Genomic DNA, 55,466 nt, shown 5'->3' on the forward strand with positions numbered 1-55,466 from the left:
CCGCCGGCGACACCAGGGCCGATCTTGGCCATCTCCATAAGTGAATCCCACAGGCGGTCTGAATTGACGCGCATGTTCTCGCCAGGTGCTGCCACGGCGGTCTCCTCATCTTTTCAGGGCTTTACCGGTTGCGGCGAGCCCCTATGTTCCCGTGGTCAAATCCAGGCTTGGTTTTTTCTGGTGCCCTTCGATCAGCCGTTGCCTTTGCTGGCGAACTGACTGATAATTTGACCGGTTGGTAAACATTACAACTTCCGTTGCGGCACTCAAGCCGGAAAAACAAAAAAACGAAGTTGTTGTCCAAATAGATGGCGGGGCCAGAATTTGGGCAAACCGGGGTGCTGTGCGAGGCGTCGGGGCACCGGCAGGGGGACAGATGGTACTACCGAGAGCGGCCAGGACCCAGAGGCGGACACGCATCCAGGAGGAGAAGGAGGAGCGCATTCTCGAAGCGGCGCTCGAAGTCTTCTCGGCCAACGGTTTTCGCGGTGCGACGGTCGACCAGATCGCCGATGTGGCGGGCATGTCGAAGCCGAACCTGCTCTATTATTTCCGCACCAAGGAAGCGATGCACCGGGCGCTGATCGACCGGGTGCTCGATACCTGGCTCGACCCCTTGCGCGAATTCAACGCCGAGGGCAATCCGGTTAGCGAGATCCGCAGTTACATCCGCCGCAAGCTCGAGATGGCCCGCGACTATCCGCGCGAAAGCCGGCTCTTCGCCAACGAGGTGCTGCAAGGCGCGCCGCATATCGAAGACGAGCTCAAAGGACCGCTGAAGTCGCTGGTCGACGAGAAGGCCGAGGTGATCCGGGCCTGGGCCAAGGCGGGCAAGATCGCCAAATGCGATCCCTATCATTTGATCTTCGCTATCTGGTCCACGACCCAGCACTATGCCGACTTCGACGTGCAGGTGCGCGCCGTGCTCGGGCAGGGCAACTCTGGCGATGGACGCTTCGAGGACGCGGCGCGATTCCTCGAAAGGCTGTTCGTCGACGGATTGCAGGTCAGCGAGCAGCCGGCCGTCTAGACTTTTCTGGTCGTCAATCCGGCAACAACGCCATCAGGAGCAGCCCACAGGCGGTCGTCAAAGCACCCGCGAGGACCGGCAGGCTGGTCCAGCCATGGCCGAGCAGACCTTCGAGCAGGATGATAAAGCTCGGCGTCAGATAGCCGTAGCCAAGCACTTTCGAGGCGGGCAGCCGCATCGAGGCGTATTGCAGCAGCAGGAAGGTGATCGCCGTGGTGACCACCGCCAGATAGAGGACGGCGAGCCAGACGACGAGCGGAAGGCTCGCGAAGTCGGCGGTGACGAGGCCGACGGCTCCCGGGACCAGCAGCCACGGCACGGTGAAGACGGCGACCCAGAAACCGAAGGCGAAGGGGCTCTCGTGGCGGCCGAACTTGCGGATCAGCGGCACATAGATCGCGTGGCAGATGACGCCGACGAAGAAGATCAGCTCGCCCTGGCCGACGTCGAAGGCAAGGATTGCGCCGACATCGGCGCGAAAGATCACCCAGACCGCGCCGAGCGCTGCGATGATCAGGCCGGCGAGCACGCCCGGCCGCGTATGCTGGCCCAGCAGCAAAAAGGCAAAGCCGGCGCTCAAGAGCGGCATCAGGGTGAAGACGGCGCCCGTCGAAACAGGGCTGGTGAATTCCAGCGCCTTGAACATCGTCAGCATGTAGACGGCGATCAGGCCACCGAGGATGACGAACCGCCACGATTGCTTCGGGAAATGAAAGGGGACGCGCGCATAGCCGAAGGTGAGTACCCCGAGGACCACCACGGTCAGAAGATAGCGCCAGAGCGTCAGCGGTCCGGCGCCCATATGCTGGGTGGCAAGGCCGCCGAAGGAAAAGGACCCGGCGATCAGAACGGCGAAGGTCATCATCGCCAGATGCGCCTTCAGTTTCTCAAGACCCTTCGCGTGAACCTGATGCGCGGTTTTCGGGGATACGTCCTGTTTCATGCGGGCTTCCGGATTGGGTCGGCGGCGAGTGCGGGAAGGATCCCTACTACTAGATCATTTCAACGCGTCATTGAAACCATGAAAAGATCCAATGGCTTGAAGCTATGCACCTTCGGACGCGAAAACTGTTTCACGCTTTGAAGGGGTTGCACTACGCATCCGACGGTGCTGGCTGCAAGGCCGCGGAGATGTGGGCGGCATCCGCGACGATCCAGGTCTCAAGCGTTGCCTGCCGACCTCTAAGGCTGATGTCCAGCTGCTCGTGTCCGTCCATTGCCAGGCCCGCCCGATTGACGAGCTCGGCCGAGACGGCGAGCTGCACATCGTGTTCCTTGGCGAGGCCTTCCAGCCGACTTGCGGTGTTGATCGTATCGCCGACGGCCGTCAGCGACGTTGCCTGGCCGTAGCCGATTTCGCCGATGATCGCCGGGCCGGCATGCAGCCCCATGGCGATGCGGAGCGGCTCGTCGAGTTCGCCGCGGAACGTCTGGTTGAGGGCCTCGATGCCGGTGGATATTCGGGCGGCGGCGGCCAGCGACTGCCGGCACGCCTCGGCATAGGTGCTCTTGAGGCCGAAGATCGCCAGCGCCCCGTCACCGATGAACTTGTCGATGACGCCACCGGAATCCTCGACAGCTTCGCCGACCATCTCGAAATAGCGATTGAGCAGGAAGACGGTGTCGAACGGCAGCTTGTGCTCGGCGATGCTGGTAAAGCCGCGCAGATCGCAGAACAGCACGGCGATCCGCCGCTCTCTGCCTTCGCCGCCTTCGCGCCCGATCTGCTTCTTGATGCCGAGACTGTCGCTGTCGAGGATCGGCACGACCGTGACATTGTGCACCGGGCGGAACTGGCAGGCGAGGCGGACATTGTCGGGCGCACCGATACGCGTGAGTGTCGCAAGCTCCGCATCCTCCGGGGCGGGCTGGTCTTCCAGGCCCTGGATGACGCGCACGCGGCAGGTCGAGCAGCGTCCGCGGCCGCCGCAGACCGAGACATGGGCGATGCCGGCGGCGCGGCTCGCTTCAAGCACGCTGAAGCCGAGATTGACGGTTGCGACCTTGCCGTCGGGATAGCGCACACGGATCCGGCCGCCGCGCGGCAGCGCCCGCAGCACCAGGGTGCCGGCGATCAGACCGGCGAAACCGAGGTAGAGGCCGAGACGGATATCCTCCAGCAAGGTCGGATCGAAGGAGGGCTTCACATAGGCCCGGTCGCCATAGCCGCCATGCTCCTCATAGGCGGTTTCGAGCGAGCGGGCGCCGCTGACGAAACCGAGCAGCGCGAAGATCGGCACGAGGATCGCGACCGTGTAAAGCAGGATTTCGTAGCGCGGAAACCAGGTGCGCCCGCGCATCCAGAACCAGGCGCCGAGGCAGCCGTGACCCCAGGCGAGCAACAGCGCTGCCGACTGCCTGATTGCATTGGTCGAGCTCGACCAGAGCGCTCTCAGCATCGTCGGATAGTCGGTGTCGATGCCGGTAAACAGCGGCTCGATCCGGGCCGCGGTGACATGGCCGATCAAAAGGAAGGGCAGGCTGAGCCCGAAGACGATCTTCAACGCCTCGCGGGCGGGCATGCGCAGCGTCTGTCGGCGGTAGATGCTGTCGAGCGCCATGGCGAAATGCAGGAGCAGGGCCCCGTAAAGCATGACGGTGCCGGGGACGCTATGCCAGATGAGGTTGAAGGCCTTGCGGGCCGCTTCCATCGCCTCGATCGAAATCAGGCCGAGCGCATGGTTGAAGAAATGCGCGAGGATGAACGAACCGAGGATCGCCCCGGAAACGAGGTGAATTCGCTTGCGTCGGTTGGCCGAGATGATCGTCAAGCAACAAGTCCGGCTCTGCCGGCGCATCGTCCGGCTGCAATGTCAGAACGTCGGAAATGCGCCGCAGTCCTTGGTCGAACGCGCTTTGCACCCCGTATGAGTTCTCCCTTATTATCCAGATCGTGCGGGCCGACAACTTACCATTTTTACACAATCTGTTTCGATTTCGTGTCCTGTTCGTTATCGAGCGGCAGCGCTATTCACCGGGGTTGGGTTGCCAGAGTTCGATTGGGTTGCCTTCCGGATCATGGAGGCGGGCGAAACGGCCGTTGGGATAGGCTTCGGGGTTGAGCGTCACCTCGATGCCAGCATTTCGAAGCTGTTCCACCATCGCATCGAGGTCATCGACGCGGAAATTGATCATCCACATCTGCTCCCTTCGACCGAAATAGCCAGTATCGCGCTTGAACGGGGCAAAGACGGTGCTGCCGCCGCGCTGCTGCCAGCACGGATCATCGTAGCTCGACGGCACGCGTTTGACGCCGAGATGCGCCTCATACCAGGCGGCGAGCCCCTCAGGATCGCTGCTGCGGAAAAAGATCCCGCCGATGCCGGTCACTTTCTGCATGTCGAAAATCCCTGCGAAAACCAGTCCCGCTTGTCGCTCATTCCATCATGGGAGCCAGACGCTCGGCAAGCGTATCGATCATCAGGCGCAGTTTCGGCGGCATGTACTGCGTGCGCGGCCAGACGACGTGGGCACCGAAGGAAAGGGCGGGGACATCGGTCAGGATCCTGACAAGGCGGCCGGAGGCGACGTGGCCGCGCACCAGCCAGCAGGGCAGCCAGGCAAGACCGAAGCCGTCTGCCGCCGCATCGGCGATCGATGTGAGATCGTCGAGTTTCAGCCGCGCCGGTGGCGTCACTTGCCGAGGGGCAGCTCCCTTGATCGGAAAGGACCAGGACAGTGCATCGCTGCTGCGCCGGTAGAGGATCGCCTGATGGCCGAGCAGGTCGTCGGGTGTGCGTGGTGTGCCGTACGCTGCAAGATAGGCGGGGGAGGCGCAGACCGTCATTGCCTGGTTGGCAACCTTGCGTGCCATCAGGCCGGGATCATCCGGCAATGGACCCGTGCGGATGGCGAGATCGAAACCATCCTCGACGAGATCGACCCTGCGGTCGCTGAAATTGATATCAAGCTCGAGCTGCGGGTGTTGACGCATGAGTTCCGACAGCAGCGGCATGACGCATTGCCGTCCGAAAACCACGGGCATCGAAAGCCGCAGCCGGCCGCGAATTTCCTGCTTTCCCGATTCAAGCAATGCTTCGCCGGTCCGGATTTCATCAAGGGCTCTGAGGCAACTCTCGTAATAGAGCTGGCCTTCCGCAGTCAGGCTCTGGGTGCGGGTCGTGCGATGAAAGAGGCGGACGCCCAGTCTTTGCTCCAGCTTGGCAATCGCCTTGCCGACTGCGGAGCGCGAAAGGTGCAGCCTCTCTGCCGCTGCCGAAAATCCGCCGGCTTCCGCCGCCTCGACGAAGGCGGAAATGCCTCCCAATCGCTCCATGATTGTATCTCCATGAGAACCAATATGAGGAATTCTTATCGCAACTGGAGAGATTAATTCAACGCTATGGTTTCTCCATCAGATCACTCCAGTGAAAGGAAGAAGCCATGGCGAGACTGATGAAGGAATGGACGGTCGATGCGCTTGGGGCGCAGAACCTCAAAATCACGGAACGTGCCGTGCCTGAGCCGGGGCCGGGTGAGGTGCTCGTTCGCACGACCGCGGTGTCGCTCAATTTCCGCGACAAGCTGGTGCTGGAAAACGGCATGGGCATGCCGCTTTCCTTCCCCTTCGTGCCGGGCTCCGACATGGCCGGCGTCGTCGAAGCGGTCGGCCGCGACGTGACGCGGTTCAAGGCCGGCGATCGCGTGATCTCCGTTTTCGACCCCACCTGGATCGACGGTCAAAAGCCCGGCACCGCCCGCCACCCGACGTCATATGCCCTCGGCGGCCTCAACCCGGGCGTCGCCTCGCAATATGTCGCCTTCCCCGAGGACTGGTTTGTCGCGGCACCCGAAAGTCTCGACGACGGCGAGGCGAGCACCTTGCCCTGTGCCGGAGTGACGGCCTGGTTCGCGCTGGTTGAAAAGGGGCATCCGAAGGCAGGTGACCGCGTTGTCGTTCAGGGCACCGGCGGCGTATCGCTGTTCGGGCTGCAGATCGCCAAGGCGCACGGCGCCGAGGTTATCGTCACGTCGGCAAGCCCAGACAAGCTTGCGCGTGCGCGTGCGCTTGGCGCAGACCACGGGATCAACCGTGCATCTGAGGACTGGGCGGAGCGCGTTCTTGAAATTACCGGCGATCAGGGCGCCGATCATATCCTGGAGATGGCCGGCGGTGCCAATCTTGGCAAGTCGCTGCAGGCCGTCGCGGTGCAGGGGCGGATATCGGTGATCGGGGTGTTCGAAGGTGCCGAGATCTCGGCGCCGGTGACGCCGGTTCTTTTAAAATCGCCCGTCATCCAGGGAATCGGCGTTGCCCATCGCCGGGCGCTGGAGGACCTCACCGCCGCCGTTGACCGGACAGGGATCAAGCCGGTGATCGATGCCCGCTACCCATTCGAACAGTTCCCGGCAGCGCTGGCGCATCTCGATCGCGGCCCATTCGGCAAGGTCGTCGTCGAGTTCTAAGGCGAAATGGAAACGCCGCCGGATTGTGTCCGGCGGCGTTTCCATGAAGTGACGCGATCCGTTACTCGGCGGCCTGGCGGGCCATCGGATTGTTCGGATGGGTCGTCCAGTTGGCGTAGTTCGGATCAACCGGCTTGCCGGTGCGCTGGTCGAGCGTGCCGGCCGGCAGCTCTTCCATGGTGATGCAGTTTTCGACGGGACAGACGTTGACGCAAAGATTGCAGCCGACGCACTCGTCTTCCATCACCTCGAAGTGGCGCACACCGTTGACGAACTGGGTGATCGCCTGGTGCGAGGTGTCCTCGCAGGCGATGTGGCAGCGACCGCACTTGATGCAGGCATCCTGGTCGATCTTCGCCTTGGCGATGTAGTTGAGGTTCAGATACTGCCAGTCGGTGACGTTTGGCACGGCGCGTCCGGTGATGTCGTCGAGGTCGCGGTGGCCCTTGGCATCCATCCAGTCGGACAGGCCCGAGATCATTTCCTGGACGATCTTGAAGCCGTAGGTCATCGCCGCGGTGCAGACCTGGACGTTGCCGGCGCCAAGCGCCAGGAATTCGGCCGCGTCGCGCCAGGTGGTGATGCCGCCGATGCCGGAGATCGGCAGGCCGTAGGTTTCCGGATCGCGGGCGATCTCGGCGACCATGTTCAGCGCAATCGGCTTGACCGCCGGGCCGCAATAGCCGCCATGGGTGCCCTTGCCGCCGACCGTCGGGTTGGGGGCGAAGTTGTCGAGATCGACGGACACGATCGAGTTGATCGTGTTGATCAGCGACACGGCGTCGGTGCCGCCGGCCTTGGCGGCGCGGGCCGGCTTGCGGATATCGGTGATATTAGGCGTCAGCTTGGTGATAACAGGCATGCGGGTGTACTGCTTGCACCAGCGCACGACCATTTCGATATATTCCGGCACCTGGCCGACGGCGGCACCCATGCCGCGCTCGGACATGCCGTGCGGACAGCCGAAGTTGAGCTCGATGCCATCAGCACCGGTCTCTTCGACCAAAGGCAGGATCGCCTTCCACGCCTCCTCCTCGCAGGGCACCATGATCGAGGCGATCAGCGCCCGGTCCGGCCAGTTCATCTTCACCTGCTTCATTTCGCGCAGGTTCACATAGAGGTCGCGGTCGGTGATGAGCTCGATGTTGTTCAAGCCCAGAAGCCGGCGGTCGGCGCCCCAGATTGCGCCGTAGCGCGGGCCGTTGACGTTGACGACTGGCGGTCCTTCCTCGCCGAGCGTTTTCCAGACCACACCGCCCCAGCCGGCCTTGAAGGCGCGCTCGACGTTGTAGGCCTTGTCGGTCGGCGGCGCGGATGCCAGCCAGAACGGGTTCGGAGACTTGATGCCGACGAAATTGTTGCGAAGATCAGCCATTGGTTCCTCCTCCCGATCTTTAGGCGACGGCACTCGCGCGCGGTGCGGCCGCGGCGAAAGCCCGGTTGATCGATTCAGCCGCGTCGCGGCCCATGGCGACGGCCGAAACCGTCAGGTCCTCGCCGCCAAGCACGCAGTCGCCGCCGGCCCAGACGTTGTCGATCGAGGTTCGTCCTTCGGCATCCGCGACGATACGACCGCCTTCGAGCTGCAGCGCACCGAGGCCGGCGCCGAGGAAGCTCTGGCCGATCGCCTTGAAAATCTGGTCGGCCGCTATGATACCGGTTTCGCCGGTTGCCGTCAGCTTTCCATCCTCGAGCGTCGTGTATTCCAGCTCGATGCCGGCGACCTTGCCGTCCTTTTCGGCGATGCGCTTCGGCTGCAGCCAGTGGCGGATGGTGACGCCCTTGGAAGCCGCCAGATCCTGCTCGAACTCGGAGGCGTTCATGTGCTCCTTGCCCCGGCGGTAGCAGATCGTCACCTCTTCGGCGCCGAGCAGTTTTGCCTGGACGGCCGCGTCGACTGCGGTCATGCCGCCGCCAAGGACGACGACGCGGCGGCCGACGGGAATGTCTGCCTTGGTCTTCGACTGGCGGAGGGCCGCAATGAAATCGACGGCGTCGTCGACGCCTTCCGCGTTTTCTCCTTCAAGCCGCAGCGCATTGACGCCGGCAAGGCCGAGGCCGAGGAAGACGGCGTCGTACTGTTCCGAGAGATCGGCGAGGGTGAAGTCGCGGCCGAGAGCCTGGCCGTTCCTGACCTCGATGCCGCCGATCGACAGCACGTAGTCGACTTCCTTCTGGGCAAAGTCGTCGACCGACTTATAGGCGGCGATGCCATATTCGTTGAGGCCACCCGACTTCGGCCGGGCATCGTAGATCACGACGTCATGGCCCTTGACTGCCAGACGATGGGCGGCGGCGAGGCCGGCAGGACCGGCGCCGACGACCGCAACCTTGCGGCCGGAGGTTTCCGCGCGGGTGTAGAACTGCTTGTTCTCGCGCATCGCCACATCGGTCGCGTAGCGCTGCAGGCGGCCGATCTCGACCGGGCGCTCCTCGGCGGTGTTGCGAACGCAGGCCTGTTCGCAGAGCGTTTCGGTGGGACAGACGCGGGCGCACATGCCGCCCAGGATGTTCTGATCGAAGATCGTCTTGGCCGATCCGATCGGGTTGCCCGTCGATATCTGCCGAATGAACAGCGGGATATCGATGGAGGTGGGACAGGCCGTCATGCACGGCGCGTCATGACAGAAATAACAGCGGTCGGAAGCAACAAGGGCTTCGTGCTTGTCGAGCGCCGGATGCAGGTCGGAGAAATTGCTCTCGTACTCCCCGAGCGGCAGACGGCCGCCGAGGATCCCAGATTGTGTCGTTCCCATTTTTGGCTCCCAATGTTTTCTCAGGATGATGGAACGGTAACACGCTTTATTTTTTTATCAAACGGTAAAAGTTTGAAGCCGAATTGACGTGAAAGCCTTGTGATCCGGGACTTTGCAACAAACGCGTCGGGTCTTGTTCTTGGCCGCTGTTTGACATGCACGGGCAAATAGTGGCAGCAAATCAAGGGGGAATGGAGAACGGACATGGCGCGCAGGGGCGAGGCGAACAACAGGCTTGACGATGCTGCCCGGGCGGGCTGGTTATACTATGTCGCCGGCCGCACCCAGGACGAGATTGCGACGGTCATGGGAATATCGCGCCAGTCGGCGCAACGGCTGGTGTCGCTTGCCATGTCCGAGCGGCTGATCAAGGTCCGGCTCGATCATCCGATCGCCGCGTGCCTTGAAGCTGCCGCGGGACTTCGCGACCGGTACGGGCTGAAATATGTGGAAGTGGTGCCGAGCGATCCGGGCTCGACCTCGACAACCGTCGGCATCGCCGAGGCAGGGGCTGCCGAAATCGAGCGCTGGCTGAAGTCGCCGGAACCGCAGGTACTGGCGATCGGCACCGGACGTACTCTGAAAGCGGCGGTCGATCAGTTGCCACCGATGGAATGTCCGCAGCACCGCATCGTTTCCTTGACCGGCAATATCGGCCTCGACGGTTCGGCCGCCTATTACAACGTCATCTTCAGCATGGCCGATGCGGTGAAGGCCCGGCATTTTCCGATGCCGCTGCCGGTGCTTGCGGCGTCTGCCGAAGAGCGCGAAGTGCTGCACAGCCAGAGCCTGGTGCAGGTGGCGCTGAAGCTTGGCGCGGAGGCCAATGTCGCCTTCGTCGGCGTCGGCGAGCTCGGCCCCGACGCGCCACTCTGTCAGGACGGCTTTCTGGCGCAGGACGAAATGGCCGGCCTCACGAAAGCCGGGGCCGCCGGCGAGATCTGCGGCTGGATGTTCGATCATGATGGTGCGCTGCTGTCGGGCAGCTTCAACGAGCGCGTTGCCTCCGTTCCCTTGCCGCCGCGCGACAAGGCCTCGGTCATCGGCCTTGCCAAGGGCCGGCGCAAATATGATGCGCTAAGGGCGGCCGTGAAGGGTGGAATCATCAACGGCCTCATCACCGATGAGGCGACGGCGAGCTACCTGCTCAACGCCTGATCGCAATACGAAACGTTTGAAAAGGCCGGCCGACGCGCCGGCCTTTCGCATTTGCGTAAAGAAAAAATCGGCAATCAAAACAACCTTCTAATGTTTCTGTGTGCGGCGCAGCAACGATTGCGCATTGACAATTTGTCATGAGAAGTGAGTAATTGCCCATGAGCAAGGCAAATGCTCATTTTCTTCTGGGAGGAAGTCGATGAATTTGAGAACTTTCCTGCTGGGCACGTGCTCGGCAGTCGCTCTGTCGGGTCTGGCCCAAGCAGAAACCCTGACGATTGCGACCGTGAACAATGGCGACATGATCCGGATGCAGAAGCTGACGGAGGATTTCACGGCCAAGAATCCGGACATTCAGCTCGAATGGGTCACGCTTGAGGAAAACGTCCTGCGTCAGCGCGTGACGACCGACATCGCCACCAAGGGCGGGCAGTACGACATCATGACGATCGGCACCTATGAAGTGCCGATCTGGGCCAAGCAGGGTTGGTTGCTGCCGCTCGACAACCTCGGCGCCGACTATGACGTCGACGATCTGCTGCCGGCGATCCGCTCGGGCCTCACCATCGACGGCAAGCTCTATGCGGCACCGTTCTACGGCGAAAGCTCGATGGTGATGTACCGCAAGGACCTGTTCGAAAAGGCCGGGCTCAGCATGCCCGACGCACCGACCTGGGACTTCATCGCCGACGCGGCACGCAAGATCACCGACAAGAACGCCGAGGTCTACGGCATCTGCCTGCGCGGCAAGGCCGGCTGGGGCGAAAACATGGCCTTCCTGACGGCGACCGCAAACGCCTTTGGCGCCCGCTGGTTTGACGAGAACTGGAAGCCGCAGTTCGATCAGCCGGAATGGAAGAACGCACTCGACTTCTACGTCAAGCTGATGAACGACGCCGGACCGCCCGGTGCATCCTCGAACGGCTTCAACGAAAACCTGTCGCTGTTCCAGACCGGCAAGTGCGGCATGTGGATCGACGCGACGGTGGCAGCGTCCTTCGTGACCAATCCGAAGGAATCGACGGTTGCCGACAAGGTGGGCTTCGCGCTTGCTCCGGATACCGGTCTTGGCAAGCGTGGCAACTGGCTCTGGGCCTGGAACCTCGCCATCCCCGCAGGCTCGCAGAAGGTCGCTTCGGCCGAGAAGTTCATTTCCTGGGCAACCGGCAAGGGCTACCTGAATCTGGTGGCGGAGAAGGAAGGCTGGGCCAACGTTCCTCCGGGCACGCGCACCTCGCTCTACGCCAACGCCGAATACCAGAAGGCGGCGCCGTTCGCGAAGATGACGCTCGACTCGATCAACGCGGCCGACCCGAAGAACCCGGCGGTGAAGCCCGTTCCCTATGTCGGCGTGCAGTTCGTGGCGATCCCGGAATTCCAGGGTCTCGGCACGGCGGTCGGCCAACAGTTCTCCGCAGCGCTTGCCGGACAGATGAGCGTCGACGATGCGCTGGCCAGCGCGCAGAAGCTCACCGAACGTGAGATGACCAAGGCCGGCTACATCAAGTAGGGCTCCCAAGGGCCCGGGGTGCCGGCCGCGAATGGCCGGTGCCCCGGTAATTCTCCTCCGGGTCGCTCTCCCGAAGGATATCCCGCGGCGCGCGCGGTGACCCGTGCGCGCCCGGTCCGAGCAATCAATACAGCGTTGAATTCCGTCATTTGGGGGGACGCCATGGCGACCTTGCACACCCGCTCCGCCGCGCGGCTGATGATCGCGCCCTCGGTGCTTCTGCTTCTGGCCTGGATGATCGTTCCCCTGGCCATGACGATCTACTTCTCATTCCTGCGCTACAATCTCCTGATGCCGGGCATGGAGGAGTTCGCGGGGTTTTCGAACTACAGCTACTTCCTCACTGATCCCGCTTTTTTCCAGGCGCTGTTCAACACGCTGGCGATCGTGCTCGGGGTGTTGTTCATCACCGTCGTCGGTGGCATTGCGCTGGCGCTTCTGCTCGACCAGCCGATGTTCGGGCAGGGGATCGTGCGCATCCTCGTCATCGCGCCCTTCCTGATCATGCCGACGGTGGCAGCACTCGTCTGGAAGAACATGTTCATGAACCCGGTCAACGGGCTCTTCGCTTGGATCGCCAAGCTCTTCGGGCTGCAGCCCTTCGACTTCCTCGCCAATGCGCCGTTGATGTCGGTGATCCTGATCGTCGCCTGGCAATGGCTGCCCTTTGCGACGCTGATCCTCCTGACTGCGCTGCAGTCGCTTGACGAGGAGCAGAAGGAAGCCGCCCAGATGGACGGCGCCGGCGCCTTTAGCCGCTTCATCTACCTGGTGCTGCCGCATCTGTCCCGCGCGATCACCGTCGTCATCCTGATCCAGACGATCTTCCTGCTCTCGGTCTTTGCCGAGATCCTGGTGACGACCAATGGCGGCCCGGGCACGCAGAGCACCAACCTGACCTTCCTCGTCTATGCGCAGGCTCTCTTGCAATTCGACGTGGGCGGCGCGTCCGCCGGCGGCATCATCGCCGTCATCCTCGCCAACATCGTCGCATTCTTCCTGATGCGCATGATCGGCAAGACGCTGGAGGCTTGAGAACCATGGCACGCAACGTCTCCACCCAAAGAAAGATCGTCGTCACCGTCGTCGCCTGGACGATCGGCATCCTGATCTTCTTCCCAATCCTCTGGACGTTCCTGACGAGCTTCAAGACCGAGGCGGAAGCGATCGCCTCGCCGCCGTCCCTGTTCTTCTTCGACTGGACGACCGAGAACTATCACGAGGTTCAAAGCCGCTCGAACTACTTCCTGCACTTCATGAACTCGGTCGTCGTCTCCTTCGGCTCCACGCTGATCGGGCTCATCATCGCCATTCCGTCCGCCTGGGCGATGGCGTTCTCGCCGACCAAGCGGACCAAGGACGTGCTGATGTGGATGCTCTCCACCAAGATGATGCCGTCGGTCGGCGTGCTGGTGCCGATGTACCTGATGTTCCGCAACACCGGTCTGCTCGATACACGCACCGGGCTCGTCATCGTGCTGACGCTGATCAACCTGCCGATCATCATCTGGATGCTCTACACCTACTTCAAGGAGATCCCCGGCGAAATCCTGGAAGCGGCCCGCATGGATGGCGCTTCGCTCTCCAAGGAGATCATCTACGTGTTGACGCCGATGGCGATCCCAGGCATCGCCTCGACGCTGCTCTTGAACATCATCCTCGCCTGGAACGAAGCGTTCTGGACGCTGAACCTCAGCGCCGCCAAGGCAGCACCGCTGACCGCCTTCATCGCCTCCTATTCGAGCCCGGAGGGCCTCTTCTACGCCAAGCTCTCGGCCGCCTCGACCATGGCGATCGCCCCCATCCTCATACTCGGCTGGTTCTCGCAGAAGCAGCTCGTACGCGGCCTTACCTTCGGCGCGGTCAAATAAGGGATACGACAATGGGAAGCATTACACTCAGCAAGGTATCGAAGGTCTTTGGCGCCCATGCCGTCATCCCGTCGATCGATCTCGACATCAACAACGGCGAGTTCGTCGTCTTCGTCGGACCGTCCGGTTGCGGGAAGTCGACGCTGCTCCGGCTGATCGCCGGTCTTGAGGACGTCAGCGACGGCGACATCGTCATCGACGGCAAGAACGCCACCGAACTGCCGCCGGCGCAGCGCGGTCTCTCGATGGTGTTCCAGTCCTATGCGCTCTATCCGCATATGAGCGTACGCTCGAACATCGCCTTCCCGCTGAAGATGGCGGGCGAGGACAAGGCCGTCATCGACAAGAAGGTCACGGATGCGGCGCGGGTGCTGAACCTCACCGACTATCTCGACCGCAAGCCCCGCCAGCTCTCGGGCGGCCAGCGCCAGCGTGTGGCCATCGGCCGGGCGATCGTGCGGCAGCCGAAGGCATTCCTGTTCGACGAGCCGCTCTCGAACCTCGACGCGGCGCTTCGCGTCAACATGCGGCTGGAGATCAGCCAGCTGCACCAGGACTTGAAGACGACAATGATCTACGTCACCCACGACCAGGTGGAAGCCATGACCATGGCCGACAAGATCGTGGTGCTCAATCGTGGCCGTATCGAGCAGGTGGGCTCACCGCTCGACCTCTACCACAAGCCGGACAACCTGTTCGTCGCCGGCTTCATCGGCTCGCCGCGCATGAACATCGTCTCCGGTCCCGCGGCTGCCGCCTATCAGGCGCACACCATGGGCATTCGACCTGAACATCTGGCGCTGTCGAAGGAAAGCGGCACCTGGCAGGGCACCGTCGGCGTTGCCGAACATCTCGGCTCCGACACCTTCCTGCACGTCAATGTCGACGGCGGCGTCGGCACGGTGACGGCGCGGGTCAGCGGCGACTTTGCCGTCACCCACGGCGACCGCGTGTTCCTGACGCCAGATCCGCAGCGCGTGCATCGTTTCGACGAGAAGGGGCTCGCAGTTCGATGAAACGGCTTGACGGAAAGAGCGCGCTGATCACCGGGTCGGCGCGGGGGATCGGTCGTGCCTTTGCGGAGGCCTATATCCGTGAAGGCGCCACGGTCGCGATCGCCGACATCAATATCGAACGGGCGCGCGAGACGGCGGCCGAGATCGGTGCCGGCGCCTATGCGGTCGAGATGGACGTGACGAGCCAGGCCTCGATCGACGAGGCGATTGCCGCCGTCGTCCGGCAAGCGGGTGGGCTCGATATCCTCGTCAACAATGCAGCGCTCTTCGATCTTGCACCGATCGTCGAAATCAGTCGCGCAAGCTATGACCGGCTGTTTGCGATCAATGTTTCCGGCACGCTGTTCACGATGCAGGCCGCAGCCAGGCAGATGATCGATCAGGGCAGGGGCGGCAAGATAATCAATATGGCAAGCCAGGCGGGCAGGCGCGGCGAGGCGCTGGTCGCCGTCTACTGCGCTACCAAGGCGGCGGTCATCAGCCTGACCCAGTCGGCCGGCCTCGGCCTCATCAAGCACGGCATCAATGTCAACGCGATTGCGCCCGGCGTGGTCGATGGCGAGCACTGGGACGGTGTCGATGCGCTGTTTGCGAAATACGAGAACCGGCCGCTCGGCGAAAAGAAGCGACTTGTCGGCGCGGAAGTGCCGTTTGGCCGCATGGGAACGGCAGAGGACCTGACGGGCATGGCGATTTTTCTTGCGTCCTCTGAGAGCGACTACGTCGTCTCGCAGACCTACAACGTCGACGGCGGCAACTGGATGAGCTGAGCGCGCGCAAGCGAGCAAGGGCATCGAAAAGGAAATGGGATCATGACGACCAAACTCTCACTTGCCACCCTCGACCAGATCAGGGCCAAGGCCGGCGTGCCGCGCTACGACCGGTCGCATCTGACGGCTGGCATCGTGCATTTCGGCGTCGGCAATTTCCATCGGGCGCATCAGGCGGTCTACCTCGACGATCTCTTCAACGCCGGCCACGACCGGGACTGGGCGATCGTCGGCGCCGGGGTTCTGCCCTCGGATGCGACCATGCGCGCCAAACTCGCCGCGCAGGACTTCCTGACGACGGTCGTCGAGCAGGATAACAACCGCACCGGCGCCCATATCACCGGCGCGATGATCGACTATCTCGAGCCCGGCGACGTTGCTGCGATCGTCGGCCGGCTCGCCGATCCCGCGATCCGCATCGTATCGCTGACGATCACCGAAGGCGGCTACTTCATCGACCCGGCCTCGGGCGTGTTCAACCCGACGCATCCGGCCATCGTTGCGGACGCCGCAAATCCGGGCGCGCCGAAGACGGTGTTCGGGCTGATTGTCGCCGGCCTGAAAGCCCGCCGCGACAAGAACATCCCGCCCTTCACCGTGATGTCCTGCGACAACATACCCGGCAATGGCGAGGTCACCCATGCGGCGGTTTCCGGCCTTGCACGTCTTTCTGATCCTGCCTTTGCCGACTGGATCGACGCCAATGTCGCCTTTCCAAACGGCATGGTCGACCGGATCACGCCGGCGACCGGCGCGCGCGAGATCGGCATTGTTGCCGACGATTACGGCATCGACGACGCCTGGCCGGTGTTCTGCGAGGAATTCAAGCAATGGGTGCTCGAAGACCATTTCCCGCTCGGCCGGCCGGCGCTGGAGAAGGTCGGCGTCCAGTTCGTACCCGACGTCGCGCCCTACGAGCACATGAAGATCCGCATCCTCAACGGCGGCCATGCGGCAATCGCTTACCCTGCCGCCTTGCTCGACATCCATTTCGTTCACGAGGCGATGGAGGAGCCGCTGATCCGAGCCTTCCTCGCCAAGCTCGAGCATGAAGAAATCATCCCCGTCATCCCGCCGGTGCCGAACACCAATCTCGGCGACTACTACAAGCTGATCGAGACGCGCTTCTCCAATCCGAAGATCGGCGACACCATTCCGCGGCTGGCGCAGGACGGCTCCAACCGCCAGCCGAAGTTCATCCTGCCGTCGACCGCGGATCGCCTCCAGCGCGGCGAAGATGTCGTCGGGCTTTCGCTGGTGTCGGCGCTCTGGTGCCGCTACTCTGCGGGCATCTCCGACAGTGGCAGGCCGATCGACTTCAACGACCAGAACGCCGACCGGCTGAACAAGGCAGCGCTTGCTGCCAAGGACGATCCCATGGCTTTCCTGGCGCTTGGCGACATCTTCGGCGATGTCGCGCGCTCCGATCTCTTCTGCAGCCGTTTCGGGCACGCATTGAAAACCCTCTGGGAAAAGGGTACGCGGGCTACGCTCCAGCTCTATCTGGACGCGAAGCTTTAGGGTGGGGTGCGATGGCCGACGCGGCGTCCAGGCTGGTGATCTTCGACTGCGACGGGGTGCTCGTCGATAGCGAACCGATTTCGCTGGAGGTGCTGGTGGACGTGCTTTCGGCCGCCGGCGTCTCCATGACGACGGAGGAGGCGACAGAACGCTTTCTCGGACGCAGCCTGAAAAGTATGTCGGCGATCCTGCACGACGAGTATGGGCTTGCCACCGACGACGCCTTTCTCGAAGGCATGCGCCTTCGCCTTTATGACCGCTTTCGCACCGAGCTGCAGCCGATCGCCGGTATCCGGCGGGCGGTCGAGGGGCTCAAGGGTGCCTGTTGCGTCGCCTCATCCAGCCAGCCTGAGCGCATTCGTCTGTCGCTGACGGTGACCGGTCTTATCGACCTCTTCGAGCCCAATATTTTTTCGGCCACCATGGTCAAATACGGCAAGCCGGCGCCGGATCTGTTCCTGCATGCAAGCCGCGAAATGGGGTATCTGCCTGGGGATTGCGTCGTCGTGGAGGACAGCCCGGCGGGCATCGAAGCCGCCAAGGCGGCCGGTATGCGAGTTTTCGGCTTTGCCGGGGGCAGCCACGCGCGCACGGACAAGCACTGGCAAAGTCTTGCCGCTCTCGAGCCTGACGTGCTGTTTGACGACATGGGCGAATTGTTACAGTTTGTCGGCCAATAGCAGGGACGGAACGGGAGCGGAACGAGGAAATGTGTGCGCGGTCTTCCGCCCGCATGCCGCTCTCACGGATGACAATCGATCACGCCTGTGATTCTGGGTAGAGCAGACCCAAATCATCGTGATTTTGGGGGCGGGGACTTTCTTTGATGCGTGAATTCGTCGTTGCGGTCGATGTTGGTACCGGCAGTGCGCGCGCCGGCATCTTTGACCGGAAAGGCCTGCTGCTGGCGCGTGCCGACCTGCCGATCGCCATGAACCGGCCGGAAGAAAACCACGCCGAACATGATTCCGAAGATATCTGGCGGGCCGTGTGCGGTGCGGTCAAGGCGGCGCTGAACAAGGCCGGCATTGCGGCCGAAAAAGTCGCGGCCATCGGTTTCGATGCGACGTGCTCGCTGGTGGTACGCGATCGGGAGGGAAAACCGCTTTCGGTCAACCGCAAGGGTGAGGCGCGTTGGGATACGATCGTCTGGCTCGACCATCGGGCACTTGCCGAGGCTGATTTCGTCACGTCGACTGGCCACCCGGTGCTCGATTTCTCCGGCCGGGTGATGTCGCCGGAAATGGAAATGCCGAAGCTGATGTGGCTGAAGCGCAATCTGCCGGGGCAATGGCAGAAGGCCGGGTTCTTCTTCGATCTTGCCGACTACCTCTCCTGGCGGGCGACCGGCAGCGCCGCCCGCTCACGCTGCACGCTGACGGCGAAATGGAACTATCTGGCGCATGAGAAGCGCGGCTGGCAGTCGGACTATCTCGAAAAGATAGGGCTTGAAGATCTTGTCGAACGCGGCGGGCTGCCCGAAGAGACGCTACCGATTGGAGCCTCGGTCGGTCACCTCAGCGCTACGGCCGCTGCCGAGCTCGGGCTGGATGAGGGCTGCCAGGTGGCGCCGGGCCTGATCGACGCCTATGCCGGGGCGCTTGGCGTCGTCGGCGGCTTCATCGGCAAGCCGGAAAAGCTTGAAAAGCAGTTGGCCCTGATCGCCGGCACCTCGAGCTGCATCGTCGCTTTTTCCAAGGACATGAAGCCGGGCTTTGGCATGTGGGGCCCCTATTACGAAGCCGTTCTTCCCGGCGCCTGGCTGATCGAGGGCGGGCAATCGGCAACGGGTGCGCTGCTTGACCATATCGTGCGCCTTCATGCCGGCGGCTTGGAGCCGACGGCGGACACCCATGGCCGGATCATCGCCCGCGTCCAGGAACTGCGCGCGGAGCAGGGAGTAGCCTTTGCCGATCGCCTGCATGTGCTGCCCGATTTCCACGGCAACCGATCTCCGCTCGCCGACCCGCACGGGCTCGGCGTCATCAGCGGGCTGCCGCTTGATTCCTCCTTCGACGCGCTCTGCCGGCTCTATTGGCGGACCTGCGTTGCGATCGCGCTCGGCATTCGCCACATCCTGGAGATGATGCGGGAAGTCGGTTATCAGCTCGATACGTTGCACGTCACCGGCGGCCATGTGCGCAACGCGCTGCTGATGGAGCTCTACTGTGACGTGACCGGGTGCCGCGTTGTGGCGCCCGAGGCGCCGGACGCGGTGCTGCTCGGGACAGCGATGGCGGCGGCCGTTGCCGGCGGCATGCACGAAGACCTTGCGGCAGCGGGTGCGGCCATGGCGTCGGGCGGCCACGAGCGCTTGCCGAACTCGGCGGTCCGCGACGCCTATGATCGCGACTACCGCCGCTTCCTGGCGCTTTACCGCCACCGCGACGAACTCGACAACATCGAGTGACGACGACTGGCGAAAGGTTGGCGGGGCGGATGGAACCTTTTTCTGCGCCGCGCATTCTCCTAGCGACCGGACGGTGGCGCGCATCGCCCCCAATGCGGCGCCGGAGGCAGACCGCCGGCCTACAACTCACACTCCCCGAGTGAGTTGCACATACCAGCCAGTGCCTTCCCTCGGCACTGGCTGTTGTGTTTCTGGAGTTCAAATGGGGAAACCAAAGCACCTGTCGCCTGGGGCATAACTGGAGAATAGTGCCGTGATGCACACAAAAATGCGCCGACGGACAGGCCATCGGCGCATGGAGAAGGATGCTTCGTTTCAGCGGCGACAGGCCATTTCGCCGTCCTCGTGGAACGACGAAATGACCTGTCTGCTCAGGCCGCCGCCTTGGTTGATTCGTTGAAGAACAGCGCCTGGCTGATCAGCGCCTTGACCATGTCGGGGTTGAACGGCTTGGTGACAAGGAACGTCGGCTCCGGTCGCTCGCCGGTCAAAAGCCGTTCCGGAAACGCGGTGATGAAGATTACCGGAATGGCGCTCGTTTTCAGGATGTCGTTGACCGCGTCTATGCCCGAGCTGCCATCGGCAAGCTGGATGTCGGCGAGCACCATGCTCGGGCGGGTTTTCTTGTAGAGCGCAATCGCTTCGTCGCGTGTGCGGGCGATGCCGGTAACGCGATGGCCAAGGCTTTCAACCATCTGCTCGATGTCGATGGCGATCAGCGGCTCGTCCTCGATGATCATGATGTCGGTTGCCACCTGCCTGGAGATCTCCTGCGAGGCGCGGTCGAGCAGGCCGCCGACCTTGTCGGTAGCAACATCGAGAACCTCGGCCGCTTCCTCGGGCCGGAAACCCTCGACGGAGACCAGCAGAAAGGCCTGACGGGCAAGCGGAGAGACCGTCGCAAGGTTGATCGATGCCCGCTGCTCCCAGGCAAAAGGCGAGATCGGTTCCGGTACCAGGACGGACGAAGAGCCGAAGAGCGACGTGAACAGCCGGAACAGGCCAACGCGATCGTTGCTTGCCTCGGGGAAAATCGACACATCGGCGATCAGCGCTTCAAGAACGGCGGCCACATAGGCGTCGCCTGACGTCTGCGAGCCCGTCAGGGCGCGTGCGTAGCGTCGCAGGTACGGCAGGAGCGGTGCGATCCGCGTGGACAATGTCATAGGGTGAACTCCCTCGAAATTCATTTTACGGTGACGTTCCGAGAACGCTGGCCGGAAAAAAAGGTTCCGCGAGGGAACATTTCAATTTTCAAAGGCGTTATGGCGGCTATGGACACTCGAAGGCGACATTTTGAAAATGAAGTATAAATCAGGTGCAGGGCGGGCGACCGGCACGACCTTATGGACAGAAGACCCAAATGCGCAGATCGCAGCAAAGCTGAAGGCGCTTTATCAGTCCGTACAGGAAGAGGCGATTCCCTCGCGTTTTCTCGATCTTCTGGAAAAACTCGACGCGGCCGAGCAGCAATCGGCGCTGCAGGGCAGGGAGTGAGTACCGGAATGACATCCGAAAAGAATGATTTCAAGCGAGAGATGCTGTCGGCTCTGCCGAGCCTGCGTGCCTTCGCCATGTCTTTGATCGGTCGCCACGACCGCGCCGACGATCTGGTGCAGGACACGATCATGAAGGCCTGGGCAAAGCAGGATCATTTCGAGATGGGCACAAACATGAAAGCCTGGCTCTTCACGATCCTGCGCAACGAGCTTTACAGCCAGATGCGCAAGCGCGGGCGCGAGGTTCAAGACAGCGACGGACATTTCACCGAGTCGCTCGCGCACCATCCGGAACAATACGGTTCGCTCGACCTGCAGGATTTTCGCAAGGCGCTCGAGACGTTGCCGCCCGATCAGCGCGAAGCGATCATTCTCGTCGGCGCCTCGGGCTTTTCCTATGAGGAAGCGGCAACGATCTGCGGCTGTGCTCTCGGCACGATCAAGAGCCGCGTCAATCGTGCGCGCCAGCGCTTGCAGGATATTCTCCAGGTGAAGGGCGAAAACGACTACGGACCGGATGAGACCTCCGCTCCAATTACCTCGCGCGCCTTCGTTTCCTGAAGACAAGAATCCAGGCCGGACACCGTTGCAAAAGCGCCGGTGTCCTGCTTTCACTGGCGGCGCGATCCCGAAGGGATGGCCGTGGTGAAGGGTTTGGCTGACGTATGCGCGGCCTAACGATTTCGGGTCGATACGGTCCGAAATCGGGCGGGGTGCCGGCAGATGCCCGCGTGGGGATGCCGTTCACGCTCAGAGTGGGAATTGAGACCGGATGCGCGTGACGAAAGACAGGACCGATCCACCTGTAGCAAGGCTGCTCGACGCACCTGAGCGCCTGGGCGTGTTGCATGCCGTCGTGCCCGACATGTCGGTGCCCGATCCGGATTTTGATGGAATCGTTGAAATCGCTGCCGGTCTCTTCAATACGCCGATCGCCTTGGTGACGTTGATCGACCGCGAATGGCAATGGTTCAAGGCAGCGGTCGGTACGACCGAGACCCGTGCCCCTTCGGAGGAGTCGTTCTGCGTCTACGTGGCGGCGGAGGCGGACGCCAGCCTGGTCGTCCTCGACGCTGCCGCTGATCCGCGGTTCACACACCGCCCGAGGGTCGCAGGTCCGCCGTTCCTGCGCTTTTATGCCGGGGCGTCGATCCTGCTCGACGGACAGGCCGTAGGCACGGTCTGCGTTCTCGATGACAAGCCACGTGCCGATGTCCCTCAGTTGCTCGTCGACCAGCTGAACCGGCTCGCCGGGCTCGCTGCTTCCCTTTTCAAACTCAAGGACGAGGCACGAAGGCGCGCCCTGAAAGAGGCGGCGTTGTCGCGCGAAGAGCAGCGCCACGCCATGGCGCTCGAGGCGGCCAATATCGGCAGTTGGTTGTGGGATATTCGCTCCGGCGCAATCGCCGGCAACAGCGCCATGAAACGCATGTTCGGTCTGCCAGCCGAAAGCGCGGTCGGGGCCAAGGAGATCTTCGGTGCGATCAGCACGGAGGATCGCGGCGCGACATTTGCCAAGCTGCGCCAGGCGATGAAGGCCGACGAGGAATATGATGGTATGTTCCGCATCGGCGACAGCGGCCGTTGGTTGCTGGGTCGCGGTCGCGTGCACGAGCGCGACGCCAAGGGCAATCCACTCACCTTCATTGGCGTGACGATCGACGTCACCGACCAGCAGGCCTCCGTGCAGCGCACGCGGCTCCTGCTCAAGGAACTCAACCATCGGGTCAAGAACACGCTGGCGATGCTGCAATCGCTCGCCCGGCAGACGCTTCGCCAGACAAGCGACCCCGCCGAATTCATGACCGCCTTTGCCGGCCGGCTGCAGGCGATTTCTGAAGCGCATGGACTGCTTTCCGACCATGAGTGGGGCACCATCCGGCTTGCCGACCTGATCGCCAAGCAATTGTTGCCGCATGTCAGCTGCTATGCCGAGCAGATCGAGATCCACAAGGACGAGATATCGCTTGGACCCGACCAGGCGGTTGGCCTCGGATTGGTGCTGCACGAGCTTGCGACCAATGCAGTCAAGTATGGCTCCTTGTCCGTGCCGAAGGGAAAGGTTGTTCTGACGGCCCGCAACATGCTGGAAGACGGCGACCATGTTCTTCACCTGACATGGACGGAAGTCGGCGGGCCGCCCGTGCGCGAGCCGAAACGACGCGGCTTCGGCTCGATCCTCATCGAGCGCAGCCTCGACAAGGTCTTGGGTAGCTCAGTCAAGGTGGAATATCTCGCAGCCGGCGTCACCGCACTCATTCGCCTGCCGCTATAGGTATTTGATTTTCTGCCTTCTGGTTGGCAACAGCCGGGGGCCGATATGCGTTGCCGCAGGCTGCGACGCGCAGGAAGGCGGCGCGGAATTCCAGAAACAGGGAGTGGCTTAGTCGTCGCTTCGGCGCTCGCGCCGCTTGCCGGTGCCGACGAGTGCACCGATCGCAAGGGCCGTTGCCACCGCAAGCAGCGGCTGCTTGCGCAGGATGCCGGCAGCGGCCAGCAATGTCAGATTGGTTTGCACCTGCCTGCGGCGCCGGCGTTCTTCGGCCAGGCGTCGGTCGCGCTCTTGCAGCATCACCGAGATACCGAACAGGACCAGCGCTGTGACCGCCAAGGCGATCGCGATCGCGGCTGCGGCGGCAATCGGGGAATACCGATCGCTGAGGAACAGGAACGTGGCTGCCAGCCCGAAGACATAGGCCGTGGCAAGCAGCACGCCCATGATGCCCCATAAGATTGCATTGCGCTTTACCCGCGCCGCCGTCGCGCCGATATCGGCTGCCATCAGAGCGGAAAGGGCTGCCGTCAACGGTCCCATGCATTGCCCCCGATCGTGTGCCCGGACAGGCAGGAGAACCGCTCGTCCGTTTCAATGGCCCACATCATTTTCAGCGACGGAGAAGTGCTGCGACGGCAAGGCCGATCAGTGCGGCGGCTCCAAGCGTCGCAATCGGGTGCTCGCGCACTGCCTGACGGACCTGCTTTTCGGTCCCGGAATACCGTCCGCGAAGTTCGGCGAGCAGCTCTTCACCGCTGGCCAAGAGTTCGCTCACACTTGCTTCTGCCTGCTCGCGGGCGTCCTGTGCCTTGCTGCGCGCCTGCTTGGATGCCGCCGACCCACGATCGGCCAACAGGGCAACCAGCGTTGCAACGTCATCGCGCAGTTCGCTCAGCTGTTCCTCGACGGAGATGTCGGCGAGCTTGCCGTTCTTGTTAGATCGCGCGCTCGAACCGGAGAAGAGACCTGGTGCCATGTTAGATACTCCCTTTCACACATGCGCCGGCCGCGAACGGTCGGCGCTGTCTCATGGAACCGGCGGGCGCAACCATAGGGCTCGTGCCGGCGTTTCAGGAGCACAACGCGCGAATGCGGAAATTGTTTCGTTAAATCTTGGTGTTGAGAGCCTGCGGATATCCGCAGAGGCTTTGCGGGGCCTCTGCGCCTCATGGCATAGGGTTCAGAGCGAGGCCGTCTGCGGCAGGACGAAGGGCACGGGTGGTGCTGGTGCGACACCCACCTGCATGCGGCAGCCGAAGACGGCTTCCATCGTCTCGTCTGTCAAAACCTCGCGAGGCGCACCGCTGGCGAGAACCTTGCCGGCCTTCATCATCACCATATGGTCGGCGAACATGGCCGTCAGGTTGAGGTCGTGCATGACAGCAACGACGCCGCCGCCGCGTTCGCAGAACTTGCGCGCAAGCTGCATGATCCCAAGCTGGTGGCGGATGTCGAGGCTGGACACGGGCTCGTCGAGCAGAAGATAGCGCGGCTCCCCGTCGATGACCGGCTCGGCAATCTGGCAAAGGACACGGGCAAGCTGGACGCGCTGCTGTTCTCCGCCCGAAAGCTCCTGGTAGAAGCGGCCGGAAAAACCTGCGAGATCGACGGCGTCCAGTGCGTCGGTCGCGATCCGGTCATGAACGCCCGGATCGGCGTTCGCGCCGGCGGCAAGGCCCAAACGGACCACTTCGCGCACGGTAAAGGGGAACGAGATGACGGTCGATTGCGGCAGCACGCCGCGCATCGACGCGAGCTCCCATGGCTTCAGACCGCGCAGGTCGCGGCCGTTGATCCGGATGGTTCCGCCGGCAGGCGCAAGCTCACCCGAAATTGCCTTCAGGGTCGTCGTCTTGCCGCAGCCGTTCGGGCCGACGATCGCCGTCAGGGCGCCAGGCAGGGCCTCAAGCGAAACCCCGTTGATGACTGGTCGTCCACCGAGCCGCACGGAGAGATTGGCAACGTTGATCATGGTTTCGTTCACAGTCCCAAGTTCGAGCGGCCGCGCAGCAGAATCCAGAGAAAGAACGGCGCGCCGATAAAGGCGGTGACGATGCCGATCGGCAGTTCCGCCGGGGAAACAATGGTGCGGGCGATCATGTCGGCTAGGATCAACAGCGTCCCGCCGAGCAGCGCCGAAGCCGGCAGAAGATAGCGGTGATCGGGGCCGATGACGAGGCGCAGGAGATGCGGAACCACGATGCCGACAAAGCCGATGCCGCCGCTGACGGCAACGGAGGCTCCGGTGGCGGCCGCGACGCTGACGATTGCGACGTTCTTCAGCCGCTGGACCGGGATACCCATGTGGAAGGCGGCAGCTTCGCCAAGCGTGATCGCATTCAAGCCGCGCGCCAGAAACGGCGTGACGGCGAGCGAAAGCAGGATGATCGGCGCCGACGCCAGGATCTTCGTCCAGTTGGCGCCCGCAAGCGAGCCGAGACCCCAGAAGGTCAGGTCGCGCAATTGTTTGTCGTCGGCCATGAAGACCAGCACGCCGGTGACCGCGCCCGTCAGCGCCCCGAGGGCGATGCCGGCAAGCAGCAGCGTGGCGATGGACGTCTGTCCACCGCGCGTGGCGATGCGATAGAGCAGCAGCGTGGTGACAAGACCACCGGCGAAGGCGGCAATCGGCAGGGCATAAAAGCCGAAGAGCGCAAACAGCGGCCCGAAGGTCGCCGTTCCAAGCACGATCAGCAAGACGGCGCCAAGGCTCGCGCCCGAGGAGACGCCGACGAGGCCGGGGTCTGCCAGGGGGTTGCGGAAGAGGCCCTGCATGACGACACCGGAAACGGCGAGGGAGGCGCCGACGAGCATGCCGAGCACTGCGCGCGGTAGGCGAATGTCAAGAATGATGATGCGGTCGCGCACGCTGAGCGCCTGATCGGCTTCACCGATCAGCCAGTACCAGACGTTCGACAGCGACGCGTCGGCCGCGCCGGTCATGATCGAGCCGACGAACGTCGCGATGGCTGCGGCCACAAGGGCGACGATGACGAGACGCGCCAGCCGCGAGCGGTTGCCGGAGCGCCACTCGCTGCGGATTTCTGTTGCGAACGTCGTCAGGCGCATGCCGTGGCCCAATGCCTCACTGCGAGGCATTGGCCTTCTTTCCGTAGATGGCGGCATTCAGTTCGCGAACGGCACTCGCCGTGCGCGGGCCGAAGCCGAGCAGGTGCAGGCCGTCCATGCGGATGAGTACCTTTTCCTTGGCGGCGGGCGTCAGGCTGAGCGCCGGCAGGGCGAAGATTTCGTCGGCCTTGGCGGAATGTTCGCCGCCGCGATCCATCATCAGCACCACGTCGGGCTTGGCCTCGATGATCGCCTCGTCCGTCAGCGCCTTGTAGCCGGGGAACGTGCCGACGGCGTTGACGGCACCAGAAAGCTCGATGATGCCGTTTGCAGCCGTGCCCGTTCCCGATGCCATGATCTTTCCGCCCTGGGTGCTCAGGACGAAGAGCACGCGCTTGCGCTCGGCTTGCGGACGTGCGGCGCTTTCGGCAACCGCCGCATCAAGATCGGCTTCAACCGTTTTTGCCAGGGCTTCAGCCTTGTCCTCGACGCCCAGGAAGGCGCCGATCGTGCGGATCTTGGCGGGGATGCCCGCCTTGTCGAAGGTCTCGGGCACGCTGGTGAAGGCGATGTTCGCGTCCTTCAGCACGGCCAGCGCCTCCGGCGGACCGCTGCCGTCGACGGCGACGATCGCGCTCGGGTTGACGGCGATGATGCCTTCCGGCGCGAGCTGGCGCATGTAGCCGACATCCGGAAGCGTTTTCGCCGCTTCCGGATAGGTGCTGGTGGAATCGCGGCCAACCAGGCGCGCTTCCTCGCCAAGTGCGTAGATGATCTCGGTGACGGCTCCGCCGACGGAAACGACGCGCGACACGTCGGTCTTCCCAGCGCTCTCAGCCATTGCGGGCTGGACGAAGGAGCCGGCGCCGGGTGCGACCGTCGGCAGGAGGAAAGGGGCCGACAGGGCAAAAGCTGCGAGCGCCAGTTTCCGGCGGCGAAGGCGACGGAAGTCGAGACCGTTGATCATCTTCGCTATCCTTAAGCGGCAACCGTGGTGTCGAGGCGTGACATGCCTTCGGCAATTGAACGCCATTCCGGACGTTCCGCAAGACCCTCTTTCCGCTTGCCGAAGAACTGGATGATCATCTCGCCCCTGGCATCCAGCGCTTCGATCGAGGTGACGTGACCGTCTGCCGTCGGCTTGCGCACGGCCCAGAGCTCGGCGATGTGGTCGGTGCGAAGATGCAGGTGGAACGTCGGGTCCATGACGTTCAGCCACGGTCCCATCATCGCGATCTTTGCGACCGGGCCGGAATGAATCTGAATCATACCGCGGTTGCCGACGAAGCACATGATCGGAAGCTCGACTTCGGCGCTCGACGTCAGCATCGCCTCGATGCTGGACGGGTCGAGCTGCCAGGCGAAGTCTTCACCGATGTTGTGCAGCGCCTGGCGACGGCCGATCTTCAGCTTGCGCAGCATGCCGTGGAACTGATGCGTGTCGGTCAGCTTCGCCCAGCGGTCGCGCAGTTCGGCGATGTCGACGACCGTTTCCGGCTTGTCATCGCTCGAGGGAACGCTCGTGTCCGCGACAAACTCTTGCGTCTGGTCCTCGAGGCGGAAATCCGCGACGATCTTGTCGTAGGCCTCGACATTCGATGCAGCGCGCAGGTGCACCTTGTGGACGGCGTTGCCCCACTTGTCGAAGAACTGCAGGCTCTTGCGGGCTTCGCCCTTCTCGTCGGTCTTCGTGACCGCAAAGGCATGGGCCCAGGCGCTCGGGAACACGCGAAGGTCGATCTGTTCGCCAAGCACGATGCTTGCCATCTCGCCGGTGGTGATCTTCTCGTAGACGCCGATCTTTTCGTGGACGGCGCTTTCGTTGCGGGTCAGCGCCATCACTTCGCCGAGCTCTTCGACACGCGACAGGAACCGGTTGGCATCGGCATCGATGCGCACGGCGGTCAGCCCACATTCCGCAGCAACGAGCGCGGCCTCGGAAACGCCGAGCTGGGCTGCGATATCACGCTCGCGCATCTTCGGGTTCTCGGCGCGGTAAGCGCGGATTTCGGAAGGAGTGGGGCGGAGGCTCTCGGTCATTTTCATCTGCCTATTTGTTCAGGATCAGTTTGCCTTGCCGGGTGATCTTCATGCGGTAGATCGCGCCGTCGTGGGAAATGAGGATCTCGTTCTCGCTGCCGAAGAGTTCGCGACTTTCAATAATCCTCGGCGCGCGCCCTGCCGGCGCCGGCAGGTCGGATGGACGTGCGAAATTATTGTCGTTGCTCACTGCAGTTCGGCCGCTTCGAGAGGGCAGGCCGCGTTGATTTCCCCGCATTTCCTGCCACGCAATTCGTTTACTATCTTGACTTCATTACTCATATTTATCTATGGACGCAATACCGGACTGGCATACTCAAGTTAGTTAGTGCCGGCTTGTGGACAAGCGAGGCGCGGGCCTCGTTTTGATCGTCCGCCGCAATGTTTGGAGTGGTGCCGATATGACGTTTTCCAGCCTCCCGATTGTTTCCGTTGCCCTTGTGGCTGTCCTTGCCGCCGGCGCCGTGCGCGCCCAGGAGGCGGCGCCGGCCGGTGCCTTGTCGATCGAACTCAATGAGGTCGCGCCGTCACAGAAGGGCTGCAAGCTCACCTTCGTTGCCGGCAACGAATTTGCGCAGTCGCTGAGCAAGGTCTCCTTCGAATTCGTGATCTTCGACCAGAAGGGCCTGGTCGAACGCATGGCGGTTCTGGATTTCCGTGATCTGCCCGCCGGCAAGACCAAGGTCCGGCAATTCGATCTTCCCGGCACCAACTGCGATGCGGTCAAGAGCTTGCTGATCAACGATGCGCCGGCCTGTGTCGGTGACGGCGTCCAGCCGAACGCTTGCATGAGCGGCATCAAGACCGGCTCGAAGTCGGCGGTCGAACTCAAGGGCTGAGGCAGAACAGCCCGTTCCGGGCAAGAATTTGCGTCGCCTTGTGCGGCGAAGGTAAGGCTGTAATGAAGCGTATCGTCATCTGGGCTGGGGCCGCCGTCTTCTCGCTTGCAACGCATGGCGTCGTCCTTGCGACGCTGTTCGGCGGCAATCCGCCGGAGACGCAACTCGACTTGATCGAGGGCGGGGAGAGTGTCGAAGTGGCCCTTCTCGGCGATGCCTTTGACGAGACACTTCAGGCGGGCGCCGTGTCCGACGTTGTCGAGCCCACGGAAGATGTTCCCGAAGAGGTCCAGCCGGCGGAGATACAGCCTGTCGAGGACGTGGCTCCGACGCAGGAGATCGCGGCCGAGGAACCCCATGACCTGACCGCCACGGAGGCGGACGTCATTCTGCCGGCTGAGGAGATGCCGACCTTGCAGGTCGCCGAGGCCATCGTAACGGCGAGCGTCGCGCCAGTTGAAACGGTGGTGCCGGAAGAAAAGCCCGAGGAGCCGAAGAAGGAAAAGGTCGAGAAGCCGGAGCCGAAGAAGGAGCCGGTGAAGAAGAAAAAGGTGACCCGCAAGAAGGCCGGCGACCAGGGCGAGCAGGCGCAGAACCAGATCAAGGGCAAGCTCGACGGCGACATCAAGGGGAACTCTGCCTCTGCGACCGGCAAGAGCGGCGCCTCCCAGGTGGGCAACGCCAACATGTCCAACTACGACGGCAAGGTGCGGGCCAAGATCAATCGCCGCTACAAGATTCCGTCCGAGGCACGGCGCCAGGGTATTTCGGGAACGACGACGGTCAGCTTCACCGTCACCGCAGACGGAGCCGTATCGCGGGTAAGGGTTGCCGGCAGTTCCGGTCACCCCGTGCTCGACAGTGCCGCAGTTGACGCGGTTCAAAGAGCAGCGCCGTTTCCGCCGTTTCCGGATGGCTCCGGCATGAACTCCAAGTCCTACGCGCTTCCGGTCGTCGCCAGCGTTCGCTGACGCCGCGGTGCGTTTTGTCCCGGCGGGTTCGGGCGCTCAAAAAATATGATGAAAAAACTCAAGTTTATACTTTACTCTGTTTATCAAGTTTAATAGGTTGCCCTTGTCACGCAGCCGATGGGCGTGTGTCGAGAGGATATCCCGATGTGACCGGCTGCCTGTGATGGCCCTTGTCGCACGATCAGGCGGAGAGGATTGCATGCGCGGCAAGCGTCATCAGAATGCGGCAAAGAACGGCAAGGGTCGCTCGGGCTCGGAACCGGCCGAAGCTCGCCCGGAGGCCGGCAAGGCGACGCTCGAAGGGCGCAGTTTCCTTTATGTCGGCGGCCGCGATTGCCAGGTGGCGCACTTGCGCGAAATCGCCAGCTCCTTTGGTGCCGAGCTGCTTCATCATGACGGCGGCCTGCGCGAGGCGGTCTCACGCATCGACCGGGTGCTGCCGTCCGTCGACTGCGTCTTCTGCCCGATCGACTGCATCAGCCACGACGCATGTCTTCGCGTGAAGACCGGTTGCAAGAAGTGGGGCAAGGCCTTCGTGCCGCTGCGCAACGGCTCGAAATCGAGCCTGGAGCGGGCACTGCAGGACCTGACCACCAGCCGCGACCAGCGATAATCCTCCGATCTGTTCCAAGACAAATGAGTTTGACGATGAACGAAGAACGTCCTGACCTGTGCATGATGATCGGTCTGCACAAGCTGGCGGCGCAGAATGGCGATGGCCTGGTGCCCGAGCTCTATGAAATCCTGACGCGTCGCGCGCGCATGCTCGATGAGAACGACAACGTCGCCGAGTTCCCGGCCTGGCAGACCCGCCCGCCGGTGCGCGATCCGCTTGGACTTGCGGAGCCGAAGGAAGCAACTATTCTCGCCTTTCCGCGCGCGGCCAACGATGCCGCCCGTAAAAAAGAAAGTGCCTAGATCATTTCGCTGTTTCGTTGAAACAATGAGATCTAGAGTCTTGAAACCACGCAACTCCGGACGGAAAACCGTTTCACACTTTTCCTGGAATTGCTTTGAGAGGTCCCGATGTTTGTTGCCATGAACCGTTTCCGTATCGCCATCGGCCACGAAGAGGCTTTCGAAGCCGTGTGGAAAGGGCGCGACTCCAGTCTCTCGGAGATGCCGGGCTTCGTTTCCTTCCATCTGCTGCGCGGCGATAGCGTGCCGGAGGAAGGCTATACGCTCTTCGTCTCGAACTCGGTCTGGAAGGACAAGGACGCGTTTTCGGCCTGGACGAAGTCGGAGAACTTCCGGGCGGCCCACAGGAGCGCGGGCGACAACAGGGCGATGTATCTCGGCCCGCCGAAGTTCGAGGGATTTTCCGCCGTCGAGGGTGCCTGACCCGGCGGGGCAGCCCGCTTTGATTTCAATCCTGTTCGCCTCCCGGATGGCCCATTCGGGAGGCGAATGCGTTTCAGGCTAGGCGGTCTTTTTCGGCAGGAAGGCGCCGAGCGAGATGGCGATCCAGCCGACCATGATCGTCGTGCCGCCAAGCGGCGCCGACATCGGAAAGAGGCCGTGGCCGGCGACATGGCGCATGGCGAGATCGGCCGAAAACAACGCCGTTCCGAGCGCGATCAACAGAGCTGCTACAGGCGCTGTGCGAAAGTTCGGCCAGGCGGCATAAAGTGCAACGAGTGTCGGCGCATGCGCCAGACACATCGCGGAAATGCCGGCGAGCAGCCGCGGGTCGGCCCCATGGGAGGCGCCGGCGGCGCTGACGACGCCGGTCAATCCCATCAGGCCGGCAACAAAAAGCGTTGTCGCGCGAAAGCCGCTGTTCGGCATGTCAGGTTATTCCTTGTTCTGCATGTGGAAGGCGAGCCGGGTGATCGGCTCGAGGATGATTTCGCGCAGCTTCGGATGGGCGACGGTTTCTTCCAGCGCGCGGGTAAAACAAAGGAGCCATTCGTCCCGCTCCTGCGGGCCAATCTCGGCGACGAAATGGCGGCGGCGCAGCATCGGATGGCCGCGCTTCTCGACATAGATGGGCGGGCCGCCGAGCCAGCCGGTGAGATACTCGTAGAACTTTTCTTCACTGCCCGAGAGGTCGGGCGGATGCACGGCGCGACAGCGCGCCGCTTCAGGCAATGTATCCATCAGCTCATAGAAACGGCGCGTGAGCCCTTGCACAGTCGGGTCGCCGCCGATTGCGTCGTAGAGGGTGGTGGTTTCCGTTTCGGCCATGCGCATGTCCTTCGTTCCATCGGTCCTAACCTGCAGTGCCCGTCCGAACAATGGGTTTTGGGGGCGGCGCTTTGCGGCGTTTCACCGCGGCGCATATCGGAAGTCTTGACAAACCGTCCAGACGGTATCTTTATGCGTTTATGACCGAAGCTCATCGACGCAAGAAACAGCCGGAACAGGTGCGCCAGCAATTGCTGGATGTCGCAGCACGCCTGTCGCATCAGCAGGGGATATCCGGCGTCACGCTCGATGCCGTCTCGCAGGCGGCGGGCGTCAGCAAGGGCGGGCTCCTGCACCACTTTCCGAACAAGCTCGCTCTGCTCGACGGGCTGTTCGACGATCTCGTGACGCGGTTCGACCGGGAGATCGAGGCGGCGATGGCGCGTGACCCGGTGGAGATGGGGCGATTTACCCGCGCCTATATCGACGTCTGCTTTGCGCTGGATCCTGCGACCGATGTACCGGGCTGGCGCATGCTGACGATCGCGCTCATCGCCGAGCCGCACCTGAAGGGCCGCTGGCGCGATTGGGTCAGCCAGCGGTCGGCGGAATTTGCCGAGACGGATGGCGCGCCTGGCTGTGTGCTCGCGCGCTTTGCCTGCGACGGCGTGTGGCTGGCCGATCTGATGCAAAGCCACGATCTCGACGCTGCGGCGCGAGCCGGTCTTGTTGAAAATCTCAAGGCGCTGTCAGCGCAATAGTCCGGAATGGAGACCACCATGAACCCCGCCATGCTCTACAGCGTTCTGGTCGCGGCGATCGTTTTCGAAGTGCTCGGCACCTCGGCGATGCAGGCGGCGCAGCATTTTTCGCGGCTGGGGCCGACAGTCCTGATGATGGTCTGCTACGCGATCGCCTTCTTCTTCCTGTCCTACACGCTGCGCTTCATCCCGGTCGGGATTGCCTATGCGGTGTGGAGCGGCCTCGGCATCGTGCTGATTTCGCTCGTCGGCTATTTTGCCTTCGGCCAAAAACTCGATCTGGCGGCGATCCTGGGGCTGGGCCTGATCATCGCCGGCGTGGTTGTGCTTAACCTTTTTTCAAAATCGACGTTCCACTGACGCGATCGCCTGGCGGTTTCAAGCGTTTTTCGCCGCCGCCGGCGCTGCTGTCGATTCACGCAGGATCAGCTCCACAGGCCACAGTTCCTGAACCTCGGCGACCGGTCGTCCCGCCAGCAGCTGCAGCACGAGATCGGCCGAGCGTACGCCGGCGGCGCGCATCGAGGAGCGTGTCGCCGAGAGCGACGGCACCATGTTTCCCGCCGTCAGGTAAGGGAACACGTCGTCATGGGCGATCACCGAGACTTCGCGGCCGATCTCAAGCCCCATCGACCGCGCCGCCCTGTAGATGCCCAGCGCCGTCATCATCGAGCCGGCGACAAAGGCGGTCGGGCGCGGCGTCTGTTCGAGGAAGGAGCGGGAGAAGCGAAAGCCAAGCTCGTCGGTGAAATTACCGTGGGCGACGAGACGCGGATCGAAGGGGATGCCGCGGGCTTCGAGGGCATCGCGATACCCCTTGTCACGATGGAGCGAGAAGGTGCGCCCCTGGCGCCCGTTGATCATGGCGATCCGGCGATGGCCGAGGTCGATGAGATGCGAGGTCGCCCGGCGAATCGCGCCTTCGTTGTCGATGTCTAGCCAGGCATGCGGAACATCGACGTCGGATCGCCCGTGCACGAGAAAGGGCATGCCGAGCCTATGAAGTAGGGCAATGCGTTCGTCGTTCGGTTCCGGCGAATGCACGATAACCGCATCGACGCGGCCGCTGACGGCGAGCCGGCTGTAGAGCTGGAGTTCGCTCGTCGGGTTCTTGTCATCCATGGGGCTGACGAGAATGTCGATGTCCTCGGCGCCGAGCCGTTCGGCAAGGCCCCCCATGAATTCGGAGAAGTGAAACTCGCCTGATCGGCCCATCACGACGCCAATGGCGCCGGCGCGTCCGGTGACGAGGCGGACGGCATTGATGTTCGGGCGATAGCCGAGGCGTGCTGCCTCCTCTGTCACGCGTTGACGGGTCTTTTCGCTGACCTCGGGATAGCCGCTCAGCGCGCGGCTGACGGTTGTCGGCGAAAGGCCCAGTTGTTGTGCGAACTCCCTCAGCTTCATTCGGTCTGTGTATCCTCACCCTGGCCCGTCTCAGAAATATACAGCTTCCATCCCGGTAACAATCGGTTTGTCGCCGCGACCTGCCGCCTCACATCTCGGCGTAAAAGAGCCAAACCGTTTTAAAATAACACATGGCCCCTTGGATTTTATGGGTCTATGATCCCGTGGCGCCACCCCTCGGTCTTCTCTGCAGTTAGTTGAAAAATTTACATTATTTTCAGTTTCACACACCCGTCGCACTTTTGAGGACGTGTGGATTGACAGTTTTTCCGTCTTCTGCCAACTTTTCTCCAGCCAAACCGTTTTCGATTTTGCGGAGGAGCAATCGGGCGGTCGAGGGGAGCAGGAGGAGTCAAACCATGAAAATCACGCTGAATGTCCTGAGCTTTTGCGCGGCAGTCGTCGCCGCCGATGCTGCCGCCGCCGCCGAGCTTTCGCTCGCTGCCAACACGACCGGCAAGAACGTCAATTTCATTCGCGAGCAGCTCGACATCTTCGAGAAAGAGACCGGCCACAAGGTGAGCCTGGTCACCATGCCGCCGTCGAGCAGCGAACAGTTCAGCCAGTACCGGCTGTGGCTTGCTGCCGGAAACAAGGATGTCGACGTCTACCAGACCGACGTTGTCTGGGCGCCGCAGCTGGCCGACCAGTTCGTCGACCTGACCGAGGCGGCGAAAGACGTCGTCGGGCAGCATTTCCCGTCGATCATCGCCTCGCAGACAGTCAACGGGCGTCTCGTGGCGCTGCCGGCCTTCACCGACGCGCCGGCGCTCTACTACCGCAAGGACTTGCTTGAAAAGTACGGCAAGGCACCGCCGAAGACCTGGGACGAACTGGCTGTGATCGCCAAGGAAATCCAGGAGAAGGAGCGCGCGGCCGGAAAGCCCGATCTCTGGGGCTACGTCTTCCAGGGCAACGCTTACGAAGGGCTGACCTGCAACGCGCTCGAGTGGATCAAGTCGTCAGGCGGCGGCCAGATCGTCGAGCCTGATGGCACCGTCTCGGTCAACAACGAGAAGGCAGCCGCCGCGATTGACCGGATCAAGGGCTGGATCGGCACGATCTCGCCGCAGGGTGTGCTTGCCTACCAGGAAGAAGAGTCGCGCGGCGTCTGGCAGACCGGCAATTCCGTCTTCATGCGCAACTGGCCCTATGCCTATGCGCTCGGCAATGGCGACGACAGCGCGGTCAAGGGCAAGTTCGCCGTCGCACCGCTGCCGACCGCGACCGATGGCGACCAGCCGTCCTCGACGCTCGGCGGCTGGAATGTCGCCGTCTCCAAGTACTCCGAAGACCAGGAAGCGGCGATCGCGCTCGTCAAGTTCCTGTCCTCGGCCGAGGTCCAGAAACGCCGGGCGATCGAACTCTCCAACCTGCCGACGGTAGCCGCTCTTTACGACGATCCGGAGGTGGCGAAGGCCCAGCCGTTCATGCCGGCCTGGAAGCCGATTTTCGAGAGCGCCGTGCCGCGCCCGTCGGCCGTCACCAAGGTCAAGTACAACGAGGTTTCGGCCAAGTTCTGGGGTGCCGTTCACAATTCGCTCTCCGGCAACGGCACGGCTGCGGAAAACCTCGAACTGCTCGAAATCGAACTCACCGAGATGAAGGGCGATAGCTGGTGATCCTCCCGGGGGCGAGGGGAGTGCTTCTCAAGCCTCCCTTCGCTCCACCCGATCACCCCGCATTCCTCTCCGATCAACCGCTCGGCCGCGTGCCGACTGGCAAAGGGTGAGTAAAGAGATGACCGACCTTTCCCTCACGGATCCGCCTTCCGCGCTCGGGCAGCAGACCCGGATCCGCTCCGACCTCAACGCCGAGCGCATCCGCTCCGCCTGGATCTTTCTCGCGCCGACGCTGCTGGTGCTGGCACTTGTCGCCGGCTGGCCGCTTGTGCGCACCGTCTATTTCAGCTTCACCAATGCGTCGCTGACCAATCTTGAAGGCGCCGAGTTCGTCGGCTTGAAGAACTACTTTACCTGGATCACGCTGAAGAGCGGGCGCACGGTCTACAACGGCCTTCTCGCCGATCCCGCCTGGTGGAACGCCGTCTGGAACACGCTGAAGTTTTCCGCCCTTTCCGTCACCATCGAGACGGTGCTCGGCCTGATCGTCGCCCTGGTGCTGAACGCCCATTTTCCGGGGCGCGGGCTGGTGCGCGCGGCAATCCTCATCCCCTGGGCGATCCCGACCATCGTTTCGGCGAAGATGTGGGCCTGGATGCTCAACGACCAGTTCGGCATCTTGAACGACCTCCTGCTGGGCCTCGGGCTCATCAGTCAAAAGATCGCCTGGACCGCCAATCCGGAGACGGCGATGGTCGCGGTCCTGATCGTCGACGTCTGGAAGACGACGCCGTTCATGGCGCTCCTGATCCTTGCCGGACTGCAAATGGTGCCTTCGGATATTTACGAGGCGGCCAAGATCGACGGCGTGCATCCGATCAGGGTCTTCTGGCGGCTGACGCTGCCTCTGATCCGGCCGGCGCTGATGGTCGCGGTGATCTTCCGCATGCTCGATGCACTGCGCATTTTCGATCTGATCTACGTGCTGACGCCCAACAACGCCCAGACCAAGACCATGTCGGTGCTGGCGCGCGAGAACCTCTTTGACTTCGACAAGTTCGCCTATGGCGCTGCCGCCTCGACGATGCTGTTCCTGATCATCGCCGCGATCACCGTTGCCTATATGTGGTTCGGCCGGGTCAATCTTGAGGGAGAGCGCTGATGGTTGCCACCTTCGCCAGGCGCACGGCGTTCTACGCCCTTGTCGTCGCTATCGTCATCATGGCCGTGTTCCCGTTCTACTATGCGGTGCTGACGAGCTTCAAATCCGGAACGGCGCTGTTCCGGGTCGACTACTGGCCAACCGAAATCTCCTTCGACAACTACGCCGGCATCGTCACGAGCAGCGGTTTCCTGCGCAACCTTGCCAACTCGCTGATGGTTGCGACCATTGTCGTCGGCATCTCGCTGCTGCTTGCGGTCACCGCGGCTTACGCGCTGGCGCGGGTGCGCTTTCGTGGCCGCGCGCTGCTGCTTCTGACGATCCTGTCGGTGTCGATGTTCCCGCAGATCGCGGTGCTTGCGGGCCTGTTCGAACTGATCCGCGCGGTCGGCATCTTCAACACGCCGCTCGCACTGATCTTTTCCTACATGATCTTCACGCTGCCGTTCACGGTCTGGGTGCTCACCACCTTCATGCGCGACCTGCCGGTTGAAATCGAGGAAGCGGCGATCGTCGATGGGGCGACGCCCTGGGTGATCATCACGCGGGTATTCATGCCCTTGATGTGGCCGGCATTGGTGACGACGGGGCTGCTTGCCTTCATCGCCGCCTGGAACGAGTTCCTGTTCGCGCTGACCTTCACGTCGTCCGACAGCCAGCGCACGGTGCCTGTCGCGATCGCGCTTCTCTCGGGCAACAGCGAATACGAAATCCCGTGGGGCAACATCATGGCCGCATCGATCATCGTCACGGTGCCGCTGGTGATCCTTGTGCTGATCTTTCAGCGGCGGATCATCTCCGGGCTCACCGCCGGCGGCGTCAAAGGATAGAGCGGGATGAGGAAAAGCGTTCGCGGTTTTCCGCCCGCATCCCGCTCCAATCTCGTGGAATCGAGGAGAAAAACATGACTGAGCTTCAATTGCGCAACGTCCGCAAGTCCTTCGGCGCCTTCGAGGTGATCAAGGGCGTGAGCATGGACATCCGGGCCGGCGAGTTCATGGTCTTTGTCGGGCCGTCCGGCTGCGGCAAGTCCACGCTTCTGCGTTTGATTGCCGGGCTTGAGGACATCTCCTCCGGCACGCTCTCCTTCGACGGACAGGTGGTCAACCAGTTGACGCCATCCAAGCGCGGCATAGCCATGGTGTTCCAGTCCTACGCGCTCTACCCGCACATGACGGTGTTTGAGAACATGTCTTTCGGCATGCAGCTGGCAGGCAAGGACAAGGAGCAATGCAGGAAGAGGGTCGAAGCGGCGGCCGAGATGCTGCAGTTGACACCCTATCTCCAGCGTCTGCCGCGCCAGCTCTCGGGCGGCCAGCGCCAGCGCGTGGCGATCGGCCGGGCAATCGTGCGCGACCCGAAGGTCTTTCTCTTCGACGAGCCGCTTTCCAATCTCGACGCGGCACTGCGCGTTGCCACCCGCATCGAGATCGCCAAGCTGCATCGCAGGATGCACAAGACGACGATGATCTATGTCACCCACGACCAGGTCGAGGCGATGACACTGGCTGATCGCATTTGCGTGCTACGGGATGGGCTGGTCGAACAGATCGGCACGCCGCTCGAACTCTACGAGAGCCCGAACTCGGTGTTCGTCGCCGGCTTCATCGGTTCGCCGAAGATGAACTTTCTGACCGGCGCACTGGCCGCGCCCTACGATGCCCACACGATCGGCATCCGGGCCGAGCATCTGGAGATCAGGCTAAGCGACGGCAAATGGTCGGGAACGGTGGTGCATTCCGAGATGCTGGGATCCGACAGCTACATCTATCTCGATATCGGTGCCGGCGAACCGGTCATCGTCCGCGAAGGCGGCACTTCGCTTCACCGGCCGGGCGAGACGGTGCAGATCTCGCCGGTCGGCGACAACATCCACCGCTTCGATACGGCCGGGCTGGCGCTTGGCCGAACTCCCATGAAAGGGGCAGCCTGACTGGCTATCCTGAAATCGAACGGTTTCTAACGTCGGGGCCGCCAATTCGTGGCGGCCCCCTCCATCGTAAGAGCACATGCCCGTGAGGGCGAACGCAAGGAGAATGAACGTGCCTATCAGAACAGTTGTTTGGGGCGAGAATATCCACGAGCAGACCAACGAGATCGTCCGCAGCATCTATCCGAACGGGATGCACAACACGATCGCGGCGGCGCTGAACACCGAAGGCGGCATCGAGGCGACGACCGCGACGCTGCAGGAGCCGGAACACGGGCTCAGCGTCGAGCGCCTCGCCAATACCGACGTGCTTTTGTGGTGGGGCCACAAGGACCACGGCGCCGTCAACGACGAAATCGTCGAGCGGGTTGCAAAGCGCGTCTGGGAAGGCATGGGCCTGATCGTGCTGCATTCCGGCCACTTCTCCAAGATCTTCAAGCGGCTGATGGGCACCCCTTGCGCGCTGAAGTGGCGCGAGGCCGGCGAGCGCGAACGCGTCTGGGCGATCAACCCGCGCCATCCTATCGCCGAGGGTATCGACGAGAACTTCGTGCTGGAAAACGAGGAGATGTACGGCGAGCAGTTCTCGGTACCCGAGCCGCTCGAAACCGTGTTCATTTCCTGGTTTGCCGGCGGCGAAGTATTCCGTTCGGGTCTTACCTGGCGCCGCGGTGCCGGTAACATCTTCTACTTCCGCCCGGGTCATGAAACCTACCCGACCTATCACGACGCCAATGTGCAGAAGGTCCTGCGCAACTCGGTGAAGTGGGCCTACAACGCCGACAACCGCTACACGGCGATCCACGATGCGCCGAACGTGCCGGTCGAAAAGGCGCTGGAGCCGATCGTCGAGCGTGGGCCTCGGCTGCATCAGGCCGGCGAAGCAGGATACAGGTGAGAACCATGCGTCTTCTTGTAGTTGGAACCGGCGGCATGGCGAACAGCCATGCCCAGGCCTTTGCCAAGATCGAAGGCGTCGAGATGGTTGGCGCCGTCGATGTGGACCCGAAGCGCGCCGAGGCCTTTGCCGACAAGCATGGCATCGCCAACAGCTTCACCTCGCTCGACGAGGCGATCGCCTGGGGCAAGTTCGATGCCGCGACGAACGTGACGCCCGACAAGGCGCACCACCCGACGACGCTCGCTCTCATCGCCGCCGGCAAGCACGTGCTTTGCGAAAAGCCGCTCGCCGAAAACTACGCCAAGGCGGCGGAGATGGCGGAGGCCGCTGAGCGCTCCGGCCTGGTGACGATGGTGAACCTCACCTACCGCAATGTTGCGCCATTGCAGAAGGCACGGGCAATGGTGCTTGCCGGCGAGGTCGGCAAGCTGCGCCACCTCGAGGCGTCGTACCTGCAGAGCTGGCTCGTCTCCAAGGCCTGGGGCGATTGGGCGACGGAATCGCAATGGCTCTGGCGGCTTTCGACCAAGCACGGCTCGAACGGCGTGCTCGGCGACGTCGGCATCCACATCCTCGACTTTGCCGGCTATGGTGCGGGCACCGATGCGTCGCGCGTTTTCGCGCGGCTGAAGACCTTCGACAAGGCGCCAGGCAACCGCATCGGCGAGTATGACCTCGACGCCAATGACAGCTTCGTCATGACCGCCGAGTTCGGCAACGGTGCCATGGGCGTCGTCCATGCCAGCCGCTGGGCGACCGGGCATCTGAACGAGCTCCGGCTCCGACTGCACGGCGATAAGGGCGCGCTCGAAGTGGTGCACACGCCCGACGGCTCGACGCTCAGGGCTTGCCTCGGCGCCGACGTTGAAAAGGCGATCTGGCGCGATGTCGATGCGGGCACGGTCCCGACGAACTACGAGCGGTTCGTGGCTGCGGTCCGCAAGAGCAAGACCGAAGAGCCCGGGTTCCGCCATGCGGCAAACCTGCAGAAGGTGCTCGACCTCGCGATGGTGACCGAAGCCGAGCGGCGCGAGCTGCCCGTCTAAAGCACCCTGTCTCAAGTGGGCTTACTTGCGGGCAGAAGGACGCTCTAGAACAAAATCCTAGAGCGTCTTTGTGCCTTGCATGAACGCACAGCGCGCTAACGAGAGTGACGGTCGGGGGTGTTGCTTTTCGCGGCGCCCCCGTTTTCCGGCGGCACCCAAGGGGTCACCGTCGAACCGACCGTGTTTTCCATCGACTGGCCGAGACGCCGCACCTGCGCGTCGTAGTTCCTGCGGGTGTTGGGGTCGAAGATCATGATCGGCGTTGATACCGCAAGGCTCGCGGCGCTGCCAACCGTCTGGGTGGCACCGAGCGTGACGGCGCCGATGCGTTCGCCGAGACCGACGTCGGAATCGGTCACGGTCTGGCCGGCGATCAGGCGGTTGCCGAGCAGGCGCACGACCTCGGGGCTTTCGGCGAATTTGCCGTGGTTCAGCTTGTCGCCGCCCTTAAGCGCCGTCAGGTCGATGACGCTGATGCCGGCCTGTTCCAGCTGCGTGCGATAGGGTTCGGCGGTCGGATCGATCTGGCCAAGGCGGTCGACATTGCCGGAGATGCGCCTCGACAAGGTCAGCGCCCGGTCGTCGCGCGAGACGAACAGCGTGAACTTCGGGCGTTTCGTACCCATGGCTCGGATCTGCTGGCCGAAGACGTCGACGTCGAGATCGGGCGACGCGAGGATGACGTCGGTGATCTTGGGCGCGATGCGTCCGTCGCGGATCGCCATCTGGCGCAGGGCCTCGACCGTGACCCACGACCCCATGGAATGGGCCATGACGGTGATTTCGCCGACTTGGGGATTGCTTGAGGCGCGCCGAAGCAGTTCCTCCAGCGCGTCGCGCGAATAGTTGGTGCTTTCCTTGTCGTAATTGTAGTCGAAGATGCTAGCGCGCGAGGGCCAGGTGAAGATGACGGGGGCGACGTCGGTGCCGCTGTCGTGCACGATCTGGGCAAAACGATAGACGGCGTCTTCGTAGCGGTTGTTGAAGCCGTGAACGAAGATCAGCACGCGCCGGGTTTTCGGCAGATGACCCTTCACCCAGTTCTGGACGTCGTTGCCCTCGTGCAGCGGCGTGACGCTGACGGTGGAGAAATCGCGCTCCGGATTGGCGGGTAGCTTCGTCGGCCATTGCACCTGGCCGACCTTGCGGTTCTTTTCCGGCGGAATGGAGACGGCAATTTCCGTCAGTGAAAGCTCGGCCGAGCGTTCGCCGCTAAAAAGTACGCCCGGCTCTGCCGAGGGAGCGCGCGTCGTTGCGACCAGCAGGTCGACCTTGGAGGCGCCGCCCGTCGTGCCCGAAGGGACGAGCACGCCCACGGGGCGTCCGGCGCAGGCCGCAAGCGTGGCTGCCAGGAGAAGCGTCGCAGCGATGCGGCCCCAGGGCCTCTTCGAGCCCGCAAGAGAAAACGAACGCACCGCCAACCTCCCTGTACCGCATCATGCAGCATGTCGGCCCGATCCGTGGGCCCAAGCCATTCTCCTTGCATGAGAAACGCTGGGTTTTCATCCCTTGGCTGGGGTTCGAAGCCTTGTGGCACCGTGTTTGCCAGCGGCTATGCGGCAATCATGCAACATTTCGCTACAGGCAGGCCTGGGTAAAACCCCCTGATATTCATTGAAAAGGCTTTGGGGTTTCACTAGCATCGCGGCGACTTCCCTTGGGTGCCGTCGAAAGAGGACGCATCCGATCTCCCTGAAATGAAAAAGGAAATTCAGGAATGCAGGCGGTTTTCGATGGCCACAACGACGTGCTTCTGCGCCTGTGGCAGAACGCCCGGAAGGGTGCAGACCCCGTGCGCGAATTCGTCGACGGCATCGACCAGGGTCATATCGACGGGCCGCGCGCCAAGGCGGGCCATCTCGTCGGCGGTCTCTCGGCGATCTACGTGCCTTCGGGGGATCTGATCCTGCAGCCGCCGGGCGAGAACGGCCACTATGATACGCCGCTTTCCGCTCCACTTGAGCACCTGCCGTCGCTGGCAATCGCCATCGAACTCGCCGACATCGCCGTGCGCCTCGACCGGGCAGGGGCCTGGAAGCTCTGCCGCTCGACCGCCGAAATCCGCGGGGCGGTGGAGAAAGGCGTGTTTGCCTCGGTGCTGCACATGGAAGGGTGCGAGGCGATCGGTGCCGATCTGTCCGCGCTCGAGACCTTTTATGCCGCGGGCCTGCGTTCGCTCGGCCCCGTCTGGAGCCGCCACAACGTCTTCGGTCACGGCGTGCCGTTCTCCTATCCGATGTCGCCGGATACGGCGCCGGGATTGACCGAGGCTGGTTTCGAGCTCGTGGAGGCCTGCAATCGCCTGGGTATTCTGATCGATCTCGCCCACATCACCGAGCAGGGGTTCTGGGACGTCGCGAAAACCACGGATCAGCCGCTGGTCGCCAGCCATTCGAACGCACATGCTCTGACGCCGGTTGCGCGCAACCTGACCGACAAGCAGCTCGACGCCGTCCGCGAGAGCAAGGGGCTCGTCGGTCTCAACTACGCAACGACCATGCTGCGCGCCGATGGGCAGGAGAACGCCGCCACGCCGCTTTCCGACATGGTCCGCCACATCGACTACCTGGTCGAGCGCATGGGCATCGACTGCGTCGCGCTCGGGTCCGACTTCGACGGGGCGACGATCCCCGAGGAGATCGCCGACGCTGCCGGTAACCAGGCGCTCGTTGCGGCGCTCAGAAGTGCCGGATATGGTGACGCCGAACTGGCAAAGATATGCCGGGAGAACTGGTGGAGAGTTCTGGGACAGGCTTGGCACGAAGCCGCCTGAACCATGAAGAAGAGCCCGTTAGGGGCATAACGAGGGAACTGCAAAATGATGCACAAGCTCAACGGACGTCTTCGTCTTCTGACCGCTTCGGCGGCGCTGGCCATGGTCATGGCTGCGACCGCGCCGGCCTTCGCCGAGACGCCGAAGGACACGCTGGTCGAAGCTTTCGCGATCGACGACGTCATCACCATGGATCCGGGCGAAGCCTTCGAGCTGACCGCTGCCGAAGTCACCGGCAACACCTACAGCATGCTGGTGCGCCTCGACATCAACGACACCTCCAAGGTCGTTGGCGATCTCGCCGACAGCTGGACCGTGTCCGACGACGGCCTGACCTACACCTTCAAGCTCAAGTCCGGCCTGAAGTTTGCCTCCGGCAACCCGGTGACCGCTGAAGACGTCGCCTGGTCGTTCGAGCGCGCCGTCAAGCTCGACAAGAGCCCGGCCTTCATCCTCACACAGTTCGGCCTCACCGGCGACAACGTGACGGAAAAGGCAAAGGCTGCGGACGAACAGACCTTCGTCTTCACCGTCGACCAGCCCTATGCACCGAGCTTCGTCTTGAACTGCCTAACGGCGACCGTTGCTGCTGTGCTCGACAAGAAGGTGGTCCTCGACAACGTCAAGCCGGTCACGCCGACCGACGACTACAAGTACGACAACGACTTCGGCAACGAATGGCTGAAGACCGGCTATGCTGGCTCCGGTCCGTTCAAGCTGCGCGAATGGCGCGCCAACGAAGTCATCGTGCTCGAGCGCAACGACAACTACTACGGCGAGCAGGCAAAGCTCGCTCGCGTCATCTATCGCCACATGAAGGAAAGCTCGGGCCAGCGCCTGGCGCTTGAAGCCGGCGATATCGACGTTGCGCGCAACCTCGAGCCGGGCGATCTCGACGCCGTCACGAAGAATGCGGATCTGGCGGCCACCAGCGCGCCCAAGGGCACGGTCTACTACATCAGCCTCAACCAGAAGAACGCGAACCTCGCAAAGCCTGAAGTGCGTGAAGCCTTCAAGTATCTGGTCGACTACGATGCACTCGGCTCGACGATCATCAAGGGCATTGGCGAAATCCACCAGAGCTTCCTGCCGAAGGGCGTGCTCGGCGCACTCGACGAGAACCCTTACAAGCTCGACGTCGCCAAGGCGAAGGAACTGCTCTCCAAGGCCGGCCTTGCTGACGGCTTCACCGTCACCATGGACGTGCGCAACGGCCAGCCGGTCACCGGCATTGCCGAATCCTTCCAGCAGACGCTCGGCCAGGCCGGCGTGAAGCTCGAAATCATCCCGGGCGACGGCAAGCAGACGCTGACGAAGTACCGTGCGCGTAACCACGACATGTATATCGGTCAGTGGGGCATGGACTATTTCGATCCGAACTCCAACGCCGAAACCTTCACCAGCAACCCTGACAATTCCGACGAAGGCAAGAACAAGACCCTTGCCTGGCGCAATGCCTGGGACGTTCCGGAGCTGACGAAGAAGACCAAGGAAGCTCTGCTCGAGCGCGACAGCGCCAAGCGTGCGGAGACTTACAAGGAACTGCAGAAGACGGTGCTTGGCGAAAGCCCGTTCGTCATCATCTTCCAGCAGACCGAAGTCGCCGGCTACCGCGCCAACGTCAAGGGCCTGAAGCTCGGTCCGAGCTTCGACACCAACTTCGTCGCCGGCATCACCAAAGAATAAGCCGTCTCGAAGGAATAAACCGAAAGGATAGTTCCCTTGAGCATGAGCGGAACAGGGACCATGGACGGGCGCAAACGCGCCCGTCCCGGCAAGATCGTGGCAGCCGTGCTGCGTTTTCTCGTGGTCGTGCTGACGACCTATCTCGGCCTCCTGGCCGTCACCTTCTTCATCGGCCGGGTGATCCCGATCGATCCGGTTCTGGCCGTCCTCGGTGACCGGGCGCCGTCGCATGTCGTCGAAAGGACGCGCGAGGCGATGGGGCTGAACCTGCCCCTCTATCAGCAGTTTTTCATCTATGTCCGCCAGGCGCTGACCGGCGATTTCGGCGTTTCGGTGCTGACGACCAATCCGGTCATGACCGACATCCGCCGCGTCTTCCCGGCGACGATGGAACTTGCGACGCTCGGCACGCTGATCGGCGCCATCTTCGGCGTGCCGCTCGGGGTGCTCGCCGCCGTCAAGCGCGGCAGCATCGCCGACCAGATCGTCCGCGTCATCGGCCTTGTCGGCTATTCCGTACCGATCTTCTGGCTGGCGCTGCTGTCGCTGCTCGTCTTCTACGCGCGGCTGAAATGGGTCGCCTATCCCGGCCGTATCGATATCGTCTTCGAATACACGTTCACCCCGATCACCGGTTTCTACCTGTTCGACGCCCTTTGGCAGCGGCAGTGGGACGTGCTCTGGGATGTGTTTCGCCACATCATCCTGCCGGCGTCGTTGCTCGGCTACTTCTCGCTCGCCTATATCAGCCGCATGACGCGCAGCTTCATGCTCAACGAGTTGCAGCAGGAATATATCGTCGCGGCGCGGGCCAAGGGCCTGTCGGAGACCCGCATCATCTGGGGGCATGCGCTCAGAAACGCTGCCGTGCCGCTCGTGACGGTGATCGCGCTTTCCTATGCCGGCCTGCTCGAAGGCTCGGTATTGACGGAAACCGTCTTCGCCTGGCCTGGCCTTGGCCTCTACATCACCAACTCGCTGCAGAATGCCGACATGAACGCCGTCCTCGGTGGCACCATCGTCATCGGCTCGGTCTTCATCGGCATCAATCTCTTGTCCGACCTTCTCTATCGGACGCTCGACCCGAGGACGCGCCAGCGATGAGCACCGTTACCCAGACACGTCCGATGACGCGCCGCGAATGGCTTTTGTCCGATCGTCCCCAGTCGCGCACGCAGGCCCGCCTCGGTCGCGCCTACATGACCTGGCAGCGTTTTGCCGCGAACAAGCTCGCCGTTCTCGGCCTGCTCATTCTGTTGGCGCTGGTCTTCGTGGCCGCTTTCGCCGATCTTCTGGCGCCGCATTCGCCCTACATCGGCGATCTCGCCAATGCACGGCTGATGCCGCCGGGAAGTCCCGGCTACCTGCTCGGCACCGATGATCTCGGCCGCGACATCCTATCGCGGCTGATCCACGGATCGCGGCTGACGCTCGCCGTCGTCCTGCTCGTCGCCATCATTGCCGCGCCGATCGGGCTCATCGTCGGCGCTGTCGCCGGCTATGCCGGCGGCTGGGTCGATGCCGTGCTGATGCGCATCACTGACATCTTCCTCGCCTTCCCGAAGCTGGTGCTGGCGCTCGCCTTCGTCGCAGCCCTCGGCCCGGGCATCGAGAATGCCGTGATCGCCATCGCCATCACCTCCTGGCCTCCCTATGCCCGCATCGCCCGCGCCGAAACGCTGACGGTGCGCAATTCCGACTACATCGCCGCCGTTCAGCTGATGGGCGCTTCGCCGACCCGTATCGTCTTCCGGCACGTCATGCCGATGTGCATGTCGTCGCTGATCGTGCGTGTCACGCTCGACATGGCCGGCATTATCCTGACTGCCGCGGGCCTCGGCTTCCTTGGCCTCGGCGCCCAGCCGCCACTTCCGGAATGGGGCGCGATGATCGCGTCCGGCCGCCGCTTCATCCTCGACCAGTGGTGGGTGGCGACCATGCCCGGCATCGCGATCCTGATTGTCAGCCTCGGCTTCAACCTGCTCGGCGACGGCCTGCGCGACGCGCTTGACCCGCGGGAGAGCGGCCAATGAGCGCGCTTCTGACGGTAGAAGACCTCAAGGTCTCGTTTCCGACCCGCACCGGCCTCATCGAGGCCGTGCGCGGCGTCTCCTTCACGCTCGGCCGCGAACGCCTCGGCATCGTCGGCGAAAGCGGCTCCGGCAAGTCGCAGACCGGCCGGGCGATCATGGGGCTGACGCCTTCACACGCACAGGTGACGGCAAAGCAACTGTCCTTCGACGGCATCGACCTCTTGTCCGCGTCGCCGAAGGTCCGCCGGGACCTCAGGGGCAAGCGCATCGCCATGATCCTGCAGGATCCGAAATACTCGCTGAACCCGGTCATGAGCATCGGCCGGCAGATCGTCGAGACGCTCAGGCAGCACGAGAATGTCAACCGGGGTGAAGCCCGCGAGCGGGCGCTCGACATGCTCGCAGCCGTCCAGATCCGCGACCCGAAGCGCGTCTACGATCTCTATCCGCACGAGGTTTCGGGCGGCATGGGTCAGCGCGCGATGATCGCGATGATGCTGGTTGCCGGACCGGAACTCCTGATCGCCGACGAGCCGACCTCGGCGCTCGACGTGACGGTCCAGCTCGAGGTGCTCGGTATCCTCGACAAGCTCGTGGCCGACCGCGGCATGGGCCTGATCTTCGTCTCGCACGACCTCAGGCTCGTCTCGTCCTTCTGCGACCGGGTGATCGTCATGTATGCCGGCCGGATCGTCGAGGAGCTGGCGGCGTCCGAGCTTGCCAACGCCAAGCATCCCTATACCCAAGGGCTTCTGAATTGCATGCCGGCGATCGGCTCCGATCGCCATCCCCTGCCGGTCCTCGACCGCAAGCCGGAGTGGGCCCAATGACATCAGCCGTTTCTGTTTCGAATGTCGTCGTCACCTATGACGAGTTCAAGGCGTTGAACGACGTCAGCGTCGAGATCGCGCCCGGCGAATCCTTCGGGCTCGTCGGTGAATCCGGATCGGGCAAGTCGACCCTGCTGCGGGCCGTCGCTGGTCTGGCGCCGGTCACGTCAGGCACGATCCGTGTCCATGATCGGGTGCTCAAGGGCTCCAAGCGCGACAAGGCTTTTTATCGCGCCGTGCAGATGGTCTTCCAGGACCCTTACGGCTCGCTGCATCCGCGTCAGACGATCGACCGGCAACTGCTCGAACCGCTGGCCGTCCACGGTGTCGCCGACGGCGAACGGCGCATTCTGAAGGCGTTGGACGAGGTCGGCCTCGGATCCGGTTTCCGGTTCCGCTATCCGCACCAGCTCTCGGGCGGCCAGCGCCAGCGCATCGCAATCGCCCGGGCGCTGATCCTCGAACCGTCGATCCTGCTTCTCGACGAGCCGACTTCGGCGCTCGACGCGTCTGTGCAGGCGGAAGTGCTGAACCTTCTTGAGCAGGTCAGGCGCGACCGCAAGCTCACCTTCATCATGGTCAGCCACGACCTCGGCGTCGTTACCCATATGTGTGACCGGTTGGCGGTGATGCAGGGCGGCCGCGTCGTCGAACGGCTGTCGTCAGCCGATCTCGTCGCCGGGCGCATCGGCGAGGACTATACGCGCAGCTTGATGGTGGCGAGCAAGGGCTTTCAGCGCAAGGACGCCGCTGCGACCGTGTGACGACCGGCGTTTACAGGCAGAGCGAGAACCTCGCGGGGCATCTGTATCAAACGGGAAAGCGCTGTGCTTTCAGGCGCTTTCCCGCCAGACCGAGGTGGAGTCGGTGATCACCTTTTGAATGTGTCGCTGTTCGCGCCATTCACGTCCCATATCCTTGATCACAGGGCATGCGTCTGGCGAGTAAATGTAGTTGCGACGGCTCGCGACATAGTCTTCCATCACCGGGTTGACGCCCGAATAGAACTGCTTCTCCGGATCCCTGGAAAGGTCCATCAGACCGGCGCAGTGCCGAGCGAAGCCACCACGCAGGATCGAGGGCGAGGTGGTGAACTTCGGGAAGGTCCGAAACAGTGGGATCCTGATCCCGAAGAGGTGCGCATATTCGTTGCGCCGATGGAAGTGGCCCTTGCGGCCGATATCCCAGTTCTGGTCCGCCGTATGGAACGACACCTGGCTTATCGTCGGGTCGGCGAAGGGCGCCAGCAGTTCCTCGCCCATATCCCTCAAGGAAATCCAGTCGTCCTCAAGATGGAAGACGTAGTCGGCACTTGAGGCAGACCAGAGCCTGGCGACGGCCGCGCAGAAGCCCGGGCTTTCCGGCTGGAAAATGGTGGCCTCAGGAAAATGCCTGCGGAAGATCTCGACGCAGGCGCGATGGTCGTCCACCGACCCGAAGACCGGGTCGAGATTGAGATAGGCGCCGCGCAGGTTGAGCTTGCCAAAGATTTTCTCTCCGAAGCTCGCGAGCGTCTGGTCAAGCAAATCCGGGCGCCGGGTGGCGACAACGCAAAGGTCAATCGTGGACATAACACATCCTTGGGTGTGTTTTTTGCAACCGTCAAGACCCACGCGCGGCTCGATCTCGCTTCAATTGTGCAAACCCACCCCTAGGCGATCAACGTGGTTGATTTCCGCCCTTAAAGGGGAAGGTTGGACGAACCGCCCGCGCCCTGGGCGCTGAAAATCAGAATACGCTGAGCTCCGGTATAGCCACGACGAAGCGGCCGCCCCAGTCGCGGATCGCAGCGTTGTCGGCAACGATCTCTGCCTTCAGGTTCCACGGCAGGATAACCAGATAATCGGGCCTTGCGTGCTCGATGCGGGTCGGCGCGTGCACCGGAATATGGGTTCCGGGCAAGAGCTTGCCCTGCTTCAGGTCGTTCCGGTCCACCGCGAAGGCGATCTCGCTTTGCGACAGGCCGCAGACATTGAGGAAGGTGTTGCCTTTCGCAGCGGCGCCATAGGCCGCCACCGTTTTTCCTTCGGCCTTGGCGCGCGCCAGGAAGTCCTGGAAATCCTTGCAGACGGCGGCAATGCGGGTGTCGAAGGCCTGGTAGGTTTCCATCTTCATCAGTCCGGCAACCGCCTCGGTGGCGCGCAGCGTCTCAAGCTGAAGCGTGGCCTTCCGCACGCCCGATGCAAGCTGTGCATAGACGCGCAACGAGCCGCCATGCGTCGGCAGTTCCTCGACGTCGAAGACCTTCAGGCCGGAACTTTCGAAGATGCGTTCCACGGCGGCGAGCGACAGATACGAGTAGTGCTCGTGATAGATCGTGTCGAACTGCACCTCTTCCATCAGCCGCAGAAGATGCGGGAACTCGAAGGTCGCCACGCCATCCGGCTTCAGCAGTATGGCAAAGCCACCCACGAAGTCGGCGATGTCAGGCACATGGGCGAGGACGTTGTTGGCGGCCGTCAGGTCGGCGCGGATCCCGCGCTTGACGAGTTCGGTTGCGGTCTCGCGGCCGAAGAAGGCGACTTCGGTCGGAACCTTGCGTTCCTCGGCAAGCCGTGCCGCGTTGGCGGCGGGCTCGACGCCGAGTACCGGAATGCCCTTGTCGACGAAGTACTGCAGCAGGTAGCCGTCATTGGACGCAATCTCGACGACCTGGGAACTGTCGTTCAGCCCGAAGCGCTCGGTCATGGTGTCGGCATAGCGGCGAGCATGCTCGAGCCAGCTTGTCGAGAAAGACGAGAGGTAGGCGTAACCGTCGGTGAAGATCTCGTGCGCGGGCACGTTCTCCGTCGTCTGCACCAGCAGGCATTCGGAGCAGACCATTGCTTTCAGGGGAAACGAGCGCTCGCGCGCGATCGCTTCTTCGGTCGGCTCAAGGAACGAGTTCGACCACGGGGTCGAGCCCAGGTCGGCGACGACAGTGTTGAGCGGTGTCGAGCAGAAACGGCAATTGTGGGACATCGAAGTCGTTAGCCTCTCATGAATGCGTCGATTTGGCTGAGTGTGAGGTCGCGAGCAGCGCCGCCGCGCCGCCAGCCGTCATACCAGCGCGCGGTCCAGTTGATTGCCTCGATTTGGCTGAGGCGGGCGATCCAGGACAGGGTGCTTGCGGCAAGCGCCGGGTCGAGGCCGAGCGTCTTCATCTCGCGGGGTTGATCTTCCGACGATGTGTCGCGCCATTCGGTCGGCAGGCCCATCGCGGTCTGGATGGCGGCGGCGACGTCCTTGACGGGGATCTGTGGCTCGGCTGGGGAGGGCCCGAAATTCAGGGCGGTCACCTCGGTCTCGCCGGCGTGGAGCGCTTCGGCAAGGGTGAAGTAGCCGTTGAGGCAATCAAGCACGTGCTGCCAAGGCCGGGTGGCGAGCGGGCTGCGGATGTCAAGCGTTTTGCCCGACTGGGCCGCGCGCACGATGTCGGGAACCAGTCGGTCGACCGAGAAGTCGCCGCCGCCGAGCACGTTGCCCCCGCGGGCCGTCGCCACCTGCACGCCGCGTTCGCGCAGAAACGAATCCCGCCAGGTCGAGACGACCAGTTCGCACGCAGCCTTCGAGCCGGAATAGGGGTCGTGGCCACCAAGCACGGCGTCTTCCGGGAAGTGCCGACCGCTTTCGTCGTTGCGATAGACCTTGTCGGTGGTCACGACGACGACGGTCTTGAGCGCGGGCGAGTGACGTGCTGCGTCCAGCAGGCGTACCGTTCCCATGACGTTGACGTCGAACGTGTCGGCCGGCGTCCGGTAACTCTCGCGCACCAACGGCTGCGCCGCCATGTGGAGGATGATCTCCGGATCGCACTTCAGGATCGCCGCGGCAAGCGTGTCGCTGTCGCGAATGTCGGCGAGGTATTCGTCGATGGTCTGGCCGGCGCCAAGCAGGGCGTGAAGGGAGGGCTCTGCCGCCGGCGGCAGGGCGTAACCGGTCACGCTGGCACCCATATTGGTCAGCCACAGTCGCGCCCAGCTCCCCTTGAAGCCGGTGTGGCCCGTCAGCAGCACGCGCTTGCCGACCCAGAAGGATGGGTTTGCCAGCCGGCTCATGCCCAGACTTTCCAGGGCGCAGCACCGCCCTGCCAGAGGTCTTCGAGCTGGTTCTTGTCGCGCAGCGTATCCATCGGACGCCAGAAACCGCCATGTTCAAAGGCCATCAACTGGCCTTCTGCCGCAAGGCCTTCCAAAGGCTCGGCCTCGAACGGCGTGTGGTCCCCTTCGATCCGGTCGAGGACCGAGCGGTTGAGGACGAAGAAGCCGCCATTGATGTGACCGTTGTCGCCGGCCGGCTTCTCGATGAAGCTTTGAACCCGCCCATCGTTGACAGCAAGCGCGCCGTAGCGGCCCGGCGGGATGACGCTTGTCACGGTTGCCTGACGGCCGTGATGACGGTGGAAATCGGTCAGCGCCTTGATGTCGATGTTTGCGACGCCGTCACCATAGGTAAGGCAGAACGTATCGCCCAGGTGATCGGCGACGCGTTTCAGACGTCCGCCGGTCATGGAATCGGTTCCGGTATCGACGAGCGTGACGCGCCAGGGCTCGGCCTTGTTCGAGTGAAACAGGGTCTCGCCCGTTCTCATGCAATAGGTGACGTCGGAGGAGTGCAGCACGTAGTTGGCGAAGTACTCCTTGATCATGTAGCCACGGTAGCCGAGGCAGATCACGAAATCCGAAAACCCGTAGTGGCTGTAGATCTTCATGATGTGCCAAAGGATCGGCCGACCGCCGATCTCGATCATCGGTTTCGGCCTGAGATGGCTCTCTTCCGAGATGCGCGTGCCGTAGCCACCGGCAAGAATGACAACCTTCATGTAAGTGCCCTGTAGTTGCATGTGCCCCGAACACAACGGGTTGCCTCGCCGTATATCAGCGCGACCTTGTGTGTAGATGGCTCCGGCGCATTGACAATCCCGCTTGTCGAACTATGAACCACGACACACAACTTTTTGGCGCGAAGCGCCAGGTTCATTGCACGATTTGCGATATTAATGCAATCGCTGAGTGAGACGGCGGAATGGCGAGAGTAAGCATCGGTTTGCCGACCTATAACGGCGCGGAGTTCATCGGCGAGTGCCTTGCCTCCCTTCGGGATCAGAGCTTCGAGGATTTTGAAGTCTTCATTTCCGACAACGGCTCGACCGACGGCACCAGCGACATTTGTGCGGACTTCGCAAGGACGGACAAACGGTTCCGTCACGTGTTCTATCCTGAAACCGTACCCGCGACGGAGAACTTCATAAGAGCGCGGGATATGACGAGCGCGCCCTATTTTTGCTGGCGCGCGGATGACGACCTGGCCGATCGCGAGCATCTCGCGGGCCTGGTGTCGGCGCTGGATGGAAACCCCCAAGCGGTGCTGGCGGTTTCTCCGGTGCTTCGGATTACGGAAAGCGCTGAGCGGCTGTTCGAGCTTCCGTCTTCAATCGCGAACGACCGCGTGGGGCGTATTCGTGATATCCTGATCGGGTGCCATCCCAGCTGGTTCTACGGTCTATGGAGGCGAGAGGCGACCGACAGCGCCCTGGGCGGTTTCGCGAACTACGAGTTTGCCTGGGCGGCCGATCATCTGGCGATGCTGCCGGCGATCCTCGACAATGCCGTTGCGCTGTCGCCCGAAGGGCGCTTCATTCAGCGCATCAAGCGGCAAGCGAACTACCATCTGCCGCCGGACAAGTTGCTGCAGGCGCGTAAGCAGTATCGGCAACTTGCGCTTGAGATGATCGCTGAGCGCGAGTGGTCACCGGCCGAATTGAAGATCATAAGACGCGCGCTGGAACTCCACCTGGAACGCCGTGTTGCGCCGTGGTTCAAGACGCACAAGCGTGCGATAAAGCATAAACTGCGCTCGGCCTTGCCGTTCGGTTGAAGACCGGCCTCAGGCCGCAGCGCAATCGCGCAGGACCTGAACCACGCGCGCGATCTCTTCGCCCGTCATGTCGTGATAGCTCGGCAGGTTGATCGCCCGGCCGGGCAAGTCGTAGGCCGTGGCGTTGGCCGGCACGTCATCGAAGGGCGGCAGGGAGCTCAGCGGCCAGAAGAAGACGCGGGCGTCGATGTTTTCGACCGCAAAGGCTTCCTGCAACCTTTCCCGTGTTACGCCTGTCTCCTGCGCAAAGACGACGGTCGGCATCCAGAAACCGTTTTTCGTTCCTTCCGGCTCCGGGTTCATGGCCAGGGCGTTCACGCCGGAAAGCTGTTCCCGGTAGGCGTAGAAGATCTCGCGCTTGCGCTCCACCAGTTCATCGACGCGCTCGATCTGCGCCAGGCCGATGGCGGCCTGCAGGTTCGACATCTTGTACTTGAAGCCGATTTCGTCCGGCCAGAACTGCTTTTTCTGGCCGCGGGCGCGGCCATGGTTGGAAAGCGTCAGGACCTTGTCGTAAAGCTTGCTGTCGCTGGTGACGAACATGCCGCCTTCGCCAGTCGTCACGGTCTTGGTGCCGTGGAAGGAGAAGGCACCGAAGGCGCCAAGCGAACCGGCCTTACGTCCGCGCCATTCCGAGCCGAGCGCTTCGGCGGCATCCTCGACGACCGGAATGTTGTGCCGCGCGCCGATCTCGAGCAGACGATCCATGTCGCAGAGATTGCCGTAAATATGCACGGCCATGATGGCCTTCGTCTTCGGCGTAATCGCCGATTCAACTTTTTCCGGATCGATGCACCAGCTGTCTGCGAGGACGTCGACGAAAACAGGCTTCGCGCCGAGGTGAACGATCGGGGCAGCTGAAGCCGTCCAATTGGTGTCGGCGAGGATAACCTCGTCACCCGGTCCGACGCCGAGAGCGGCAAGCCCCATGTGCAATGCACCGGTGCAGCTCGACGTCGAGATCGCGTGCGTCGTGCCCAGATGTGCAGCAAAGGCAGCCTCGAACCGGTTGATATAGTCGTAGCAGCGCTCGCCCCATCCGTTGGCCGCGGCGTCTGTGGCATAGGCGACTTCACGCTCTGTGATCGAGGGCTTGGTGTAGAGAATGCGGGGTTTCATGGGGCGCCGTTCGATAGAGACCTGGACGTTGCTGGAAAGCCGTGGATGCCGGAGCGGGAGAGACAAGGCATCTTGTTTCGTTCTCCCGCTGCCGCTTGTTCTGGTTCGCCCGCGTCAGAGCCAGACGTGGTC

Annotated in this window: 58 protein-coding genes (1 of these 58 running past the window's edge); 34 read left to right on the forward strand and 24 right to left on the reverse strand. The window is 62.8% G+C overall.

All coding sequences use genetic code 11. The features are described from left to right. Positions 1–376: 376 nt before the first annotated feature. Positions 377–1,030, forward strand: coding sequence for a TetR family transcriptional regulator C-terminal domain-containing protein (locus tag VGO04_RS15125; protein ID WP_327496781.1), 654 nt, complete (start codon positions 377–379; stop codon positions 1,028–1,030). A 13-nt stretch (positions 1,031–1,043) separates the two neighbouring features. Here VGO04_RS15125 and VGO04_RS15130 read toward each other — a convergent pair whose 3' ends face one another. The 4 genes from VGO04_RS15130 to VGO04_RS15145 all read right to left on the reverse strand — a co-directional run bounded on the left by VGO04_RS15130 (position 1,044) and on the right by VGO04_RS15145 (position 5,306). Next, positions 1,044–1,973, reverse strand: a complete 930-nt coding sequence (locus tag VGO04_RS15130) for a DMT family transporter (protein WP_327496782.1) — start codon at positions 1,971–1,973, stop codon at positions 1,044–1,046. Positions 1,974–2,124: 151 nt separating this feature from the next. After that, positions 2,125–3,801, reverse strand: a complete 1,677-nt coding sequence (locus VGO04_RS15135; protein ID WP_327496783.1) for an adenylate/guanylate cyclase domain-containing protein — start codon at positions 3,799–3,801, stop codon at positions 2,125–2,127. 196 nt (positions 3,802–3,997) lie between these two features. Next, positions 3,998–4,369, reverse strand: a complete 372-nt coding sequence (locus VGO04_RS15140) for a VOC family protein (protein WP_327496784.1) — start codon at positions 4,367–4,369, stop codon at positions 3,998–4,000. A 37-nt stretch (positions 4,370–4,406) separates the two neighbouring features. Continuing rightward, positions 4,407–5,306 (reverse strand): LysR family transcriptional regulator, encoded by a 900-nt coding sequence (locus tag VGO04_RS15145; protein WP_327496785.1) that lies wholly within the window; start codon positions 5,304–5,306, stop codon positions 4,407–4,409. 107 nt (positions 5,307–5,413) lie between these two features. Between VGO04_RS15145 and VGO04_RS15150 the strand changes: the two genes are divergently transcribed. After that, a complete protein-coding gene (locus VGO04_RS15150) occupies positions 5,414–6,436 on the forward strand; it encodes an NAD(P)-dependent alcohol dehydrogenase (protein WP_327496786.1) in 1,023 nt (340 codons plus the stop codon). A 61-nt stretch (positions 6,437–6,497) separates the two neighbouring features. Here the strand turns inward: VGO04_RS15150 and preA are convergent, their stop codons facing one another. Further along, positions 6,498–7,811: an NAD-dependent dihydropyrimidine dehydrogenase subunit PreA gene (gene preA, locus VGO04_RS15155; RefSeq protein WP_112985805.1), complete on the reverse strand. Its 1,314-nt coding sequence runs from the start codon at positions 7,809–7,811 to the stop codon at positions 6,498–6,500. A gap of 19 nt (positions 7,812–7,830) precedes the next feature. Continuing rightward, on the reverse strand, positions 7,831–9,192 hold the full coding sequence (locus tag VGO04_RS15160) for an NAD(P)-dependent oxidoreductase (RefSeq protein WP_327496787.1): 1,362 nt from the start codon (positions 9,190–9,192) through the stop codon (positions 7,831–7,833). A gap of 204 nt (positions 9,193–9,396) precedes the next feature. On the opposite strand from VGO04_RS15160, the gene VGO04_RS15165 reads away from it, so the two are divergent. The 9 genes from VGO04_RS15165 to VGO04_RS15205 all read left to right on the forward strand — a co-directional run bounded on the left by VGO04_RS15165 (position 9,397) and on the right by VGO04_RS15205 (position 19,448). After that, complete coding sequence (locus VGO04_RS15165) at positions 9,397–10,350, forward strand: sugar-binding transcriptional regulator (protein ID WP_327496788.1); 954 nt, start codon at positions 9,397–9,399, stop codon at positions 10,348–10,350. A gap of 199 nt (positions 10,351–10,549) precedes the next feature. After that, positions 10,550–11,860, forward strand: a complete 1,311-nt coding sequence (locus VGO04_RS15170; protein WP_327496789.1) for a sugar ABC transporter substrate-binding protein — start codon at positions 10,550–10,552, stop codon at positions 11,858–11,860. A 162-nt stretch (positions 11,861–12,022) separates the two neighbouring features. Beyond that, positions 12,023–12,895 carry a sugar ABC transporter permease gene (locus tag VGO04_RS15175; RefSeq protein ID WP_327496790.1) on the forward strand — a complete coding sequence of 291 codons (873 nt, stop codon included), beginning with the start codon at positions 12,023–12,025 and terminating at the stop codon, positions 12,893–12,895. 5 nt (positions 12,896–12,900) lie between these two features. Further along, positions 12,901–13,731, forward strand: coding sequence for a carbohydrate ABC transporter permease (locus VGO04_RS15180; RefSeq protein ID WP_057249061.1), 831 nt, complete (start codon positions 12,901–12,903; stop codon positions 13,729–13,731). A gap of 11 nt (positions 13,732–13,742) precedes the next feature. After that, the gene (locus VGO04_RS15185) at positions 13,743–14,747 is read left to right on the forward strand and encodes an ABC transporter ATP-binding protein (protein WP_327496791.1); all 1,005 of its coding nucleotides are present in this window, start codon (positions 13,743–13,745) and stop codon (positions 14,745–14,747) included. Further along, positions 14,744–15,517 carry an L-iditol 2-dehydrogenase gene (locus VGO04_RS15190; RefSeq protein ID WP_327496792.1) on the forward strand — a complete coding sequence of 258 codons (774 nt, stop codon included), beginning with the start codon at positions 14,744–14,746 and terminating at the stop codon, positions 15,515–15,517. Before VGO04_RS15185 ends, VGO04_RS15190 begins: the two co-directional genes overlap by 4 nt. A 42-nt stretch (positions 15,518–15,559) precedes the next feature. Beyond that, a complete protein-coding gene (locus VGO04_RS15195) occupies positions 15,560–17,038 on the forward strand; it encodes a mannitol dehydrogenase family protein (protein WP_327496793.1) in 1,479 nt (492 codons plus the stop codon). Between the two features lie 11 nt (positions 17,039–17,049). After that, positions 17,050–17,718 (forward strand): HAD family hydrolase, encoded by a 669-nt coding sequence (locus VGO04_RS15200; RefSeq protein WP_327496794.1) that lies wholly within the window; start codon positions 17,050–17,052, stop codon positions 17,716–17,718. 146 nt (positions 17,719–17,864) lie between these two features. Further along, positions 17,865–19,448: an FGGY-family carbohydrate kinase gene (locus tag VGO04_RS15205; RefSeq protein WP_327496795.1), complete on the forward strand. Its 1,584-nt coding sequence runs from the start codon at positions 17,865–17,867 to the stop codon at positions 19,446–19,448. 371 nt (positions 19,449–19,819) lie between these two features. On the opposite strand, the gene VGO04_RS15210 is transcribed toward VGO04_RS15205, so the two are convergent. Continuing rightward, a complete protein-coding gene (locus VGO04_RS15210) occupies positions 19,820–20,614 on the reverse strand; it encodes a response regulator (protein WP_327496796.1) in 795 nt (264 codons plus the stop codon). Between the two features lie 136 nt (positions 20,615–20,750). On the opposite strand from VGO04_RS15210, the gene VGO04_RS15215 reads away from it, so the two are divergent. The 3 genes from VGO04_RS15215 to VGO04_RS15225 all read left to right on the forward strand — a co-directional run bounded on the left by VGO04_RS15215 (position 20,751) and on the right by VGO04_RS15225 (position 23,222). Continuing rightward, on the forward strand, positions 20,751–20,945 hold the full coding sequence (locus VGO04_RS15215) for a NepR family anti-sigma factor (RefSeq protein WP_327496797.1): 195 nt from the start codon (positions 20,751–20,753) through the stop codon (positions 20,943–20,945). Between the two features lie 8 nt (positions 20,946–20,953). Further along, positions 20,954–21,508, forward strand: coding sequence for an RNA polymerase sigma factor (locus VGO04_RS15220; protein WP_327496798.1), 555 nt, complete (start codon positions 20,954–20,956; stop codon positions 21,506–21,508). A gap of 211 nt (positions 21,509–21,719) precedes the next feature. Further along, positions 21,720–23,222: a sensor histidine kinase gene (locus tag VGO04_RS15225; protein ID WP_327496799.1), complete on the forward strand. Its 1,503-nt coding sequence runs from the start codon at positions 21,720–21,722 to the stop codon at positions 23,220–23,222. Positions 23,223–23,330: 108 nt separating this feature from the next. Here VGO04_RS15225 and VGO04_RS15230 read toward each other — a convergent pair whose 3' ends face one another. From VGO04_RS15230 to hemP, 7 genes are all read right to left on the reverse strand, one after another. Continuing rightward, positions 23,331–23,762 carry a hypothetical protein gene (locus VGO04_RS15230; RefSeq protein ID WP_327496800.1) on the reverse strand — a complete coding sequence of 144 codons (432 nt, stop codon included), beginning with the start codon at positions 23,760–23,762 and terminating at the stop codon, positions 23,331–23,333. 70 nt (positions 23,763–23,832) lie between these two features. Next, entirely contained in the window at positions 23,833–24,198 is a 366-nt protein-coding gene (locus VGO04_RS15235) for a hypothetical protein (protein ID WP_327496801.1), read from the reverse strand. A gap of 204 nt (positions 24,199–24,402) precedes the next feature. Continuing rightward, positions 24,403–25,194, reverse strand: a complete 792-nt coding sequence (locus VGO04_RS15240) for a heme ABC transporter ATP-binding protein (RefSeq protein ID WP_327496802.1) — start codon at positions 25,192–25,194, stop codon at positions 24,403–24,405. 8 nt (positions 25,195–25,202) lie between these two features. Then, entirely contained in the window at positions 25,203–26,321 is a 1,119-nt protein-coding gene (locus tag VGO04_RS15245; RefSeq protein WP_327496803.1) for an iron ABC transporter permease, read from the reverse strand. Continuing rightward, positions 26,308–27,258, reverse strand: a complete 951-nt coding sequence (locus VGO04_RS15250) for a hemin ABC transporter substrate-binding protein (protein ID WP_327496804.1) — start codon at positions 27,256–27,258, stop codon at positions 26,308–26,310. The genes VGO04_RS15245 and VGO04_RS15250 overlap by 14 nt, the downstream gene beginning before the upstream one ends. Before the next feature lie 11 nt (positions 27,259–27,269). Continuing rightward, entirely contained in the window at positions 27,270–28,331 is a 1,062-nt protein-coding gene (locus VGO04_RS15255; RefSeq protein WP_327496805.1) for a hemin-degrading factor, read from the reverse strand. 10 nt (positions 28,332–28,341) lie between these two features. Further along, a complete protein-coding gene (gene hemP / locus VGO04_RS15260; protein ID WP_327496892.1) occupies positions 28,342–28,485 on the reverse strand; it encodes a hemin uptake protein HemP in 144 nt (47 codons plus the stop codon). Positions 28,486–28,732: 247 nt separating this feature from the next. Between hemP and VGO04_RS15265 the strand changes: the two genes are divergently transcribed. From VGO04_RS15265 to VGO04_RS15285, 5 genes are all read left to right on the forward strand, one after another. Further along, a complete protein-coding gene (locus tag VGO04_RS15265) occupies positions 28,733–29,170 on the forward strand; it encodes a hypothetical protein (protein ID WP_327496806.1) in 438 nt (145 codons plus the stop codon). A gap of 62 nt (positions 29,171–29,232) precedes the next feature. Next, entirely contained in the window at positions 29,233–30,141 is a 909-nt protein-coding gene (locus VGO04_RS15270; RefSeq protein ID WP_327496807.1) for an energy transducer TonB, read from the forward strand. Between the two features lie 199 nt (positions 30,142–30,340). Continuing rightward, positions 30,341–30,754, forward strand: a complete 414-nt coding sequence (locus VGO04_RS15275) for a DUF2325 domain-containing protein (protein WP_327496808.1) — start codon at positions 30,341–30,343, stop codon at positions 30,752–30,754. Positions 30,755–30,789: 35 nt separating this feature from the next. Continuing rightward, complete coding sequence (locus VGO04_RS15280) at positions 30,790–31,059, forward strand: hypothetical protein (RefSeq protein ID WP_327496893.1); 270 nt, start codon at positions 30,790–30,792, stop codon at positions 31,057–31,059. Positions 31,060–31,167: 108 nt separating this feature from the next. Then, on the forward strand, positions 31,168–31,482 hold the full coding sequence (locus VGO04_RS15285) for an antibiotic biosynthesis monooxygenase (RefSeq protein ID WP_327496809.1): 315 nt from the start codon (positions 31,168–31,170) through the stop codon (positions 31,480–31,482). Between the two features lie 78 nt (positions 31,483–31,560). Here VGO04_RS15285 and VGO04_RS15290 read toward each other — a convergent pair whose 3' ends face one another. Both VGO04_RS15290 and VGO04_RS15295 read right to left on the reverse strand, forming a co-directional pair. Then, positions 31,561–31,929 (reverse strand): DUF423 domain-containing protein, encoded by a 369-nt coding sequence (locus VGO04_RS15290; protein WP_327496810.1) that lies wholly within the window; start codon positions 31,927–31,929, stop codon positions 31,561–31,563. A gap of 6 nt (positions 31,930–31,935) precedes the next feature. After that, positions 31,936–32,328: a globin gene (locus tag VGO04_RS15295; protein ID WP_327496811.1), complete on the reverse strand. Its 393-nt coding sequence runs from the start codon at positions 32,326–32,328 to the stop codon at positions 31,936–31,938. Between the two features lie 140 nt (positions 32,329–32,468). Between VGO04_RS15295 and VGO04_RS15300 the strand changes: the two genes are divergently transcribed. After that, complete coding sequence (locus VGO04_RS15300; protein WP_327496812.1) at positions 32,469–33,029, forward strand: TetR/AcrR family transcriptional regulator; 561 nt, start codon at positions 32,469–32,471, stop codon at positions 33,027–33,029. A gap of 18 nt (positions 33,030–33,047) precedes the next feature. Beyond that, positions 33,048–33,389 carry a DMT family transporter gene (locus VGO04_RS15305; RefSeq protein ID WP_327496813.1) on the forward strand — a complete coding sequence of 114 codons (342 nt, stop codon included), beginning with the start codon at positions 33,048–33,050 and terminating at the stop codon, positions 33,387–33,389. Positions 33,390–33,407: 18 nt separating this feature from the next. Here VGO04_RS15305 and VGO04_RS15310 read toward each other — a convergent pair whose 3' ends face one another. Beyond that, the gene (locus tag VGO04_RS15310) at positions 33,408–34,436 is read right to left on the reverse strand and encodes a substrate-binding domain-containing protein (protein WP_327496814.1); all 1,029 of its coding nucleotides are present in this window, start codon (positions 34,434–34,436) and stop codon (positions 33,408–33,410) included. 359 nt (positions 34,437–34,795) lie between these two features. On the opposite strand from VGO04_RS15310, the gene VGO04_RS15315 reads away from it, so the two are divergent. From VGO04_RS15315 to VGO04_RS15340, 6 genes are all read left to right on the forward strand, one after another. Continuing rightward, positions 34,796–36,058: an ABC transporter substrate-binding protein gene (locus VGO04_RS15315; RefSeq protein ID WP_327496815.1), complete on the forward strand. Its 1,263-nt coding sequence runs from the start codon at positions 34,796–34,798 to the stop codon at positions 36,056–36,058. Between the two features lie 118 nt (positions 36,059–36,176). Then, entirely contained in the window at positions 36,177–37,160 is a 984-nt protein-coding gene (locus VGO04_RS15320; RefSeq protein WP_327496816.1) for a sugar ABC transporter permease, read from the forward strand. Next, complete coding sequence (locus VGO04_RS15325) at positions 37,160–37,990, forward strand: carbohydrate ABC transporter permease (protein ID WP_327496817.1); 831 nt, start codon at positions 37,160–37,162, stop codon at positions 37,988–37,990. Before VGO04_RS15320 ends, VGO04_RS15325 begins: the two co-directional genes overlap by 1 nt. Positions 37,991–38,064: 74 nt before the next feature. Further along, the gene (locus tag VGO04_RS15330) at positions 38,065–39,093 is read left to right on the forward strand and encodes an ABC transporter ATP-binding protein (protein ID WP_327496818.1); all 1,029 of its coding nucleotides are present in this window, start codon (positions 38,065–38,067) and stop codon (positions 39,091–39,093) included. A gap of 103 nt (positions 39,094–39,196) precedes the next feature. Further along, complete coding sequence (locus VGO04_RS15335) at positions 39,197–39,988, forward strand: ThuA domain-containing protein (protein ID WP_414650546.1); 792 nt, start codon at positions 39,197–39,199, stop codon at positions 39,986–39,988. A gap of 5 nt (positions 39,989–39,993) precedes the next feature. Next, positions 39,994–41,037 (forward strand): Gfo/Idh/MocA family oxidoreductase, encoded by a 1,044-nt coding sequence (locus VGO04_RS15340; RefSeq protein ID WP_327496820.1) that lies wholly within the window; start codon positions 39,994–39,996, stop codon positions 41,035–41,037. Positions 41,038–41,132: 95 nt separating this feature from the next. Here VGO04_RS15340 and VGO04_RS15345 read toward each other — a convergent pair whose 3' ends face one another. Continuing rightward, the gene (locus VGO04_RS15345; protein ID WP_327496894.1) at positions 41,133–42,407 is read right to left on the reverse strand and encodes an alpha/beta hydrolase; all 1,275 of its coding nucleotides are present in this window, start codon (positions 42,405–42,407) and stop codon (positions 41,133–41,135) included. Positions 42,408–42,754: 347 nt separating this feature from the next. Here VGO04_RS15345 and VGO04_RS15350 point away from each other — a divergent pair, with 347 nt between their 5' ends. From VGO04_RS15350 to VGO04_RS15375, 6 genes are read left to right on the forward strand one after another with little or no spacing between them, the layout of a single operon-like run. Next, positions 42,755–43,810, forward strand: a complete 1,056-nt coding sequence (locus VGO04_RS15350; RefSeq protein ID WP_327496821.1) for a dipeptidase — start codon at positions 42,755–42,757, stop codon at positions 43,808–43,810. A gap of 45 nt (positions 43,811–43,855) precedes the next feature. Next, positions 43,856–45,496: an ABC transporter substrate-binding protein gene (locus tag VGO04_RS15355; protein ID WP_327496822.1), complete on the forward strand. Its 1,641-nt coding sequence runs from the start codon at positions 43,856–43,858 to the stop codon at positions 45,494–45,496. A 60-nt stretch (positions 45,497–45,556) separates the two neighbouring features. Further along, positions 45,557–46,600, forward strand: coding sequence for an ABC transporter permease (locus tag VGO04_RS15360; RefSeq protein WP_414650547.1), 1,044 nt, complete (start codon positions 45,557–45,559; stop codon positions 46,598–46,600). Further along, entirely contained in the window at positions 46,597–47,529 is a 933-nt protein-coding gene (gene nikC, locus VGO04_RS15365; protein ID WP_327496824.1) for a nickel transporter permease, read from the forward strand. Before VGO04_RS15360 ends, nikC begins: the two co-directional genes overlap by 4 nt. Further along, the gene (locus VGO04_RS15370) at positions 47,526–48,359 is read left to right on the forward strand and encodes an ABC transporter ATP-binding protein (protein WP_327496825.1); all 834 of its coding nucleotides are present in this window, start codon (positions 47,526–47,528) and stop codon (positions 48,357–48,359) included. The genes nikC and VGO04_RS15370 overlap by 4 nt, the downstream gene beginning before the upstream one ends. Then, the gene (locus VGO04_RS15375) at positions 48,356–49,123 is read left to right on the forward strand and encodes an ABC transporter ATP-binding protein (protein ID WP_327496826.1); all 768 of its coding nucleotides are present in this window, start codon (positions 48,356–48,358) and stop codon (positions 49,121–49,123) included. Before VGO04_RS15370 ends, VGO04_RS15375 begins: the two co-directional genes overlap by 4 nt. Before the next feature lie 69 nt (positions 49,124–49,192). Here the strand turns inward: VGO04_RS15375 and VGO04_RS15380 are convergent, their stop codons facing one another. The 4 genes from VGO04_RS15380 to rfbF all read right to left on the reverse strand — a co-directional run bounded on the left by VGO04_RS15380 (position 49,193) and on the right by rfbF (position 53,160). After that, positions 49,193–49,930 carry a hypothetical protein gene (locus tag VGO04_RS15380; RefSeq protein WP_327496827.1) on the reverse strand — a complete coding sequence of 246 codons (738 nt, stop codon included), beginning with the start codon at positions 49,928–49,930 and terminating at the stop codon, positions 49,193–49,195. A gap of 157 nt (positions 49,931–50,087) precedes the next feature. Then, complete coding sequence (locus VGO04_RS15385) at positions 50,088–51,320, reverse strand: class I SAM-dependent methyltransferase (protein ID WP_327496828.1); 1,233 nt, start codon at positions 51,318–51,320, stop codon at positions 50,088–50,090. 8 nt (positions 51,321–51,328) lie between these two features. Further along, entirely contained in the window at positions 51,329–52,396 is a 1,068-nt protein-coding gene (gene rfbG / locus VGO04_RS15390; protein WP_327496829.1) for a CDP-glucose 4,6-dehydratase, read from the reverse strand. Continuing rightward, complete coding sequence (rfbF, locus tag VGO04_RS15395) at positions 52,393–53,160, reverse strand: glucose-1-phosphate cytidylyltransferase (protein WP_327496830.1); 768 nt, start codon at positions 53,158–53,160, stop codon at positions 52,393–52,395. Before rfbF ends, rfbG begins: the two co-directional genes overlap by 4 nt. A gap of 203 nt (positions 53,161–53,363) precedes the next feature. On the opposite strand from rfbF, the gene VGO04_RS15400 reads away from it, so the two are divergent. Further along, the gene (locus VGO04_RS15400; RefSeq protein ID WP_327496831.1) at positions 53,364–54,215 is read left to right on the forward strand and encodes a glycosyltransferase family 2 protein; all 852 of its coding nucleotides are present in this window, start codon (positions 53,364–53,366) and stop codon (positions 54,213–54,215) included. Between the two features lie 9 nt (positions 54,216–54,224). On the opposite strand, the gene VGO04_RS15405 is transcribed toward VGO04_RS15400, so the two are convergent. Beyond that, on the reverse strand, positions 54,225–55,334 hold the full coding sequence (locus VGO04_RS15405) for a DegT/DnrJ/EryC1/StrS family aminotransferase (RefSeq protein ID WP_327496832.1): 1,110 nt from the start codon (positions 55,332–55,334) through the stop codon (positions 54,225–54,227). A gap of 114 nt (positions 55,335–55,448) precedes the next feature. Beyond that, on the reverse strand, positions 55,449–55,466 hold the 3' end of the coding sequence (locus VGO04_RS15410) for a class I SAM-dependent methyltransferase (RefSeq protein ID WP_327496833.1). Its footprint extends 1,134 nt past the window's final position; only the last 18 of its 1,152 coding nucleotides appear in the window; its start codon lies off the right edge, out of view; it ends in the stop codon at positions 55,449–55,451.

The organism is Ensifer sp. (genome assembly GCF_035999185.1).
Classification (GTDB): domain Bacteria; phylum Pseudomonadota; class Alphaproteobacteria; order Rhizobiales; family Rhizobiaceae; genus Ensifer.

Coding starts and splice junctions, on each gene's coding strand:
- VGO04_RS15125 (WP_327496781.1), top strand. CDS start 377: ATGGTACTACCGAGAGCGGCCAGGACCCAGAGGCGGACACGCATCCAG.
- VGO04_RS15130 (WP_327496782.1), bottom strand. CDS start 1,973: ATGAAACAGGACGTATCCCCGAAAACCGCGCATCAGGTTCACGCGAAG.
- VGO04_RS15140 (WP_327496784.1), bottom strand. CDS start 4,369: ATGCAGAAAGTGACCGGCATCGGCGGGATCTTTTTCCGCAGCAGCGAT.
- VGO04_RS15145 (WP_327496785.1), bottom strand. CDS start 5,306: ATGGAGCGATTGGGAGGCATTTCCGCCTTCGTCGAGGCGGCGGAAGCC.
- VGO04_RS15150 (WP_327496786.1), top strand. CDS start 5,414: ATGGCGAGACTGATGAAGGAATGGACGGTCGATGCGCTTGGGGCGCAG.
- preA (WP_112985805.1), bottom strand. CDS start 7,811: ATGGCTGATCTTCGCAACAATTTCGTCGGCATCAAGTCTCCGAACCCG.
- VGO04_RS15160 (WP_327496787.1), bottom strand. CDS start 9,192: ATGGGAACGACACAATCTGGGATCCTCGGCGGCCGTCTGCCGCTCGGG.
- VGO04_RS15165 (WP_327496788.1), top strand. CDS start 9,397: ATGGCGCGCAGGGGCGAGGCGAACAACAGGCTTGACGATGCTGCCCGG.
- VGO04_RS15170 (WP_327496789.1), top strand. CDS start 10,550: ATGAATTTGAGAACTTTCCTGCTGGGCACGTGCTCGGCAGTCGCTCTG.
- VGO04_RS15175 (WP_327496790.1), top strand. CDS start 12,023: ATGGCGACCTTGCACACCCGCTCCGCCGCGCGGCTGATGATCGCGCCC.
- VGO04_RS15180 (WP_057249061.1), top strand. CDS start 12,901: ATGGCACGCAACGTCTCCACCCAAAGAAAGATCGTCGTCACCGTCGTC.
- VGO04_RS15185 (WP_327496791.1), top strand. CDS start 13,743: ATGGGAAGCATTACACTCAGCAAGGTATCGAAGGTCTTTGGCGCCCAT.
- VGO04_RS15190 (WP_327496792.1), top strand. CDS start 14,744: ATGAAACGGCTTGACGGAAAGAGCGCGCTGATCACCGGGTCGGCGCGG.
- VGO04_RS15195 (WP_327496793.1), top strand. CDS start 15,560: ATGACGACCAAACTCTCACTTGCCACCCTCGACCAGATCAGGGCCAAG.
- VGO04_RS15200 (WP_327496794.1), top strand. CDS start 17,050: ATGGCCGACGCGGCGTCCAGGCTGGTGATCTTCGACTGCGACGGGGTG.
- VGO04_RS15205 (WP_327496795.1), top strand. CDS start 17,865: ATGCGTGAATTCGTCGTTGCGGTCGATGTTGGTACCGGCAGTGCGCGC.
- VGO04_RS15210 (WP_327496796.1), bottom strand. CDS start 20,614: ATGACATTGTCCACGCGGATCGCACCGCTCCTGCCGTACCTGCGACGC.
- VGO04_RS15215 (WP_327496797.1), top strand. CDS start 20,751: ATGAAGTATAAATCAGGTGCAGGGCGGGCGACCGGCACGACCTTATGG.
- VGO04_RS15220 (WP_327496798.1), top strand. CDS start 20,954: ATGACATCCGAAAAGAATGATTTCAAGCGAGAGATGCTGTCGGCTCTG.
- VGO04_RS15225 (WP_327496799.1), top strand. CDS start 21,720: ATGCGCGTGACGAAAGACAGGACCGATCCACCTGTAGCAAGGCTGCTC.
- VGO04_RS15230 (WP_327496800.1), bottom strand. CDS start 23,762: ATGGGACCGTTGACGGCAGCCCTTTCCGCTCTGATGGCAGCCGATATC.
- VGO04_RS15235 (WP_327496801.1), bottom strand. CDS start 24,198: ATGGCACCAGGTCTCTTCTCCGGTTCGAGCGCGCGATCTAACAAGAAC.
- VGO04_RS15240 (WP_327496802.1), bottom strand. CDS start 25,194: ATGATCAACGTTGCCAATCTCTCCGTGCGGCTCGGTGGACGACCAGTC.
- VGO04_RS15245 (WP_327496803.1), bottom strand. CDS start 26,321: ATGCCTCGCAGTGAGGCATTGGGCCACGGCATGCGCCTGACGACGTTC.
- VGO04_RS15250 (WP_327496804.1), bottom strand. CDS start 27,258: ATGATCAACGGTCTCGACTTCCGTCGCCTTCGCCGCCGGAAACTGGCG.
- VGO04_RS15255 (WP_327496805.1), bottom strand. CDS start 28,331: ATGACCGAGAGCCTCCGCCCCACTCCTTCCGAAATCCGCGCTTACCGC.
- VGO04_RS15265 (WP_327496806.1), top strand. CDS start 28,733: ATGACGTTTTCCAGCCTCCCGATTGTTTCCGTTGCCCTTGTGGCTGTC.
- VGO04_RS15270 (WP_327496807.1), top strand. CDS start 29,233: ATGAAGCGTATCGTCATCTGGGCTGGGGCCGCCGTCTTCTCGCTTGCA.
- VGO04_RS15275 (WP_327496808.1), top strand. CDS start 30,341: ATGCGCGGCAAGCGTCATCAGAATGCGGCAAAGAACGGCAAGGGTCGC.
- VGO04_RS15280 (WP_327496893.1), top strand. CDS start 30,790: ATGAACGAAGAACGTCCTGACCTGTGCATGATGATCGGTCTGCACAAG.
- VGO04_RS15285 (WP_327496809.1), top strand. CDS start 31,168: ATGTTTGTTGCCATGAACCGTTTCCGTATCGCCATCGGCCACGAAGAG.
- VGO04_RS15290 (WP_327496810.1), bottom strand. CDS start 31,929: ATGCCGAACAGCGGCTTTCGCGCGACAACGCTTTTTGTTGCCGGCCTG.
- VGO04_RS15295 (WP_327496811.1), bottom strand. CDS start 32,328: ATGGCCGAAACGGAAACCACCACCCTCTACGACGCAATCGGCGGCGAC.
- VGO04_RS15300 (WP_327496812.1), top strand. CDS start 32,469: ATGACCGAAGCTCATCGACGCAAGAAACAGCCGGAACAGGTGCGCCAG.
- VGO04_RS15305 (WP_327496813.1), top strand. CDS start 33,048: ATGAACCCCGCCATGCTCTACAGCGTTCTGGTCGCGGCGATCGTTTTC.
- VGO04_RS15310 (WP_327496814.1), bottom strand. CDS start 34,436: ATGAAGCTGAGGGAGTTCGCACAACAACTGGGCCTTTCGCCGACAACC.
- VGO04_RS15315 (WP_327496815.1), top strand. CDS start 34,796: ATGAAAATCACGCTGAATGTCCTGAGCTTTTGCGCGGCAGTCGTCGCC.
- VGO04_RS15320 (WP_327496816.1), top strand. CDS start 36,177: ATGACCGACCTTTCCCTCACGGATCCGCCTTCCGCGCTCGGGCAGCAG.
- VGO04_RS15325 (WP_327496817.1), top strand. CDS start 37,160: ATGGTTGCCACCTTCGCCAGGCGCACGGCGTTCTACGCCCTTGTCGTC.
- VGO04_RS15330 (WP_327496818.1), top strand. CDS start 38,065: ATGACTGAGCTTCAATTGCGCAACGTCCGCAAGTCCTTCGGCGCCTTC.
- VGO04_RS15335 (WP_414650546.1), top strand. CDS start 39,197: ATGAACGTGCCTATCAGAACAGTTGTTTGGGGCGAGAATATCCACGAG.
- VGO04_RS15340 (WP_327496820.1), top strand. CDS start 39,994: ATGCGTCTTCTTGTAGTTGGAACCGGCGGCATGGCGAACAGCCATGCC.
- VGO04_RS15350 (WP_327496821.1), top strand. CDS start 42,755: ATGCAGGCGGTTTTCGATGGCCACAACGACGTGCTTCTGCGCCTGTGG.
- VGO04_RS15355 (WP_327496822.1), top strand. CDS start 43,856: ATGATGCACAAGCTCAACGGACGTCTTCGTCTTCTGACCGCTTCGGCG.
- VGO04_RS15360 (WP_414650547.1), top strand. CDS start 45,557: ATGGACGGGCGCAAACGCGCCCGTCCCGGCAAGATCGTGGCAGCCGTG.
- nikC (WP_327496824.1), top strand. CDS start 46,597: ATGAGCACCGTTACCCAGACACGTCCGATGACGCGCCGCGAATGGCTT.
- VGO04_RS15370 (WP_327496825.1), top strand. CDS start 47,526: ATGAGCGCGCTTCTGACGGTAGAAGACCTCAAGGTCTCGTTTCCGACC.
- VGO04_RS15375 (WP_327496826.1), top strand. CDS start 48,356: ATGACATCAGCCGTTTCTGTTTCGAATGTCGTCGTCACCTATGACGAG.
- VGO04_RS15380 (WP_327496827.1), bottom strand. CDS start 49,930: ATGTCCACGATTGACCTTTGCGTTGTCGCCACCCGGCGCCCGGATTTG.
- VGO04_RS15385 (WP_327496828.1), bottom strand. CDS start 51,320: ATGTCCCACAATTGCCGTTTCTGCTCGACACCGCTCAACACTGTCGTC.
- rfbG (WP_327496829.1), bottom strand. CDS start 52,396: ATGAGCCGGCTGGCAAACCCATCCTTCTGGGTCGGCAAGCGCGTGCTG.
- rfbF (WP_327496830.1), bottom strand. CDS start 53,160: ATGAAGGTTGTCATTCTTGCCGGTGGCTACGGCACGCGCATCTCGGAA.
- VGO04_RS15400 (WP_327496831.1), top strand. CDS start 53,364: ATGGCGAGAGTAAGCATCGGTTTGCCGACCTATAACGGCGCGGAGTTC.
- VGO04_RS15405 (WP_327496832.1), bottom strand. CDS start 55,334: ATGAAACCCCGCATTCTCTACACCAAGCCCTCGATCACAGAGCGTGAA.